This is a genomic window from Kurthia massiliensis, assembly GCF_000285555.1.
In the GTDB taxonomy this organism is placed as follows: Bacteria; Bacillota; Bacilli; order Bacillales_A; family Planococcaceae; genus Kurthia; species Kurthia massiliensis.
In genome coordinates this window covers 256,009-313,679 of sequence record NZ_HE610999.1, presented here as the reverse complement: position 1 = coordinate 313,679, position 57,671 = coordinate 256,009, and the positions used below count along the sequence as shown (strand labels likewise).

The window sequence follows — 57,671 nt, the reverse complement described above, 5'->3', positions numbered from 1 at the left end:
GCCACAACCACGTAAATTCACTAAATATACTTTGAAAAATGGGACGAACATGTTCGCAAAATGATTTCCATTTGCATTAAACGCACTGTACAGGTGCGTCACACAGAGTGGTTCCCCTTCTCCAGCCACAAATATTTCAAATACTCCACGCTTTGTTTGAACGAATTGTTGTTGCCACATCATAGCCACGTCCTTTTAAAAGTTTCAATATTCTAATAATTTTTATTATACGCTGAAAAAATGAATAGGAAATAACATATTGACATATTGGTAATTATCAATATAATAAACACTATAACATATTGAGATATTGCAATATGTAAATTTAGGAGGATATAAACGATGAGTAACACAAATCTTTTGCACCAACGTCGATCAATTCGTGACTTTACCGAGCAACCAATCGATCCATCTCTATTAAAACAAATTATTGCAGACGCACAGCGCGCGCCTTCTTATGAAAATAGTCAACCGTGGAAAGCCTATATCGCAACTGGTGATACGTTAAAAAGCATTCGCCGTATACATGCGGAAAAAGTTGCAGCACATACACGAAGCTATACAGAAATTGAGCCGCCCCGTGAATGGACAGCGTATCCGAAAAATAACGTTGCCAATTATATGAAAGAAACGGAAATGTTGATTGGCGATGCAGGTATTCAAGATTTAATCGCACAAAACGCGGTACTATTTAATGCACCAGCCATTATTTATATAACAGTACCAAAAAATGCGACGCTCTATTCAGCGTATGATGTTGGTGCATTCGGTTATGGTATTTTACTATCGGCTTGTCATTATGGGTTAGGAGCTGTACCGGCGTATGAAATTGTCCGCTATCCTGATGAAATTCGCGCACACTTTGACATCTCAGAAGATGAGTCTATTATGATGGGTATCGCAGTCGGTTATCCGACACCGAATAAACCGTTAAGCACACTTGTTATGTCTCGTACAGATTTAGACGATGTTTTACAATTAAAAGATTAAGTCAAAGCCTTTTTCAATATAAGAAAGAGGCTTTTTTTGTATACATTGAAATATTGCAATATGTAGTGGATAATAAAAGTACGTATATATTGTCATGTACGAAAGGAGCAAATTATGGAGTCAATCGATTTAGAAATGATCGACGTTTTTAAAGCATTAGCGAATGAAACGCGCGTCAAAATATTAAAACTGTTAAAAGAGCCGGAAGTACATTTTGGTTGTGAAAATACGAAATTTCCAGAAGCGAAGCCATCAGAAGTAGGTGTTTGCGTCGGGCAAATTACTGAAAAAATTGATATGAATCAATCGACGATGTCGCAATATTTAGCATTGATGGCAAAAGCTGGATTGTTGATTCCGACAAGACTCGGTAAGTGGACATATTACCGAAGAAATGAAGAAAAAATTCAACAAATTAGTCAATATATCTCGCAAGATATGTAGAAAAATAAATAAAAGGAAAAGCGAGGAACGTTATATGTTCCCCGCTTTTTTGCGTAGCTATTGATTGCGCGAACGCTTTGAAAGGCGAATAAAGTAAAAAATACCGCCCCAAATGATAAACATTCCGATAAAATTAGTGACGATTGTTTTCCAAGTCGTATCAAAAGTAAACGCTAATAAGAAGATGCCACAGATCATCAAAAAGCTAACGAAGATAAAATGGCCGAGTTTCATAAGTTCACTCCTTTACCGATAACTGTTGTGCTATTGCCTCGCCGATATGTAACAGTGGGTGTAATATGTTTGCGCAGTAAGCTGTTGCCGTATCCACCATTGGTAGTTGTGCAACGGAAACTGTCTCGGCTGCAAAATTCATCGTTTGTAAAAATTGTTTAATGGCTGCATCGTAAGCCATTTTGTCGTCGTTCATAATGAGGTCAAACGTATGCGGAATGATAAATGGCTTGATATGTATACGCTGTTGATGTTCCGCCGAATAGGCATGTAATCTAGCCATCATTCCATCTATCGTAGCGGGGTTTGTAAATAGTAATGTTTGAGGATGATTTTTCTGACAGATCGCTTCAAAAAACGGTTCGTCTACTTTAATGATTGGAATCGATAGTACAGAAGAATGAGGACAGCACGCAATCATATTTGTACAAGTCATCAATATTGCATCAACGCCACATTGTGCAATCCATCTTAACTGTGTTTGTACATGCTGCACGGCTTCTGTAGGTGTTAACGTATTAATTTGGTGTATAAACCCCGGATCGACGAAGTGCATATACTGTATGTCATCACGTAAAGTACGATCAATATAAGAAATATTTGCGTGATGTGCATGTAAACAGCCAATTATATAAGACAAATGATGACGTCATTTCTAGTTGAAATAGTGACTCATAATTTTTCGCATCGCACGAATCGTACTTACAAACAACCAAGATTGTTCAACTTTTTCATACAAATCCATCTTTTGTTGTGGCATATGTTATCCCTCCTTTTATTCATATACGGCGTTAAAGATCAAAAAGTTTCATAAATGTAATAAATTGAACTACCCCCACTTCAAGCACGTTCAAAAAACGGCTAAGTGGGGGTAGTTCAATCAATATAGATTTTCAGCTTTATATAGTTGACGATAATAAGCATCTGTTTTCATTAATTTCTTATGTGAACCGTATGTTCGAATGCGACCATTTTCTAAAAAATAAACTACATCAAGTTCTGGCATTAACGATAAATGATGAGTAATCCAAATGACAGTTTTATCTTGGAGTGCGTCTAATAACGTTTTAATTAAGGCGCGTTCTGTCAATGGATCTAATCCAACAGTTGGCTCATCTAATAAAACAATAGGTGTCTTTTGTAAAATAATTCGTGCAAGAGCAATTCGTTGACGTTCTCCTCCAGAAAACCGATCCCCAAGTTCCCCAACATTTGTTTCATACCCTGCTGGTAGAGACATAATAAAATCGTGTAATTGAGCTTGTTTAGCAGCTTCAATAACTTCTGCATCTGTAGCGTCTATATGACCAAGACGAATGTTGTTCAAAATGCTTGTATCAAACAAATATGGCTTTTGTTCTAACACACCTACGATTTTTGACAATTGGTTCGTAATAGAAGCTGTTTGTATACCGTTGATTGTTACTTCCCCATTTGTTGGAACGTAAGCACCTAATAGCAGCTTACCAATTGTACTTTTGCCGGCACCACTTTTTCCAATAAGCGCTACATGTTGTCCAGGAGACAAACATATGTTTACGTTTGATAGTACGTCTTTTTGATGATATTGAAAAGATACATCTTTTAGTTCAACCTTTAATGGCGCCATTGGTAATGTACTAACCGGCATATGTTGTTGTTCGACATCCACACGCTTCAATTGCTCAAGTGACGCTTCATAAGTTGGTAAATGGCTCATTGCATCATTTAATGGAAAAAAAGCTTCAATGATTGGTAATAGTACAAGTGTAAAGGCTGCAACCCATAAATGTGAGAATGTGCCTGACGACGTTGCCTGTGCTACAAAATATAACATTGTGATTATTGTCAAAGCAGCGACGAACTGAAAAATTAGTTGATGGCGGTGATTGCGTTTTTGTATTTGTTTTTCAAATGCGTCATATTGTTGTGATCGTTGTTCAATTTGTGTCATTTTTTCTTCTGTACGTCCGCTTAGTTGCCAGTCATATGCGCCCATAATGCTATCTGTAACATCTTCATATAAACATTGTTGCATCACTTTTTGTCTTCGCATAGATTGGCGATTCGCTCTTAGTGAAATGTATGGAAGTACAAAGATGAGTAAACCAAGTAAAATAGCGATAAGTACGGCATAGCCGATATGAAAGAACCCAAGTGTGATGACCGATATACTATATAAAACGATTGCGCTGACAACCGGAAAAATCGTCTTTAAATAATAATTTTGTAAATGTTCTATATCGTCAGCAAGTAGTCCTAACAAATCACCAATGCCATATCGTTCTTTTAATGTATAAGCTTGGCGTTCTAATGATTGGAATAATTGAACACGCATCGTGGAAAGCATTGTCAAAACAAATGAATGACTCGTTAACTGTTGCAAATATTGTAAAACAGGTCGAGAAATACCGAATGCGCGTACTAAAACAATTGGTACATAGACGAGTAATATGTTTTCAGGGCGAATAGAAGATTTAACAATTAAATAACCTGATGTAAATAGCAATGCTGCTGATGCTATCATTGCCCCTACACCGAATATAATGGATGCTACCATCATTTTTCGGTGTGGTTTAACATCATATTTTATCTGATTGTTCATTTCGGATTCCTCCCTGTGCGGCAACCATGCGGGCATAAGCACCTTTTTGTGCCATTAGTTGCTCGTGTGTTCCTTGTTCTACAATACGTCCGTTTTCAATAAATAGTAACCAGTCCATTTCTTTCATCCAATGTAGACGGTGTGTCGCAAAAAAAACGAGTCGTTGTTCGAATAACGGTAACATATGCATTTTTAAGTTTAATTCTGTTTCAATATCTAGATGTGCAGTTGGCTCGTCTAATAATAAAATAGATCTGGGCTTTAACAGTGTGCGGGCAAGGGCAATACGTTGTTCTTGTCCACCACTAAATAGTCTACCTTTTTCACCAATCATTTCATCTAAGCCATTTGGTAATTGTGTAATAAACTCATCCAAACCCGCTTTTTCACAAGCGATTCGTATTTGTTCATCGGTTGCATCAGGCGCATACAAAGCGATATTATGACGCAACGTATCATGAAATATATATGGATGTTGAGGCATGTAATACAATTGAGATTGCCAGTTTTTATTTGTTAAAACAACAGGATGGCCATCAACAAGTATCGTACCATCACTATTTAAAAATCCGCCAATGAGTGATAACAAAGTTGATTTTCCTGCACCAGATGTGCCAACGATGCCAATTTTCTGATTTCCTGTTACATGGAATGAAAATTGCGCGCTGTTTCTTCCTGCGACGCCAATATCATTACACGTTAATGTGCTTGTAGATGACCATTGTGGTATAAACTGATCGACAGGTGCTGCTATATCAAGCGTATCAATAAGTTGAAAAGCATTTTTACCATCTAATGTAGCATGATAATCCGTACCAAATTGACGAATCGGTTTAAAATAATCAGGTGCAAGAATTAACACGATAAGTGCTGGTAATAATGAAATTTCTCCGTTCAATAAGCTTAGACCGAGAAAAAGGGCGACAATAGCAATAGACAAACTCGTAAAAAATTCTAACGAGAATGTAGACAGAAAAGCTACACGCAATGTTTTCATTGTCGCTTGACGATAAGCTTCGCTCACACGACGAATATTTTTGTCATACGTCTGGCTTCTTCCAAGTACACGTAAGGTGACAATACCACGAAGTGAATCAACAAAATGATTAGAGAGTTGTTTATACGTATCATATTGCTTATCAGCCATCGTCTTAGCAGCAAGGCCCAATAATGCCAGGAAGAATATTAAAATAGGAATAACGATGACAAGTACAACGGCCGATCGTTTGTCTGTTGTCCATATATAGCTAACAATTATAATCGGTATAATCATCATGTGTAAAAACTTTGGTAAAAATAGTTGAATGTATGTTTCTACTTGTCGAACCCCTTCTAAAGCGAGCGTTACGAGTTGTCCAGTACGAGTTTGGCGGTCAATAGAAAAAGCGTGTTGTAGCACTTTTTTGCGCAAAGTAACGCGTATTTTCTTTGCATAATGCAACATATATGTTTCTTCTATCGTTACTAATACTTGTCTCATCATCCAACAAATAAAAAAGGCGGTGAGGAATGGCCATTGATCATTGATGGCATGATGTTGGAATATATGTGTAATGGCTGTTGCAAGAGCAATTGATTGACCAATTATTAGCCCTCCTTGCAACAAAGTAATAATGATTAACCATATTGATGTAGTTTTAATATTTGGCAATTTCCATAATGCACGTGCCATCATTTCCATTCCTCATTTCTTTTTTAATTCAGTGGACGAATGCGTTTTCTAAATACATAGTAGCTCCAAATTTGATAGCCTAATACGAACGGTAAAAGAGTTACTGCAACTTTCGTCATGACAGACAGTGTGTAGGCTCCAGATGCTGCATTTGTAATCGTTAAATTGTAAGCAGGATCGATAGAGCTAATCATAACACGCGGGAATAATCCAACGAATAACATCACAATAACGGATGTGAAGGCAATCCCTGTCATGATGAATGCGAGACGTTCGCGTTTTTTTGTAGACCATAGCCAAGCAAAAATCGTACATACAAATGTGATTGTTAATAGGATCGGTGTTGCTAAAGGACGAACTGTAAAGAAATCAGTTGACGTATACGTTAAAGCAGCGAAAATGATTTCACCAGCTAATAAAATAATGAATAGGTTACTTAAATATTTTTTAGCACGAATACGCACGTCTCCTTCTGTACGTATTCCAATAAATGTTAAACCATGGACGAGTGATAATAGCATGACAGATACGCCGCCTACGATAGAGTATAGGTTCACATAATCTGTGAACTGGCCGTATAAATGCATATCAGCGTCGATTGGCATACCTTGTACGAGACTTGTAAATAGCACCCCTAGTAAGAATGGTGCAAGTGCGCTGCTAATAAAAATAAGCCAATGCCAGTAGTTAACTGTTTTATCAGTTTGTGCATGATGACTGTATTCAATCGCTACTCCACGTGCAATAAGAACGAGTAAAAACACGACGAATAATGTATAGTATCCTGAAAACATTGTGGCATACCAGTTTGGAAATGCAGCGAATAATGCGCCGCCAGCTGTAATAAGCCAAACTTCATTTGCATCCCAAAATGGCCCAATTGTAGACATTAGTTGGTGTCTTTCGTGCTGATTTTTCGCAATGAGTCGTGTGGACATGCCCACACCGAAGTCAAACCCTTCTAAAAAGAAGAAACCTGTAAAAAGTATGGCGATTAATGTAAACCAAAGTACGGGTAAATCCATTATTTAAACGCCTCCTTATCCATTAAATCGATATGTTTTGCTGTAGGTGTATCAACGATGCTAGGTCCTTGTTTAGCTACACGTGCAACCATCATGATCATAATAATAGCCAAAATGATGTAAGCAACACTGAATGACACCGTTGAGAATAGTAGCTGCCCGAATGATACGTTCGGTGATACAGATTGAGCTGTCGTATAATAGCCGAATACAGTCCATGGTTGACGTCCAATTTCTGTCATAACCCAACCCGCTGTATTGGCGATGAATGGTGCAGCAATGGAGACAATCATCGTCTTTAAATACCATGTTTTAATAGTAATATCACGTCGATTAAACCATAACCCTAATGCAGATAACACTAGCATCAGGCCACCAATTCCAGCCATAATACGGAATCCCCAAAATACGGGCCATACAGGTGGTATGTAATTTACATCTTCACCGTATAACTTTTCGTATTTTGTTTGAAGTGTTTTCATACCTTCAACAGAACCGCTAAATTTACCATAAGCTAAATAACTCAGCGCATAAGGTACATCAATTTGCCATGTGTTTTCTTGTTTATCTTGGTCACCAATTGCTAAAATTGTCCAAGCTGCAGGGTCTTCAGAGTCTTCCCATAGCGCTTCAGAAGCACCCATTTTCATTGGTTGTGATTCCATCAAATGTTTTGCTTGTTCATGTCCTGAAAGCATAATTCCTACAGATGCAATCATTGCAATGATCATAGAAAGATTAAATGATACTCTGAAAAAAGGAATTTCTTTTTTCTTCATCAGATTGTAAGCACTAATACCGCCAACGACAAAAGCACCTGTTCCAAGTGCTCCGAAAATTGTATGTGGAAATTCAACGAGCAACTGGGGATTTGTTAAAAGTGCCATAAAATCTGTCAATACAGCTTTACCATCTTGAATTTCAAAACCGACGGGCTCTTGCATAAATGAATTGGCTGCTAAAATCCATAATGCGGATAATGTTGTACCAAGCGTTACGAGCCATGCTGACAATGTAATGACCCAATCTGGTAATTTGCCACGACCAAACATCCAAATACCAATAAAGGTAGATTCCATGAAGAATGCTAGTAGTGCTTCTACCGCAAGTGGTGCGCCGAATACATCGCCCATAAATCTCGCATATTCGGACCAGTTCATCCCAAATTGAAACTCTTGTAAAATACCTGTTACAACACCAATTGCGAACGATAATAAAAATACTTTGCCCCAAAATTTTGCCATGCGTAAGTATGCTGGATTTTTCTTAAATAAATACATCGTTTCAAAAATTGAGACAATGAAGATTGTACCAATTGATAATGGTACGAAGAAAAAGTGGAAAATAGTGGTGATAGCATATTGCGTACGCGCAAGTAATAACATGTCCATTTCATATCCTCCTCTAATATAATTATTTTTCACACCCACAGTATACGCCTGAAACATAGGAAAAAAAGACGTAGAAAACAAAAAAAATTCACAAAACAGCGTCTGATTTGTGAAATAAATTATCTGTTTGTTTTGAATGAAAATGGTTATAAAATAGTTCTTTAGTATTTTATGCTGAGTAAGTAAATGACTAAAAACACGAAAAAAGCTGTCATATTGTTAATGTGGTGTGACACGCTCACAAAGCTGTCGACTTTTAAACACACAGATTTCACTTTTCTGTTTCAAACCTGTCAAATATTTTCGAAATATACCACTTTTATTTTTTAGCATTGTTTATGTGTCGCTGAAAAATAAATAGCATTATTGCTTTTCAATACGTCTATCCATTAATCTATTTTTTAGATAGAAATATTCTTTTTCATGAAAAATCGCTATCATTCGCATTAAAAATTCTGATTTTTCGGATTTTTTTGATGAAATATGTTAGAAGTAAATGCTAATATATGTTAATTTATTCCCAAAGAACTGAGCGGGAGGGCACAAAATGAATATTCACCAACTCATTAATATTGAAGCATTAGCACCGATTGAACTCGTAGCGGGGACAGCGCACACGAAGGCAATTAAAACCGTTACGATGATGGATACGCCGAACATTATTCCATGTTTATTACCACAAGAGTTAATCATTACAACGGCTTATCATTTACAACATAATGACGATTTTTTCATCGATTTAATTGAAGCAATGGCACGAATTGGGGGCGCGGGTATTGGTATTAAACTAAATCGATTTTTAACAGAAATTCCACCTGCTGTCATTGCAGCTGCAAATGAATGGGACGTACCACTTCTCGTTTTTCCAGAGACACTTTCTCTCGGTGAGATGAACTACGTGATTACTGAACATATTTTAAAAAGTGAAACGATTTTATTGAATGAAGCAATGGAAGTACAACGTCGTTTAATGGATTTATTGATGAAGGGACATCAATTGCCACGTCTTGGGCGTGAGTTGGAGCGCGTCCTAGGGTTGCCGCTTCATTTATTTACACCGTATTTAAAACCATTTAATCCAGCGTATACGAACGAACCGTTAGCGACAGTGCTAATACCGCATATGCCAGAGACATCGTTCTCAGTCGTTGATACGAAAACACATTACACATCATTTCATATTCCGACGAAGCATGACGCACCGTATCGCCTCATTGTCGAGTCGTTACCTTTACCGATGTCAGCTTCGCATCAATTTATTATCCACCAAGCGCTTCAAGTGTTTGGCTTTGCGCTTTTACAACACGAATTACTTGAACAACAACGCTACACACTCCACAACAATGAATGGCAACATTTACCCCGCATTCAACGCGATCAACCACTACCTTCTCAAACAGCAACATGGCAAATGGAAAGTGGCTTTATTTGTATGTATGGCTACGCGCCATCATCATTCAACGTTCACGTAAAACCATATCAGTTGCAACAAATGCTGACGCGCTTCGTCGAAGATCAACGTTTACCGATGCAAGTATTTATGGAAGACCATCATATCTTCTTACTTTATGCCGTCAAAGAAGTAACTGTTGATACGACCGCATTTTTAAAAGAAATGTTACTAGCGATGAGTCAACAATTAAAGCGTTTCTTTGGTCTTGCTTATCAATTTGGCGTCAGCAACCCTGCGCCAACGATGTATGAAGTAAAACGTGCGTATGAGGAAGCGAAAACGACTGCTGTGGCAGGCGCACCACATACCGTTCGTTTCCATAAACGTAAAACGATTGTCGAACTTTTTGAAATGATTCCGAATAACGATTTAATCCGCTATGCACAAATGACATTCCAACCGTTCCAACATTTAAATAAAGAGGAACAAGAAATTTTACTAGATACATTGCATACGTATTTAGAAACACATTGCCAAATTTCTGATACGGCGAAACAACTGTACGTACACCGTAATACTGTTTTATATCGTTTAAATAAATGTAGTACGTTGTTACAAAAAGATTTAAAAGACCCAGAAGTGACGATGCAGTTGCGATTAGCGCTTCGCATTCGTAAAACGTTGCCGCAAACGACATAAAAAAAGACAGTGATGATCACTGTCCGTCGATGAATGATAAGTTTGATGTTATAACGCCTAGATGTTGAAGCGCATGCATAATACCGCCGTCGTGTGCAGGCACTGTCACATATTCGGCGTGTGCCTTCACAACGTCAGGTGCATTGCCCATTGCGACGCCAAAGCCTACGTACGCCAACATGTCTATATCATTGTAACCATCTCCAAAAGCCATCGCTTCTTCAGGTGTGCAATGATACGCCTTGAGCACTTCAGCAATCGCGCGTGATTTCGATACGGGCTCTGTCAGCACCGTAACGATTGTTTCGTGCCAACGTTGAAATGTCACATCTGGAAAGGCATCGATATACGGTGTCATTTGATCTTCTGTCGCAATTAAACACATTAAGTTTGTCGGATACATCGGCGAAGGAAGTTGCTTCGGTGTCGCATCTAACATGAAAGCATCGTGTAATGCATAGGCAAGTTGCGGTGTATCAAGACCGTTGTAAAAGAAATCCTCACAATAAAATGTCATCGCATGTCCATTTGTTTCAGCTAGTGTCATTACTTGTTGTTGGAATGCGGTGTCTACATTTGCGCTATAGAGTACGTTGTCATATTGACAAACGTATGCCCCATTTGCCGTAATAAATGTGTCAAAGCCAAGATCTTTCAGCGCGCCACACATAGAATAAGGACGCCCTGTTGCAGCGATGATATGAATACCTTGTGCTTTCAATTGTGCAATTGCATCAATCGCACTTTGTGGAATGTCGCCTGTGATGCTACTCGTTAACGTTCCATCTATGTCAAAAAAGATAATTTTCGGTTGTTTCATCAGATGTTCCTCTCGTCGTTGAAGTAAGTAATTGTCTTTTTCTATTGTAGCATCATCTACTGTAGATACGAGCAAAACGCGCTAAATAAGGAGAGGTATACAAATAAGTTTTGACTATAAACGTGAGGAGCGGTCGCTTAAGCGCATTTTTCTCAACTGTTCTTCTAATGGTCACACGCCATATTTTTCGATATCAAACCATTTATCGAACGTATTTTGGATATGTTTATGCACGTTTTCTCCTTATAATATTTACTTTTTAGTCGTTAATTTTTCAACTGCAAAAATCACAATAATTCCAACGAACATGTATAGGAACAGTTCTAAAAATCCTTTAAAACCATCTTTCCAAAATGCATAGGTTAATCCGATGATTACAATGATGATTACGTACATATAACTTTTTTTGAATCGAATCTTGTTCAACTTGTACACCGCTTTCTAAATATTTAAATGTCATCGCATCTCCAATTTTTTCTAACCGCTTCTAATTTTCGAATTTGTTGAACGTGCTCGTCAAAATTATCTTTGTCTAACCATTTTGTCATCGCTTGTTTATGCAATCATTCTTCTTGCAACATGGAAAACCAGCACGTATTTCTTAAACGATTTTTGTAAATGACTGCTTTTCTCAAAGTCCCTTCATATGTAAATCCTAAACGTTTTGCTGCTTTGATGGACGATGTGCATTAAGAGCATCACATTTCCACTCATAACGTCGATATTGCAATTCATCAAATACATAAGACGCTAATAATTGATGCGCCTCTGTTGACATACGCGTGCCCTGTAAGGCGGTAGAAAAAATGACATCATTATCTTGATCAATTCTCATCAACGAGAAAATGCCTATCGGTTCGTTCATTTGTTGGTTCAACACGACATAACATATGACGTGCTCGTTATTTTTTAATGAAGCATCTATGCCAGTGTTTCCTCATCTGTTGAATAGACTTCTGATAAATATGTCCAATGACGCGCTTCTGTTTGCGCAAATGCTTTACAAAGTGCTGGAATATGGTCAGCCGTTAGCTTTGTGATTGTTGTATATGTCCCACCAGCGTACATATCGCCTGGAAATTTTCGTTTTGTCCAATTGTTTACGGCTTCCCCAATTGGTTGATGATATTCATTCATACGTGACACGTAATAACTCTTTTCGCTATGAGCAGATTATAAAGGTTTCCAATTAGGATCTCTACGGTCGGTTTGAAGCGGTTTTCGTGTAAATGCTTTACAATATTCGTCACACGCCCCAAATTTTAAGAAATTTTGTTGCGCTTGCTTTAACGAAGGTGTATTTGCACCGCCGTCATATGTAGGGTCTTCGAATTGAATAAGATCGTCTTCCCAATAACAAATGCTACATATATCAAAGGTTCCAGGTGGTTCTTCGTCTAATGTTTGATAGCCACAACATGGGCAAGTATATTTCATTTGTGGAGGCTCCTTTTAAAAGTATTATTAGAAAATTTTAACATACTTTGAGCGTTTGTCTATATTGATACATTACAAAAACCGCTACTCCGTATTATTAGAGTAGCGGTTCTTTAAGTTTAATTTAGATTATCCTGCTGCACCTGGCCCTACAGGTAATAGGCAGTTATTAGATATATAAGCTTTTTTGCCTTTATAAGTTACTAACGAATAGTAGCGTTTTTCTTTTTTGTTATACACACTTTTTTTGGCCGTTAAAAATGTGCCATCTTTTAATCTACCTACTATACGATTCTTTTGACTAGGGCCACTTCTTACATTTACGTAACTATTTACATTATCAAGATACACCCTAACTGTAATCGCTTTTGCACTTGCTTCCATTTTTTGCTCGGGTAATGAAGCGAAAACTGTACTTCCACCAATGGCAATCGCTGCTGCTAATAATATTTTTTTCATATAAATCCCTCCCTCTTTCACATTAACAATTTTTGGAATAATAAGGAATAATAGATTTATATCATTCACGTTAATTATGTGTGATTCATATTTTTTTCAAGTTTTATATTCAAAAAATGATAACGAAACAACTCAAAAATCCGTTCCAAGTCATCACTCGGAACGGATTTCTTCGTTTAATCTGTTTCTTTCATGTCTTGCAACAATTGCTTCAACTCGTCTGGTGTTAAAACATTATGTGGGTCCCGGTGAATCATGCGATGATAATTCGCACATAACGGGACGAGGTCGGTTGCGGGATTAACGATAGTTTCTTTCTTTTGATGTAATGGCTTGATATGATGCACTTCAATATAGTTTGGACCACGTGCACCGTACACTTTTTCAAAATCAAATCCACAAACTGTACAAGTTGTTCCATGTATATCAATCGCACGTTGACGATTTACAGCATCACGCTCATAACGTTGACCATAATACGTTTGTAATTTTCCTTCTAAGCGACCTCCTTCGATTTCCATCGCTTGTAAATCATCTTCAGCAGAAGGCCCGTGCCATAATTTTTCAATGACTTCTGCATGCGCTGGCGCAATCAAATAGTTTGTATGTTGACTCATACGTAAAATAAGAAGTTGTTCTAATGATGCGACGCTACGAAGTTTTTCTCTTGTCAGGCGAGGTATTAAATCTACTTCGAGCACTTGAAGGTCAATAGATGGGTAATCTGCAATAGCCATATCTTCTTTCCAATGTTCCGCGTGATTTAATTGCGTTACTGCATTATAAGGCACTTTCGTCACTTTACTTTTAGCAATCATACCACCAGTGCCTTTTTTGCCACCATCTAAACGCCAAATAAAGACGGTATCACCAACTTGCATTTGATCTGCCAAATATTTTTGGCGTACAGACCACGTCATGTGTTCATTATAAACATTAAAAAAGACACCTAAAACGCTAGGTATCTTTCAAACACATATTAAAACGTTGATAAGCCTGTAAATTCTTGCACGCGGTACAGAACTGTTTTCCACATAGAATCATCGGCAAATTGGTCGTAATCGACAGTGTATGTGCCATCTTCGTTCGTCCATAAGCGATTAAAATAATTTTCCATCTGTGTAGAAATGGCCGCTGTGCGTGGTGCTTGTATATATACGTTTGTTTCTAAGTTATAATCTTCAATATTTCGTCGTGTGAAGTTCGCAGAGCCGCCAATGATCGTCGTTTGGTCGGATTGTTGAAGCATGAGGAACTTACTATGGAATTGTTCACCATGCGTGTCATACCAACGAATCGTTATATTTGGCTCCTTTGATAATTCATGCGCGACAGGTCGGTTTGGCACACCATTTTTCTTAATGCCAAATGCATCGCGGTTCGCATCGAGTATCATTTGAATGTCGACATCACGTGCTGCAGCATCTTTTAGCGCATGAATCAACTCGCGCTCCGCAATGTAAAATACGCCAATTTGTAGCGTATCCCCTTTTCGTGCTTGCTTAATCGTCTTTAACATCGCTTGTTGAATTTGGCCTTCGGTAATGACTTTCACACCAATCTCGCCTTTTGATGCGTCATCAAATAGATGTTTCGGCAACGATTTCCCACTCATTTGCATTACTGCATTTTCTGACGTATAAATATCTTGTAGCACGCCACCGCTGACAACAAAGCCGATGTTAGAATGAAGGCTACTACCATCGTGTGATACATTAGCTGACATAATGAGCGCTTCCTTTTCATTCAACACAATTTTGCGATGATTCGCTTTAAAGTTAATTAAGTTTAAATAAGCACCGACAGACATTTTGCCACCGTCTGGATTGAAGGCGTTCGGTAAAAAGCTATTTTGTGAAATTGGCCACCATTGTAAGTAAGAGCGCCATAAACTCGAATAAAATGGATTGGAATCACGAAGCGGTTTTAAGTTCGTAATGACAACGTCGATATCGGCTGCGGTCAATGCATCTAAAAAGCGTGAATCATTGGCGCCATACGTTGTATTGATCGGATCAGTAATCACATGGATCGGCATATTTGGTCGTTGTTTTTTCTTTTGAATGAGCGCATTTGTTAATTGTGCTGCGCGATCATCATAAGTTGCTTTTTGGTGATTATAGTCGTCATTATATAAAAATAAATCAACGACGAGCACTTCTTCTGCCTCTTTAATAAGTGTTAATGCTTGTTGGAATAACGCATGGTCGTGCTGTTGTTTGCCATTTTTTTCATACGTAATGTCAGAAACGAATGTGACGTCATCTGTTTGGTGCAATGGTCCAGCCATTGATAAATCTGTAGGCAAGCTTTTTTGTGTATGCCAATTCCACATGAATAATGGCAGCAAGATTAGTGCACATATAATTAATTTTATCCATTTTTTCAACCAAAATCCTCCTTAAACCTTTTTTTGAATATTATAACATTAAAAGTGCAAAAAAATGGTATCGCCTTTAAGACGACACCATTCGAAACATGTTGCTATGCGTTTTCTAATTTGAAATATTGAATGTCTGCTAATAGTTTTTCTGCACGTTTCGCTAAATCTTCAGAAGCACTATTAATTTCTTCCATCGTTGATAACTGTTTTTCAGATGTAACGGCCACATTTTCTGAGTAGTCAGAAGCATTTTTTGATAAGCGTGAAATTTTTTCCATCGCATCTACGATTTGGTTGGAAGAATGAGCCATTTCTTCTGCGAAATTTGTAATATCGGTAATTTCATTCGTAATATGTTGAATCGCTTCGTTAATACGTGTGAAACCATCACCGACAACAGATACTGCTTCAATACCGGCAGCGACATCTTTCGTTCCTTGATCCATAGACGTTACTGCGTGTTGTGTTTCTTGTTGGATTTCTTGAATCAATGCGGCGATGTCGTCAGCAGATTGTTTAGATTGCTCAGCAAGTTTGCGTACTTCATCAGCAACGACAGCGAAACCTTTCCCATGTTCACCAGCGCGTGCCGCTTCAATCGCAGCGTTTAACGCTAGTAAATTCGTTTGATCTGAAATTTCGGTAATGACGTTGACGATATTTGCAATTTCAGATGAGCGCTCATTTAACAAGCGAATGCGTGAAGCTGAATCAGTTGTTGAATGATTGATTTGTTGCATTTGTTCGACGACGTGATCGATGGAAATTTGACCGCGCTCTGTCATTTTTAACGCTTCATCAGATAATGATGATACTTCATTTGTAGCATGTGCAACACGTTCAACGCCTGTTGAAATTTCTTCCAGCGTTTGTTGATTGTTCGTAATATGTTCTTCTTGTAAGCGTGAGCCTGAAGCGACTTCTTGGATAGATGACGTAATATGTTGCGTCGCTTTTGAAGATTGTTCAGTACTTGCGAGTAATTGTTGCGCAGATGCCGCAACGAACGTACTGCTTTGTGATACATTCCCAACGAGTTTTTGTAGTTGGTGAATCATCGTGTTAAAGCTATGTGCAAGCTCTGCTAATTCATCTTTTGAATCAATGAATACTTCTTTTACGGCTAAGTTACCAGCAGCGACTTCTTTTGTCGCTTGTGATAATTTTTCGATAGGGCGTGTTAAGAATCGCGCGAAGAAGATGGCGATTGCGACGCTAATAATAATTGTGATGACCATTAAAATAACGAGTAATGTGAAAGAAGTTTGTGCTGCTTTCGCATTTTCATTACTTTTTTCTTTTAACGTATTGGCCGTACCATCGGCAAAGTCTTGCGTTTCTTTCAACATTTTTTCACCGACTGGGTGTAATTCATTTTTCCAAAACTGTTGCATTTCGGCATTCTTTGCGCCGTTTTGTTGCATTTTTACGAGCTGTTGGAATTTCTCATCAAATTGTGTATTTAAAGATAACAGTTCATCGACAATGGCGATATTTTTTTTAATCGTCATATTAGCACGTGCTTTCGTTAAAATATCATCAATTTCATCGTGCGCTGTGTTGAAACTATCAATATTTGCTTTGTCGTTAGACAGTAGTAAGCTTCGTGTAGCAAGTGATTCATTAGAAGCTTTCGTAGCTACGGTTTGGACGCTATCACGCAATGAAGCTTGGCGCGACATTAAATCAGTGTACGAGTTGGTTGTCGACTTTAATGAATAAAGTGAGTAACCAATAACAGCGATGAAAATAAGCGTCAAACTTAAAAACATCAGCAATGTTTTCATTTTTAAACTTTTCATGATGAAGATGCTCCTTTAATGATTATTACTAAAATTGTATATTTAATCGAGCATAAAAATCTTCAATGAATGCTTAAAAAAGTTAAAATTGTCCATATTAAAGAGATTATGTGCATAAAGACGTACATATCAAAAGAACCATTTATTATACATGTTATATAAGTAAATAGATTTATATTTGATATCATTTAATTATGTACAATGAAATAGACTATGCAGTTATTTTCCAATATTGCCTAGGCTATGATGTCTAATAATGTTAACGTAATTTTTGAAGGCGTTTATCGAAGCGTTCGTACCAATTTGCGGCTAGCGCATCTACATGTATAATTTTTTCCATCGCTGCGACATTTTTTGCATCATGAAAATACGTATTGTTGCCGAATAATACCGTCACATTGTCTTGATGTTTTTCAACAAGGGTAATCGGTGAATCACTACGAACGTTGCCCTCTTCTAATACGCGGCATAAGTAACCTGTAAATCCTGTTTCCACCATTCGCTTCATCATCGTCGAAATCCCAACGCGACGGTCAATCGTATTACATGGAATGCGTCCTTGTGTAATTTGAATGACAGCTTCACCTACGCGATAAATATCACCAATTGCGACTTCTTTTTCTAACATGCCACTCACGGTTAAATTTTCACCAAATGCAGCTGGTGGTAAAGTCTTGCCAAACTCTATTTCCCATTGCGCATAATGTTCAAATGGATAAATGCACACCGCACGATCAGGGCCGCCATGATGTTTCGTATCTGCAATGCCATCCCCTGTAAATCCATCCTTCGATAAAAAAGCTTCTGTAACGGCTTCTTTACAAATGCCCGTTTCCATCGACTTTCCTTCACCGTATGTCATTTGTTTCGGCTTTCCGACTGAAAAGTACTGAATTGTTGCCATGTTCCATACCCCCTATGTATTTGTAGATGATTGTAACATAAGAATTGAAAAAAGCAGCTACCTTTGTGATAACGGTAGCTGCTGATATTCGTTTATATTAATCTTCTGCGATGACTAATGCTGAGTAAAATACTTTACCAGAAAAGTCGTCAGGATTTACGACCGTTGAAAATTGAATCGTATATTCTCCCTCAAATGATTCTAGTGTGCTTTCTAATTGTCTTTCAAATTCCCCAATATTATTGCCTGAAATTACTTTTACTTTCTTCCCCACAAAATCACCTCCATATTTTCTATACCCCACTTTCATACGGACGTACGTTAGAATGGCATATGTTATACGAATGTGATATTTCTTACACTTTGTCATATAGATGTAAGATTAGTGAAATAACAATGCTTCTTCCTCAATGAGAGCGCCTCCCTGTCTCCTTTTATGTTAAAATAATGTTAACAACCGTATGACGTGTTAACCCGTACATAAATCCCCAGTTAACGAAGGAGTGTTGATCATGGCAGACAAAACGATGGGCTTTAAAATCACCGAAGAGATGCATGAGAAAACGAAGAAAATTATTGAGGAGAGTGGCTATTCTGCAAAGGAATGGTTAGAAAAAGCAGTTGCACTCTATCAAGTACAGCAAATGAAAGATCGTGCGACAGAATTTACGAGCGATTTAAATGAATTAGAACATCATACACAACGTATTTATACATTAGTAGCAAATATGATGGAGCGCGCAGGTTATTTACGTGCACAAGCAATTGAAGATTCAACTGAACTTGTGAAACAAAAAGACCGCACGATTGCGGATTTACAAAAGCAAGTACAAGAAAAAGAATCAGCCGTTGCCTCTATTAGTACACAATATGATGAATTGAATGCGACAATCGACGAGTTAGAAGCGAAAAATAAAGAACTTGCGGGAACGATGGGCGATAAACAAGCATTGATTCAAACGTATACAGAAAAAATTGCACAGCTGGAAGCAGAAGTTTCAAATTTAAAAGGATTGCGCAACGATATGGCGTTATTAAAGCAAGAGCATACGCATGATATCGCAGACTTTAAGAAAGAACAAAAAGCATTGCAACAAGAACTACAAAAAGTGTATCAAGCGAATCATGACCTTGAGCATCAGTTAGAAGCTATTGAAGCGACGCATGCGAAAGATATTGAACTAGTCCGTATGCAAGTAGCTGCAGAGAAAAATAACGAGCTTGTAGCGATGAGTCGCGAGCATCAGCAAGAAATCAATCGTTTACATACGACGTATAACGAACGTATCCAACAATTATTAGCGACAAAAAATGATGAGCATGAAAAAGATGAGGTTTAACCTTTTATAAAAGCGGTTATAGTAATACTGTACTTTTCATATTCTTCTCATTTGGCCGCTCGAGTTTACTCGGCGGCTCTTTTTTTATTTTATTTTAGAAGGTGATGAACATGGACGGATTTGCACATAAAAATTGGTGCGCGCTCATTCGACAAGGCACATATTTAGTATGTACGACGCCGAGCGCTGCACAATCTATTGACGAACAATGTTTGAAACAAAAAGCATTACGCGAAGCGGATCATGAGATGGCGGCTTTGCTGTATCAACACGACCATATTTCTTACGGTCAACCATATATTGCATTTCGAAAGCTCTATTCCCTACTCGCGACGATGCTTGAACGCCAGGAAGAAACAGCACTAAAAGATTTTGCGTTTATATTATTTACACTACTTCAACACTCTACATATAAGTCATTAATCAAATCCATTGAAAAGAAATCAAATCGTTTAGACGATGAAGAAGCATTTTTTCAATTTATCAATGAACCGTTAGACGATGAAACACGTGACACATATCGTCTCATTTTTAGCTTCACATACGGTATTACACAAATGCGTCGTTACGTATTAAAAAATGATTTGAAAGAACGAAAAGATTTAGCATTAGCAGTTGCACAACAAAATGAATGTGTAAAAGATGTGTTAGATGAACGGACGATGCCAATTGATCACACAACGTTTACAGAACCTGTACCAGCGGAGTTATTAACAGACGACGTCATTCGTGAATTGGCTGCACAAGGTATTTATGTGCGTGATGTGCCAGATATTTTACTTAGTGAGTCGCAATTAGAATGCGCAACGACAGACAATATTGCGCTGATGATCGCTGTTAATCAACTGAAACAATTTTCAGAGGCGTTATTAGCAGGGACACCGACTGAACAAGCCCCGACACAAAAGGTCATTACGAAAAAAATCGTAAAAAAACCCGCTTCTACAGCGAAACTAGAAAAAGAAATTGCCCAATTAAAAGAACAGTTAGATGTCGAGCGAAAACGTAACACTGCCATGGAGACGACGATTAAGTCCCTACAAGCGGAAAATGCGTCGTTACAGCAAGACATTTACAAACTAAAAGAAGAACAAGCTGAATTTGAAAGCTTATTAGACGCACCAGCGATTTCTGATACAGCAACCGCGCTCGTTGAACAGTTGCAGCATAACGTGGCGCGTCTCGTTTCAGAGCTTCAATTGAAACCAGTCGCACCGATTGTATCTGCTTTAGATGAAATGAAAGGACTAAAAGTAGCGGTCATCGGCGGGCACCCACAATACCATGCGCAGTTAAAACAAGATTGGCCAGGGCCGTTGTTGACGATTGGACCGAAAGAAATTAGTTTTGATCAAAAGAAATTGAAAAACTACGATGTCGTCGTATTTTCAAGTAGCCACTCAAGTCACAGCTTATATAATCGCGCATTTGATTATTTAAAAGCGCATCAATTGAAACATAAATGCTTGCAAATGGATACACAAAAAAATGCCAAAGCACTGGCAGAAGAAATTGTACAATTTTTAAAAAGATAGTTTTTAAAGGAAGTAGCCACGGCGCTGCTTCTTTTTATTTTGTCGATATATATTTTCTATATTTACTGAAAATTCATAATATAGTACAATTTAAGTAACAAGTAATGCATACGTTTGAGAAAAGAGGAAATAAGATGTACATAGAAAAACAAGTTTCAATCCGTCCAATTACCGAGGAAGACTTACCTCGTCTATGGGCGCTCATATATAAAGATGAAAATCCAGAGTGGAAAAAATGGGATGCACCGTATTTTCCACATCACCCGATTAGCTATGAACAATTTTTATTAAAAAAAGATCAATGGGTCAACGTAGAAGATCGTTATGCGATTATCGTTGATGGTGAGCTTGCGGGTACAGTGAGCTATTATTGGGAACATGAACCATCTAAATGGCTTGAAATGGGCATTTGCTTAAATGAAGCTCAAAATTGGGGTAAAGGAATTGGCACGATTGCGCTCAAATTATGGATTGACCATTTATTTGCGACGATGCCACTCGTACGCGCTGGCTATACGACATGGTCGGGCAATCAACGTATGATTCGTGTTGGACAAAAGCTCGGCATGACGATGGAAGCGCGTATTCGTAAAGTGCGTTATTACGAAGGAGTTTATTATGATTCTATTCGAATGGGGTTGCTACGTGAAGAATGGGAAGCGACAAAATAGCGTACACGTCCTTTCTAGCATATGGTAAAATGAAAAAGACTGGAGGGGTGACGCGTGCGGAAAATGACCACAAGAGCACTATTTTGGCTCTGGATTATCGTCGCTTATGTTTTCGTGTTTGCAGCGATTTATATATATCGTTTATCAGCAACAGACGGTAATCTACTTGTGACGATTGGTTTTGTCATCGTATTTTCAATCATTTTTTTACCGATTTACATAAAAAGCTGGCGTAATATTATAAAGCGTGAAGCACGTAATCAAGCAAAACAACATTTACGTTTTTAAACACGGGCGATGATGCTCGTGTTTTTTCGTATCACATCAAAAAAACTGAGGATACCCTCAGTTAAGAAAATGCGACAAATGCGGCCATTAATACGACGCCTGTTAAAATCGTGAGCGCATTCGTCGCATTGTGCTTAAATCGCCATTCTTCATACGCTAATACCGCACAAAGCGCAATCACTGTTGTAATTTGAAGCGGCATTAATTGATACGATTGATTGACGAGCATTAACGCGGAAAATATCAAGACAATTAATACAATAATTACTTTCGTTAAGCGTAATGTTTCCATCTTTCCAACCCCTTACCCCTTTTTGAAGCTCTTTTCCCGCTTTTTATATAGCACGAAACACCTTTTTGTATAAAAACATACTACATATGGCCATAGCACTTAACGCCATACTTGCAACAATTGGTTCATCTATCCATAAGACAAATGGTGCAATCATACGCCCAATTGTAAATTGAATATTCGAAGCGCCCATATATTTACCTCGCGCTTCTGGCGGTGCGTACCGGCTAATGAAGTGATTCATCACCGGCGCGCGTACGATTTCCCCAAGTGTAAAAATCATCGTTAATATGAAAAGCAATGCGATATGTGTTGTCACTCCAAACAATGCTAAGCTTAGCGCTAACAATATACAGGACAACTGAAATACGGAAATATCTGACCATTGCTTCAACCATTTCGTGACAGGTATGACGAGTGTGATGAACATTAAACCGTTTAGTCCGAGTAAAACACCGAATATTTGCGTACTTGTCATGCCCCATTGTGTGGGGACGTCATAAACGATATACCGTGCTAACCAAATGTCGAGTTGCATAATTGTAGCGAATGATAAAACACCTGCAATGATATAAAGCATAAATGGTCTATCCGTTACAATGAGACGGTAGCTACGCCATTCTTGCCACCATGATGAAGAAACTGATAACAACACGTCTATTCGACGAGCACCGCCAAAAGAACATATGTTCGCGGTAAGGTGTGAAAAAGAGCTTGGGCGCAAACCCAAGCTCTTTATAATTTCGCTAGCATATTTTTCACAGAGTCCCATTTATAAATGAAAAACTCTAATTCTTGCATGCCATATACAACTGTATCAATTTCTACAATGTTTGCGCCGTAATATTCATATAAATTACGTGCTGTATTTTCAGCGAGTACTTCTACAAATGCTTTCTCGCAACCTATTTCATCAAATATTTCAAATACAGCTCGTAATAAAAGACGACCATAGCCCCTTTTCTGTTCGTCTTTTACTATGTAAATGCTTGTTAAATCTCCAAATTGTGGATCGTTTTCGCGTGCATTACAAGCCGCAAAACCTTTAATATCATCGTCTTCATTGACGAGTACGAAAATATGTTGCTTCGGATCTTGAAGGTTTTTCTCCCAGAGCTCCGTACGTTTTTCATATGATAAGCTCGCTAAATATTGCCCCGACATAAAATCCCCGTATGTCGTACGCCATGTATCAACGTCGACCTTTGCAATATTAGGTGCATCTTGTAGTTGTGCTTTTCTTACTTGCATGTAAATCACCCCTTAACATTGTAGTACCTTTTACATAGCAATGCAAAACGTAAAGAAGCATCTATATTTAATTTTTTATCCCTTTTAATTATTTTAAAGTCACATTCCAAAAATAATTTGTTTTCGCAGCTTGTTGAATAGCTGATTTCTTCCCTATATATAGCGTGTAGTAAATGCGCTTTTCTTCTGCTGATTCCATCGCCCCGAGTAGCACGTAATAATTACCCGCGCGATAAATACGATTGTGAATATTGCCAACTGGACGCTTAAGTACTGTTCCTTTCACAACAGGTTGCCCTAATGCTTTTGTTAATTGTGCCGGTGTTATATTCGTATCAGGTTGTGCAATGATACGTATGCGATCCGTAGATTGAATAGATTGCTTTTTCCCACCAAATTCATAGAAATATTGTTGTTCATAATATCTACGTGCAACAATATATTTTTTCGCTGTTGGCTCTAAAGCTTCTAATTGTTTGAACGTCGCCCCAACTTTTAACGGTACATTCGGTAGTTTTCCTTGTTGAAAAGTTTGCGTGTTATCAGTAGTATGCGTCGTCGTTGCAGGTGCAGAAACAGCCTCAGCAGATATGCCCATTCCTAAAATTAATGTACTCGCTAATAATGCCATTTTAATGCTTTTCATTATCTTTTCCCCTTACTTCCTCAAAAAACATATTTTACCATTTATTTGAATGTAAGAAAACCCTGAGTTTTACTCAGGGTTTACATGTTTAATAAATACAGCCGGGGTACCACCGACAACGATATTGTCTGGAATGTCTTTCGTGACGACAGCACCTGCCGCTACGACAACATTGTTACCAATCGTAACGCCTGGATTAATAATCGCCCGCCCACCAATCCATACGTTATCACCGATTGTTACAGGCTTGCCGAACTTCACCCCTTGATTACGCATTGCTGGGTCAATAGGGTAGGTAGCGGTATAAATATGGACACCAGGTGCTAAAAAGCAATTGGCGCCAATGCGGATATCGCACGTATCGAGCATCACACATGAAAAGTTGGCGTAAAAGTTTTCGCCGACGTGAATGTTGTAACCGTAGTCACAGCGGAAATTTTGTTCGATATGAATGTTTTCTCCTGTCGAACCGAACAGCTCTTTTAATAAACCCTTTCGCTTATAGCCTTCTGTCTCGACCGTCGTGTTAAACAATCGACAAAGTCTCCTCGCGTTAACGCGCTCTCGTGTAAGGAGTGCATCTGATTCATCGTACAGTTCTCCGGCCAGCATTTTCTCTTTTTCCGTCATCAAATCACCTCAAGCTCATGATTCCCTTTTTTTGCGTTCATATTCTTCTGCTAAATCATCACGCACTGTACGACTCGTCGGTTTGACACCTGAAAAGTAAGCAGCGCGCGTTAACATATGCCCACCAATGGGACCTGTTAAGAAAATGAAAATAATACCGAGTAAAATACGCATATTCGGTTCACCATCAACGTGCCAAAAATGAATGAACACGCCGATTAAAATAAATAAAATACCGAGCGTGGCGCTTTTAGAAGAAGCGTGCGCACGCGTATAAGCATCTGGGAATCGTACGACACCAATCGCTGCCATAACGATGAAAAACGTGCCTAGAATGAATGCAATTGCGATTATACTATTCGTCACCACGGTCGATCACCTTCCCTTTCTCTAAAAACTTCGCGAAAGAAAGCGTACCGATAAATGACAAGATTGCTAGTAAGAGCACAATATCTACATAAAAGCTCGTATTAACAAATACCGATAACATACCGACAAGGGCGATAAGTGCAACCCCGATGGCATCTAAAGCGATGACACGGTCTGGTGTAGATGGTCCTTTAATTAAACGGTAAATAAAACCAAACATAGCGCCTGCGATGATGATCATACATACGATTAAAAGCATTTTCATGATCTTGTCACCTCCAAAATTGCGCGTTCAAATGATTGCTGGATACTTTCAATCGCTTCATCGACATCGGTAATGTCTAACGCATGGACGTATAACGTTTGGCTATCGTCCGCGACATGCACGACGACTGTACCAGGTGTTAACGTAATTAAGTTAGATAGCAATGTAATTTCCCAATCTGCTGTTAACGTCGTTGGATATGCAAAGAACGCTGGTTGCATATCAATTTTTGGCTTTAATGCATGTTTGACAACGTCAATATTTGCTTTCCATAATTCGCTTAAAAATAAGCCGAACAGTTTTATCACTGCCCAAATGCGCCATAAATAAAAGCGACTTTTAAACATATGACGCATCACATATAACATGACAAGGCCGAGTAAATAACCGATAACAAAGCCTTGTGCACTTAAGTTGTTAGATAAAAGCATCCAACTGACTGCGAGTACGACATTTAATAATATTTGTACGGCCATATTACCCCTCCTTCATGACAGCATCAATGTATAGTTGTGGTTGTAAAATGACGTCTTTTGCGAGCGTCATATAAGGTGTGAACCATTCTGCCCCAACACCGTATATCACTGTCAATAATACGAGTAATGCGGCTGGTAGCCATTGTTGCCAATACGTGCTACGTGAAATCGTTGGCAACGTTTTTGGTGTGCCCCAAAATGCATAAATGAAAATGCGAAGCACTGATAAGAAAACGAATAAACTTGATACTAAAATCCAAATGCTTGAAGCGGTATAATCGCCTTCTAAACCACCTTTAACGAGCAACATTTTACCGATGAAACCGCTAAACGGTGGAATACCTGCTAAACTTAGTGCTGCTACGAAATATAACCACGCTAGGCTCGGATATGTTTTCAATAAGCCACCCATGTTCTTTAAGTTCGTTTCACCTGTAACATAAATAATCATGCCGACAAGGAAGAACAAGGCCGCTTTGATCAACATATCGTGAATCACGTAAAACATCGCACCTGTCACAGCATCATCATTCATCACCGCGAAGCCATATAAAATGACGCCGACTGCAATAATGATGTTGTACAGCATAATACGTTTAACGTCCCACGTTGCAAGTGCGCCAATACAGCCGACAACAATCGTTGCTACGCTGACGTAAAGTAATAATTGGCCAGTAAATGCGACGTCGCCTGTGAATAACAACGTATATGTACGAATAATCGCATAAACGCCGACTTTCGTTAAAAGTGCTCCAAATAATGCTAGTACTGGAATTGGCGGTGCGCTATAAGCACTTGGTAACCAGAAGAACATCGGGAAAATCGCTGCTTTTAAACCGAATACGACTAAAAACATTACTGCGATGACCGTTAAAATGCCTGGTTGTTCGACTTCTTGTACTTTTTGCGCAATATCTGCCATGTTTAGCGAGCCGATCACTGCATACAGCATCGCAATCGTAATGACGAATAATGCAGAAGAGACGACGTTGACTAAAATGTATTTAATCGACTCTCGGAATTGAATTTTCGTACTGCCTAATACGCTTAATAAATATGAAGCCATTAACAACACTTCGAAAAATACGAATAAGTTGAAAATATCACCTGTCGTAAATGCGCCATTTACCCCGACAAGGAGTAATAACACACCTGGGTAATAGAAGTAGCGTTCGCGGTCTGTACCGATTGTCGATACGCTATATAGTAAAACAAATAGTGTCACAATAGATGCCGTTACGACGAATAGCGCAGATACCGTATCGGATACCATGGAAATGCCGTACGGTACAGGCCAACTACCGAATGTCACGACTTGAATGCCGTCTGTTTTCACGAGTTGTAAGAGCCATATGCTGACGCCCGTCGTTACGACGCCACCAATGATAGCGACGATCCGTTGGAAATAAATACTTCTCGGTGCGAACATGAGAATGATCGCAAATGCGAACGGGATAATAATTGGCAATAGTGGACTATTGATCATGTTCTTCACCTCTCATTTCATCAATATTATCGGTTTTAAGCGTTTGATACGCGCGGTATGCCAGTACTAAAAATAGTGCTGTTACACCGAAGCTAATGACGATGGCTGTTAAAATAAGCGCTTGTGGCAATGGATCTGCCATCATCGCATTGGTTACGCCGTCTTTCATTACTGGTGGCGCGTCGCTGCCGAGTCCACCCATCGTTAAAATGAGTAAATGCGCACCGTGACTAAGTAAACCTGTGCCGATAATAATGCGTAGTAAACTTTTCGATAAGATTAAATAGACTGCTGCGAAAAATAGGAATCCGATAACAATAATCATCAGTAATTCCATTAGCGCTCACCTCCGATCGATTGAATAATCGTCATCGTGACGCCAACAACGACGAAATAAACACCTGTATCAAATAACATCGCTGTGTGTAATTCCGTATCGCCAAGAAGCGGAATATGGTAATGATCAAAATAATGTGTGAAGAACGCTTCACCTGCAAACATTGAAATGCATGCTGTTAACAGCGCAAGTGCTAAGCCAATCGCTGTTAATACCATATAGTTAATCGGCAATAAATTTTGAACCGTTTTTAAATCGTATGTGACTAGTAACAATACGATAGCACAAGACATTAATAAACCGCCGACGAAACCGCCACCTGGTGCAAAATGTCCTGCTAGAAAGACGTGAATCGATAATAAGAAAATGAGGAAAAAGACAACTTGCGTCATCGATTTCATAATGACATCATTTAGTTTCATCGTTGTCTCCCCCTTTCTTGTTGCGTAAGTGAATCATGCCGAAAATCGCCATACCAGCAATCGCGAGTACTGTAATTTCAAACAATGTATCAAAGCCACGGTAGTCGACTAAAATAACATTGACGATATTACCGCCGCCCGCTTCTTTATACACGGTTTCTTTATAGTATTCACTAATAGAACCTTTCATTTTTTGTGCATAAGCCGCAAGTGCAATCAACATCACAGTTACGCCAACTGCTGCTGCGACGATGAAATTACCGAGTTTAAATGGCAAACGCGCTTCATGACGACTTAATTTTGGTAAGTGGTAAAATGCGAGTAAAAATAACGCGACAGATACCGTTTCAATCGCTAATTGTGTTAACGCTAAATCTGGTGCGTTAAATAATACGAATAATAGTGCGACACTATAGCCGACAGCGCCAAGTGCAATAATCGCTGTTAATCGTGTACGCGCGATTAACACCGTACATATACTAATGATAAGTACTGCTACGACAATCGCCGCAAATGGACGGATTTCAGATAGTGTCAAATCGCTAATGACGAATGCTTTTTTCATGTATAGACTAGCGAGTACTATTAATACCATCGAAATAAAGATGTAAATGAAATATTGGCGAATCGAGCCTTTCATATATATTTTCGAAGTTGCTGTCATACCGCCATCTAATAAACGAAGGATCGCCATGTAGAGACGATTAAGCGTCCATTTTTGTGGGAGTACGTCGTAAATCCGGCGCCACGTTGGAATAAAGCGCCATAGCAATATACCGAGTATGATGACTGCTAGCGTCATCCAAAGTTCAAGCGTAAATCCGTGCCATAATGAAATATGTTTATCAACCGCAGCTACGTTTTCAAAGTCGAGTGGTTGAATCGCTAAAACGGCTGGCTTAATGATGAGCCCGGCAATTTTATTTGGCATTACCGTTACGACTAACGCAATGACAATTAAAATCGCTGGTGCAATCAACATACCGATTGGCGCTTCATGTACTTTACGTTCGAACGTTGGCTTTTTACCGAAGAATACGCCACCGACAAAGTATAAACAGTATACGAACGTAAATACGCTCGCTAGCCATGCAATGATTGGAACGAGTAGCACTGCATCATTTGCTGAGAACGATTGTACATTTAGTACAGTTGTAAAAAATAGTTCTTTTGATAAGAACCCATTAAATGGAGGGAAGCCTGCCATTGATAACGTACCGATTAACGCAATCGTGAAACTCATCGGCATAATCGCCATAAGACCTCCGAGTTTTCGAATGTCACGCGTCCCTGTTTCATGCTCGATAATACCGGCAGTCATAAAGAGTGCCCCTTTAAACGTCGCATGATTGATTAAATGGAATAGTGCCGCAAAACTTGCGTATTTGACTAAGTCTGTATTGCCACTATGGTAACTGAACGCTGCCACGCCGAGCATCGACATGATCATACCGAGCTGACTGACCGTTGAAAAGGCTAATATCCCTTTTAAATCGGTTTGTTTCGTCGCAAAAAACGAACCCCATAAAAGCGTAATGACCCCGACGAACATAATCGCATACGCCCATACATCTGCATACGCAAAAATCGGTGTGAAACGGGCGACAATATAAATACCCGCTTTGACCATCGTTGCCGAGTGTAAGTATGCACTGACAGGTGTAGGTGCTGTCATCGCATCTGGCAACCAAATATAAAATGGGAACTGTGCAGATTTCGTAAATGCACCGAGTAGCACTAAAATAATCGCCAATGTCACGTAAGGACTTGCGTGTACGATTTGTGCTTCGGCAATCATTTGTTGAATAGACCATGTCCCCGTTATATTGACGAGTAATAGTAATCCACCTAACATCATTAATCCACCAAAGACGGTAATGAGTAATGATTTCAGCGCACCGAAACGTGCCTTATCATTCGTATACCAATATCCGATGAGTAAAAATGAAGAAATAGATGTAAACTCCCAAAATAAATAAAGGCTGATCACGTGATCTGACTGTACGACGCCGAGCATCGCGGTCATAAACATTAATAAATAAATGTAAAAATAATCGAGACGTTCTTTTTGTTTATCCAAATAGAAAATGGAATAAAAAATAACGAGTGTCCCAATCCCTGCAATTAACAGTGAGAATAAGAGCGATAAACCATCTAGTGATGAATCAATCGTTAATTGTAATTGCTTCACCCATGTCCACGATGCATAGCTCGTGTCTTCACCAATTTTCGTCACATAATATGCTGTGAGTACGAATGGTGCAATTAATACAAACCAACCTGTATGTATGGCGACTTTTTTATAGACGAACGGTATGAAAATCGCTAGCACCAATGGTAAAAAAATAATTGCCAATTGCATAAAACCCCTCCTTTTTGATGTTATTTCCCTAAAATGTAAAAAAATAAAAGGAACGCCAAAAAAAAGTCCGTCACAGAAGGGCATAATTTCCCTAATGTGACAGACTCCTCCATAACGTACCTTTTAATTATTTGTAGTATAACATGGCTATAAATGTAGATACAACTATTTACCTTTACCAAGTGCTTTCATAATGAAACCAACAATTAAGATTAAAATAATCGTACCTAATAATGTTGGGAAGATATAGAAGTCACTTACTTTCGGACCCCAGTGGCCTAATAATGAACCACCGATGAACGCACCAATAATACCGGCAATAATGTTACCGATGACACCACCTGGAATATCTTTCCCTAAAATAAGACCTCCGAGCCAACCTAAAATACCACCAATAATGATATACCAAATAAAGCTTAGCATTGTGCATTTCTCCTTTCTATAACATCATATTTTTATCGTCATGCCCTCATGAATGTATGACAATAACAAGTTCTAATTTTTATATTCCCTGTTGTTTTCATTTCTAACAGGTCTTTTGTACCCTTTTGTCACATTATTTTCATAATGTTCTTTTCTTAGTCCTATTCTATTTTTAGAAATATATAAAATATGCTCAAAAAACGAAGAAAATAATGCTTTACGCTTAAAATCTCCTACATATTGCTTATATTTTTTTACAAAAAAATACAGTATAGTAAATGTAACACTGTAACCTTGGAGGCGATTTTATGACGGCAATTGCAAATTTACGTTTACCTGTCATCGGTTCACCGATGTTTATTATTAGCACGCCAAAATTAGTTATCGAACAATGTAAAGCAGGGATTGTTGGGTCAATGCCAGCGCTAAATGCACGTCCGAAAGAATTGTTAGACGAATGGCTCGCGGAAATTACGGAAGAACTAGCAAGTTATAATGCGAAAAATCCCGATCGCCCCGCAGCACCGTTTGCGATTAATCAAATTGTTCACAATACGAACGACCGTTTAGAGCACGATATGGAACTGTGCGTTAAATATAAAGTGCCGATTATTATTTCATCACTCGGTGCGCGCCCAGAAATTTTTGATGCTGCCCATAGTTACGGTGGGCTATGTTTACACGATGTCATCAACAACCGCTTCGCCAAAAAAGCGATTGAAAAAGGAGCAGACGGCTTAATTGCCGTCGCTGCTGGAGCAGGTGGTCACGCAGGTGCATTAAGTCCGTTTGCACTCGTGCAAGAAATTCGTGAATGGTTTGATGGCCCGCTTGCGCTATCTGGCTCAATCGCAACCGGTCAGTCAATTTTAGCCGCACAGGCAATGGGTGCTGACTATGCGTATATCGGTTCACCATTTATTGCGACAGAAGAGGCAAATGCGGTAGAAGGCTATAAACAAATGATTGTCGATAGTAACGCTGATGACATCGTTTATAGCAATTTGTTTACAGGCGTTCATGGCAACTACTTAAAACCTTCTATTGAAAATGCAGGACTTGATCCGAACAACTTAGCAGAAAGCGACCCTTCAAAAATGAGCTTTGCGAACGCAAACGCAAAAGCTTGGAAAGATATTTGGGGCAGCGGTCAAGGCATCGGTGCGATTAAAGACGTACAACCCGTACGTGAATACGTCGACCAATTATTCCGCGAATACGAATCAGCACAACAACGTTTATCATCGAAAACATTTGAAGTCATTCATAAATAATCAGAAAAGAGACATCGTCGAACTGGAACTGACCCACAAAAGTGAGACAGTGAAAAAGACACTTCTTTTTAGCTGAATTTGACGGATGCTTTTCCCCTAGGAGTCGCCGTCAAATTTTTGTTGAACCATCTTTTTCCGGTACTGTACTGGAGAAAGGTGGTTTAACTTTGCCAAAATTCAAGTATTATGATAGTAGTTGATGTATGCTTGAAAGGTTTGAACGACAACCTCATTTGTTGTTCTCAAAAGTCCTTCAAAATAAAATGTTTTGCACTTTAAGCTGGCGTCTCACTGTAAAATCCCTGTTTAATACGTTTTCTGCCACAATTGCGGCAGTTACTGGTTTATGATGATACTTTTTCGGTTTTACAATACAGTTCCATCTCACTCATGCCTTCTTCATAAGGTCCTTTACTATAGCTATATTGCTTGCCAATTGGCTATTCTAATCGATGCAACTCCCCATCTTTAAAGCATTTCACCTACTGATAGATTTGGGTTTCATTTTTAATCCCACATACCTCCTTCATTTCTTTCATTGGCACTTGTGCTAATTTCATTTCAATCGCTTTTATTTTGTTTCATACGAATATACTTGTTTTTTGCCCATCAAAAAACACCTCCAAAGTTTTTGTACCTTGAAAGTGTCTTTCTCTTTTTATGTTGTCTCAATTCTTTAGGTCAGTTCCCTATCACATATATCTTTTTAGTTGTAAATACACATTTATATATACGAAACGTTCATTTTTTATATAATTTTCTTACTTTTTGTATAGACCAAAAATATGAATTTATTTAATTTAAGACAAAATGCATTTTTTACCAATTTTCAATCACCGACATCTTCATTTCGTGTACAATATGAATTATCTAACAAACAATTTGTCACAAATAGGCAATATTAATAGACATTTTGTTGAAAATACTTATATAAGCAATGCAAAGAGGAGGTTTTATATTATGAAAGAAAAAGTTTTACTAGACGATATCGACACCAAAATTGTTGCACTTCTCAATGAAGATGGGCGCATGTCTTACACAGATTTATCAAAAGCCGTTAATTTATCGCGTGTTGCTGTACAGGCACGTGTCCAACATTTAATGGAGCAAGGTGTGATTGAACGTTTCTCCGCAGTCATTAATCCCGAAAAAATGGGCTTACAAGTATCCGCATTTTTCAACGTAGAAGTGGCGCCAAAATATTTGCAACAAGTAGCAGATACGTTAGCGGAAGATCCGAACGTCTCAAGTCTTTACCATATGACCGGTCCGAGTAAATTGCATATGCATGGCTTGTTCAAAAACAATCAAGATATGGAATTATTTTTAGAACAACGCCTTTATCCGCTTCCGGGGATTATGAGCGTTGATAGTCAAATTTTAATTAAACGTTATAAAAGCCGTATCGGTATGAAGTTATAGGGGGAATTAGATGAAAACAGAGATGAAACAGCTTGCACTCGGCATGTTGCGCTCCGGTATTTTCGGTTTTGGCGGTGGGCCTTCGGTAATGCCGCTTTTTCGACATGAAGCAGTAAAAAATTATAAGTGGATGAGCGACGACGAATTTAGCGAAACACTTGCCATTGCAAATGCCTTACCTGGACCAATTGCGACGAAAATGGCTGGTTATATCGGCTATCGTTTAGGTGGTGTATTCGGCGCGATTTGGGGCGTGCTTTGTCATATTGTGCCAAGTGCGATTATGATGATTGCGTTATTGTCTCTCGTCGGCTGGCTTAGCGGTTCAAAAGTTGTGATGGGCATGATTGCGGCAGTTGTGCCAGTCGTTGTCGTCATGTTGCTAGAAATGGCACTCCAATTTACACAAAAATCGATTAAAGGGATCGGCATCGTCCTCAGTATTATTTTTATCGCGATTGCATTTGTCTTACTACAAGTGCTACACATTCATTCCGGTATCGCTGTATTACTATTTTTACTATACGGTAGCGTACACTTTAAAATTTTCCGTCGTCAAAAGGGGGCTGCAAAATGATCGTACTTTGGCAATTATTTCTCGGCTTTTTCATTGCAAATATTTTAGGTTACGGTGGCGGTCCTTCTTCGATTCCACTTATGTATGACCAAATCGTGAAACATTATAAATGGCTCGATAATGAAGCTTTTTCAAATATGCTGGCGCTCGGCAATGCACTACCTGGGCCGATAGCAACAAAGATTGCGGCGTTTGTCGGCTATGATACGTACGGTATGTTAGGCGTCGTTGTTGCTTTATTTGCGACGATTGCACCGACCGTTTTCCTCGTCATTATTTTAATGAAAGTACTCCAAAAACATCGTGATTCTCCAATTATTAAAGGCATGACGACATTGATTCAACCAATTTTAGCGGTCATGATGGCAGTCATTATGTGGCAATTATCATCTGAATCATTTGAAAAAATCGGCATCTTACAATTTTTATTAATCGGCGCGGCTGCATATTGGGCGCTCCAAGTGAAAAAATATCACCCTGCTTTCGTCATTATCGGCGCATTTTTATACGGTGGTATCGTGCTACCACGCTTTATGTAAACAAAAAACCGTACCACCTGACATAAGGTGATACGGTTTTTTTATTAAAATTCTTCATATTCACGTGGATCTTGGTTATCAATGCGACCATTATCTTGCGTCAATGCATTGATCAATGCCATTTCTTCGTCTGTTAATGAAAAATCAAAAATCGCTAAATTTTCAAGCTGATGTTTTTCGGACGCTGCTTTCGGAATCGCGACCGCACCAATTTGATAATGCCAACGTAAAATAATTTGACCAATCGTTTTATTTTTATGCGCCGCAATTTTTTGAAGCGTTTCATCATAAATAACGGTACGTCCGCGGCTTAATGGACTCCACGATTCGGTCACAATTTGTTTCGATTCGTTATAAGCACGCATCTCTTCTTGTGAAAAGTACGGGTGCAACTCAATTTGATTGACGACTGGTAGCACGCCCGTTTCTTCTTCTAAACGATTTAAATGTTCAGGCATAAAGTTACAAACACCGATGGAGCGCACAAGTCCTTCTTTTTGCGCCTCAATTAAAGTCTGCCATGCTTCTACATACTTGTCTTGCTTCGGATTTGGCCAATGTAGTAAATATAAGTCTAAATAATCGAGCCCCATACGGAACAACGATTCTTCAATCATTTCGTAACCGACTTTTCGGTCATAATATTGGGCACGTAATTTCGATGTGACGAAAAGTTCTTCGCGCGGCACATTTGACCGACGAATCCCCTCTCCGACTGCACCTTCATTGTCGTAACGAATAGCTGTATCAATCAATCGATAGCCATGCTGAATCGCTGAAGCAACACCTTCTGCGGCTGCTTCACCTTTCATAAAAACAGTCCCAAATCCAATGACTGGTATTTTGTGACCATCTGCTAACGTTTTCGTTTCTACTGACATGTCATCACTCCCTTTAATGTAATGTTTACCTCAAATAAGTGTGCGTAAACAACACTTTAAATTTTTGTGAATATTGAAACTTTTTATATTGTATTTCGTATATTACGTACGAACAAAAAGGGGGCATCAATATGTTTTGGATTGCTATTGTCGTGATCGTCGCTATTACAGCGGCAGCAAGCTTAGCGGAAAGAATGATTAAAAGTCGAGAGAAAACGAAAAAACTTGAAATTGAAATGATGCGTGAGCAAATCAAATTAGAACAATTGAAATATGACAACTACAAAATGGAAACAGAAAAAATGCGCTTAGAATTACAACGCGACATTCAACAAGCACCGACGAAAGAACAATTATTAAATGTCGATTTACAAAAAGATGCCTTTTCATCCCCTTCCAAAATGGGTAAAGAATAGTAATTGAACAAGGGGGGGCGTTTTCATGGATATTCGTATATTAACAAAAGATGATGCAAGTAATTACTTAGCGATTCGGCACCGCGCTGTAAAAGAGGAACCTGAATCATTTTTACCAACGTACGAAGAAGAACGCCAAAAAGATGTAGACACATACGAGGAAATGTTAGCGGACGCACTTTCAAAAACTTACGGTGTGTTCGACAATCATGAACTCGTCGGCGTTACAACAGTCGTACAAAATGGACATGAGAAAATGAAACATATTGCGCAAATCGTCGGTGTGTATTTAGCACCTGAGCACCGAGGAAAAGGTTATAGTAAAGCGATGTTTGAACGAATCGTCAACGACGCCCGACAAAACGATGAACTTGAACAACTTCGTCTATCAGTCGTTGATACGATGGTACCGGCTATTAAGTTGTATGAACGAATGGGCTTTGAGATTTTATGTCCAGACCCAAAAGTAATGAAAATGCCAGATGGCAAGTATTTAAATGAGCTTCAAATGATTTGTTTTTTAACTTCATAGAGGGCTAGGGCGCTGTCATAGCGCTCTTTTTGTGTAAATACGTTTATTTGTTTACATTTTTACATACTAAAAAAGGCGTATGCTTCATGCATACGCCTTGTCTTTATTTAGCGACGATTGTTTTTACAGCGCCATATGCACCAGCTTTCGCCTTACCATTGACTGTGACGTACGCGCGAACACGTACGTAATAACGTTTTTTCTTCGTTAGTTTTGTTAATGTTTTTGATGTTGCTGTTGTTTTCACCGTTTTCGCATTTTTCATGTTTTTGTTCGTTGCGTATTGAATATCGTAACGAACAGCACCTTTTACTGGCGCAATTGTCACTTTTACTTTTTTACCGCCTAGTGCCTTTAAAGCTTTCACTTTTGGTTTTGCAATGACAACTGCAGGCTTCACTGTCACGTGGATTGTTTCTATCGTCGTCTTCGCTGAGCTATCGCGGACCGTTACCGGTACGTCGTAAACACCGGGTGTTCCACTGTTAAAGTTAGCTGTTACATATTTTGATACGTCACCATCTTCGGCATCAATAGCACGTACATAAGATGTGACATTTTCACCTGCATACATTGTCACATTACGCGTTTCAATCATTGGATATGTATGCTGCATATAAGCTGAAGCGATGTAGCCTTTTTGACCTGATGACGTTTGGACAGGATACCAAACGAAGCGGTTATTTGGTTGTTGCGTATCAAAAACATAAGGCCCCGTAATTGTCACACGTTCATATTGTGCTAATTTTGTGACCTCTGCACTGTTAACCGTTGATGGCTTCGTACGTAGCTTAACACCTTTGGCAGTCATAAGCACACGATCTTTTACTTTTAAGGCGTAGTTTGAACGTGTCACACGACTCGTCGGTTCAAACGTTGATTTTTGAAATACCATTTTAGCTGGATTTTCGTAGTACGTAACATTAGTCGGACGAATATTTAAAATATCCATCAGTTGCACATCTTTATTTTCCGCTGTTACGCGATGTTGGCCAGTATTTGAAAAGTCTTGGCGATAAATTTTACCGTACACTTTTTGACCGTAGCTTTTTTCATTTAATGCCCCTGTTTGTTGAACGACTGGACTATTGCTAGGCACCATACCGTTATAAGCGATAACTGCAAAAAACCAATCTTCAATGTCTTGACGGTCTCCAGTTACTTTAGGCGTACTGCTACGGTTATACATCGTATTTAAAATGAGCGCGCCTTCTTCAATATTCGCAGCGATATCATTTTTCAACGAATCATCAGAAATATTGGATTGCTTCGTCGTTACTTGCATAATGCCGATACCGTTATCTTCAGCTACAAGTGGTGTACCTTTTTCATCAAATTGACGCCAGCCACTCTCCTGCATCGCCACACCTTTTAATACTTCTGGTGGTATATTATATTTTTTCGCAGTATCCGTTAACATTTTGTTAATCGTCGGCGAAGATGGATTTTGTGCCGCTTGTGCCATCGTTGGTATTGTAAGTGCAGCGATAAGTGTAAATGCCCCTAATGTTTTCTTCATTCCCCTGAAATCCTCCTAAAAAAAACAGCCCTCATTGCAAGGGCTGCTTCATTTGTTACTTTTATTATACTGGATTAACACCATGTTTTCGCTCTGTAAATGTTAATTTTTTCGTTTTATATACTTCTAAACGCTCAACAAGCGCCTGACGTAGCTCATTTGGTTCGATCACGTCATCGACAACAAGTTCAGAAGCTAAACGATATACGTCGATTTCTTCACGATATTCTTCTGTTTTTTGCGCGATAAAGGCTGGGCGTTCTGACTCTGGCAACGCCGCAATTTTATTCGCATATACAGCGTTGATAGCCGCTTCTGGTCCCATTACGGCAATTTGCGCTGTCGTTAACGCGATACATGCATCTGGCTCAAATGCTGGACCTGCCATCGCATATAGACCCGCGCCATATGCTTTACGTACGATAACCGATAATTTTGGCACCGTCGCCTCACTCATCGCAAAGATCATTTTCGCACCGTGGCGAATAATCCCTTGACGCTCCACTTGTGTACCGATCATAAAGCCAGGTACGTCAGATAAGAAAATAAGTGGAATGTGGAACGCATCACATAAGTTAATGAATTTTGCCGCCTTATCCGCTGAATCATGGAATAAGACGCCACCTTTTGCTTTCGGTTGGTTCGCGATAATACCGACCGCTTGCCCATTAATACGTGCAAGACCTGTAATTAGTTCTTTTGCGAACAATTTCTTAATTTCACAAAATGAGCCGTGGTCAATAACACGTTCAATTAAATGATGCATGTTAAACGCCGCATTTTGATTTTCAGGAATAATTTCCGCAAGCGTTTTTTCTGCTGGCGTCGGCTCTTCCGGTGCTTGTAATGCTGGCTTTTCACGGAAGTTTTGCGGGAAGTATGTTAAGTAGCGACGCGCGTAGTCAATCGCTTCTTCTTCTGTTTTCGCTAAAACATCACCACAGCCTGAAACGCTACAATGCATTTTTGCCCCGCCCATCGTTTCTAAATCTACGTGTTCACCGATTACTTTTTCAGCCATACGTGGCGAACCTAAGTACATCGACGCGTTTTTCTCAACCATGACGACAATATCGCAAAAGGCCGGAATGTACGCACCACCTGCTGCAGATGGACCGAATAGTAAACAAATTTGTGGAATGCGACCCGATAATTTTACTTGATTATAGAAAATGCGACCGGCACCACGACGGCCTGGGAACATCTCAATTTGATCGGTAATACGTGCGCCTGCTGAATCGACTAAATAAAGGAGTGGTACTTCCAGTTTTTCAGCCGTTTCTTGAATACGTAAAATTTTCTCAACTGTACGTTTCCCCCAAGAACCCGCTTTTACCGTCGAGTCATTTGCCATGACACAAACGGTACGACCATGAATTTTACCAATCCCTGTGACAACGCCATCTGCTGGTAAATCGCCTGCTAGTACATTCGCAAAAGCACCGTCTTCTACAAGAAACTCATCATCAAACAAACGCTTTAAACGATCGCGGACGAATAATTTACCTTGCGCACTATTTTTCTCGTGATATTTCGGTGCACCACCTGCAACGATATCTTCTTTATAATCTCGGTACGATTTTTCCGTATACGTATTTTCCGTCATGTTCGTTCCTCCCTACTTGCCTTCGTATTGTGGCGCACGTTTTTCTTTAAACGCTGCCAGTCCTTCTAGTCGATCTTCCGTCTGCAATAAACGTTCATATGCGAGACGCTCAATGTCGATACCTGTTTTTAAGTCCGTCTGCATGCCTTGTTGAATGGCACGTTTCGCCTGAATTAATGCCAGTGGCGCATTTTCTGCAATTTCAAGCGCCAACTTCTCCGTTTCTTCTCGAAGCAATTCTTGAATGTAAATGTGCTCGACAAGACCGAGTTGTACCGCTTCTTCCGCCGTAATACGACGCGCAGTATAAATGAGTTCTTTTGCACGACCTGTTCCGATGAGACGAGGTAGACGCTGCGTACCACCTGCTCCTGGAATAATGCCGAGCGATGTTTCTGTCAAACCGAGCTTCGCTGTCGTCGCCGCGACACGAATATCACAAGCGAGTGCTAGCTCTAGCCCACCACCAAGTGCCATACCGTTCATCATTGCAATAACCGGTTGTGGCAATTGCTCCGTTTTCGTGATGGCTTCACCAATTAATGCAATCGTCTTTTTCGTCATCACTTCGTCCATTTGCTGACGTTCTTTTAAGTCTGCACCGGCACAAAATACTTTTTCACCAGCACCTGTTAATAACACAACGCGAATCGAACGATCGTGAGCGACTTGCTCTAGCACTTCAATATATGCTTGTAACATCGCACGCGACATCGCATTCGCTGCCTCTGGACGGTTTAGCGTAATAATTGCTAACCGATCTTTGATTTCTAACTGTACGAGCGTCATGACTGTTCACCTCTGAAAATCGCCATTTGTTTCGATGTCAGTTGACGATTGATTTTTTGCTCCATAAATTGAGACGCTTTCATCATTTGATCGAGATTAACACCTGTTTCGATGCCCATTGAATGTAACAAATATAAAACGTCTTCTGTCGCCACATTCCCAGATGCACCTTTCGCATAAGGACAACCACCGAGACCACCAATCGCACTATCAAATGTCGTAATACCATACGGTAAACTCGCAACAATATTCGCTAGTGCCGTCCCATGTGTATCATGAAAATGCATCGCCAATTTTTCAGGCGCGTAATGTTTCATCAGTTCATCTAATAATGTTTCTACTTGGGGTGGCACTGCTACCCCAATCGTATCGCCAAGCGAAATTTCATCAACGCCCATTTCAAATAAATGATCTGCCACATATTTAACTTGCTCAGGCTTCGTATAGCCATCATATGGACAAGCAATCACTGTCGATACATATCCACGCACCGTTTTGCCAGCTGCTTTCGCTGCTTCGACAACTTCTCTTAATACCGGAAATGTTTCTGCAATCGATTTGTTAATGTTTTCGCGATTATGCCCTTCTGATGCAGACATAAAGACGCTTACTTCATCAACATTTGCTTCAAGGGCGCGCGCAAGTCCTTTCATATTCGGCACGAGCGCTGCATACGTTACCCCTGGTTTGCGGTCAATTTGCGTTAACACATCAACTGCATCTGCAAGTTGCGGAATCCATTTCGGATGAACGAAGCTTGTTACTTCAATATAATCGAGGCCTGTTTCACTTAATTGATTGACGAGTGCAACTTTATCCGCCGTATCAATCAATGCCTTTTCATTTTGTAACCCATCTCGCGGTCCAACTTCTTTCAAACGCACATTGTTTGGCAACATCGACGTCACCTACTCTACTTCAACTAAATCTGCATCCAACTCGATAAAGTCACCTTCACTTACGATGACGCGCTTCACAGTGCCTGACTCCTCTGCTTCTACAGGAATCTCCATCTTCATTGATTCTAAGATTACGACTTCTTGACCTTCTTCTACTGTGTCGCCTTCTTTTACTAACACTTTCCACACTGTACCTGCCATCTCTGATTTAATCATCATTTTAATTCCTCCTTATATTCATCAATAAATTTTGTCGTTGTGACACCACTTTTGAAAACGGGGTGTGCCATTATTTTTCGTAACAATGGAATATTCGTTTTAATACCTGTCACTTCGTATTGATCAAGCGCGTCAGTCATTCGTTCAATCGCTACGTCACGTGTATCACCGTGCGTAACAAGTTTTGCAATCATCGGGTCGTAAAACGGTGTGACGACACTGCCAGCTTCAACGCTTAGCTCATGGCGAATACCTTCACCTTCTGGAATCGAAAACGTTTGAATCGTTCCTGGTGATGGGAAAAACTTCACCGGGTCTTCTGCGTAAATACGCACTTCAATTGCATGACCATTAATTGTTAAATCTTCACGCTTCACAGTTAACGTTTCACCGCTTGCGACTTTCAATTGCCACTCGACGAGATCCAACCCTGAAATTTCTTCAGTAATCGGATGCTCTACTTGTAAGCGCGTATTCATTTCTAAAAAGTAAAAGTTTTGCGAAGCATCGACTAAAAACTCAATCGTCCCTGCATTCGTATAGTTAATGGCCTGTGCTGCGGCAACCGCTGCATCAAGCATTTGTTCACGTGTTTCTGGCGAAATAAATGGTGATGGTGCTTCTTCGACAACTTTTTGATTACGACGTTGCACCGAGCATTCACGTTCAAACACTGGAATAACATTGCCATGCGTATCTGCTAACACTTGCACTTCCACGTGATGTGGCGCTTCAATGAGTTGTTCGACAAACATCGTGCCATCTCCAAAAAAGTTTGCGGCGCGTTGTTGGTTGCCATCAAATGCTTTGCGAAGGGCTTCTTCGTCATGTACCGCTTGCATACCGATACCACCACCGCCTGCAGATGCTTTTAACATCACAGGATAACCGATGTCCCCAGCAATACGCGCTGCTTCATCTACATCTGCAACTGCATTATTCGTACCTTTAATAATCGGCACGCCCGCATCTTCCATTCGTTGTCTCGCCGCTAACTTGCTGCCCATTTCTTCAATGACTTCTGGTTTCGGACCGATCCACGTAAGACCAGCCGCTTCGACTGCACGTGCAAAATCCGCATTTTCAGAAAGCAAACCGTATCCTGGATGAATAGCTTCCGCGCCTGAACGTTTTGCAACATCAATAATTGCGTCAACGTTTAAATAACTTTGATTTACTTGTGCTTCACCGACTGCATACGATTCGCTTGCATCGCGTACATGTAAACTATCTGCATCGGCTGTTGAATAAATCGCAACCGTTTGAATGCCGAGTTTGTCACAAGTGCGAATGACGCGACGTGCGATTTCACCACGGTTTGCGATTAAAATCTTTTGAAACATGCTATCCCTCCTCTATAAACGCTTCACGCAATTTAAATTTTTGAATTTTACCAGAGGCTGTCATCGGATATTCTTCTACGAATAAAATATGTCGTGGAATTTTATGACGCGAAATTTTGCCTGTACAATATGCGCGAATGTCCGCTTCATCAAGCGATGAGTCTTTCGGAATAATCCATGCGGCCAATTCTTCCCCGTATTTCGGATCTGGCACACCGACGACTTGCACGTCTAAAATTTGTGGATGACTATATAAAAACTCTTCAATTTCACGTGGATAAATGTTTTCTCCGCCGCGAATGATCATATCTTTCAAACGACCTGTCACTTTTAAGTAACCATCTTCATCCATCGTGCCGAGGTCTCCTGTATGCAACCAGCCATCTTGATCAATCGCTTCAGCTGTTGCATCTTGATTTTTGTAATAGCCCTTCATCACACAATAGCCACGTGCGACGATTTCACCTTGCACACCACGTGGTAGCTCTTCATTCGTACCAGGTGCTACTACTTTTACTTCCGTATTTGGAAGCGCACGACCGACCGTTTCTACTTTGCGTGTAATGTTGTCTTCTGTACGCGTCTGTGTCAATACTGGTGATGACTCCGTTTGACCGTAGCAAATCGTAATATCTTTAATTCCTAAGACGTCAATGACATCTTTCATTACTTCGATTGGACACGTCGAACCTGCCATTACACCAGTACGCAACGACGATAAATCAAATTCTTGAATATTCGGTAAATTAAGTTCACTAATAAACATCGTCGGTACACCGTGAAGTGCCGTACATTTTTCTTTTTGTACCGTTTGGAGCACGACTTCAGGATTGTAATCTTGAATCGGCACCATCGTTCCACCCGCTGACACGATTGTGAGCGTACCGATAACGCAACCGAAACAGTGGAAAAATGGCACTGGAATACACAATCTGTCTTTATTTGTGAGCTTCATACATTCAGCGATATTCAACGCATTGTTCGTTAAATTCCGATGCGTTAACATGACGCCTTTTGGAAAGCCTGTCGTACCAGATGTGTATTGTAAATTGATAACATCATCTGGCGTTAAGCTACTATGACGTTCTGCTAATGCTTCATCACTTACATTTTCGGCTAATGCTAAAAATTGTTCGTAATTGTACGTACCAGGATAATCCTTTTCTCCGATGACAACGACCGTATGTAGCTGCGGTAATGTTTCACTCTTTAATTGTCCTGGTGTCGCATCTTTTAACTCTGGACACACTTCATATAACGTATCAATAAATGAATGGTCTTTTACTTGGTCGATTAAAATAATTGCACGTGCATCAGACTGCTGTAAAATATACTCCAGTTCCATCGCGCGATAATTCGTATTAATCGTGACGAGTGCCGAACCCATTTTGCCAGAGCCAAATTGTAGCCCAGGCCATTCAGGAACATTCGTCGTCCATACAGCGAAATGTTCGCCCTTTTCAAGTCCAATTGCCATTAACGCTTTCGCAACTTCATTCGCATGGTTGTTAAAATCTCGATAGCTCCATCTTAAATCTCGATCTGCATATACTAACGCTTCATTGTCCGGAAACTGTTGTACGCGCTCCTCTAAAAATTTACCAATAGTTTGTGCGATTAGTTGTGCCACACACATGCCTCCTTATTAAGTTGTTAACAGCCTAAGTTTCTTGAAATGACAACACGTTGAATTTCTGACGTACCTTCACCGATTTCCATTAATTTAATATCACGTAAATGACGCTCAACATCATATTCTTCCATGTAACCGTAACCACCGTGAATTTGAATCGCTTGGTTACATGTTCTAAAGCCCATTTCTGACGCAAATAATTTCGCATAAGCTGCTTCTAATTTAAATGGTTTGCCGTTATCTTTTAACCATGCTGCTTTATGCACCATATTACGCGCCAATTCAATTTCCATCGCCATGTCTGCTAATTTAAATTGAATCGCTTGTAGTTTTGAAATCGGCTTCCCGAATTGTTGACGCTCTTGTGCATATTTCAACGCTTTATCAAATGCCGACTGTGCAATACCGACTGATAATGCCGCAATCGAAATACGACCACCATCTAACGTATTTAAAAATTGGCCGAAACCTTTTTTCTCATCGCCAAGCACATTTTCTTTCGGTACACGTACGTTATCTAAAATAATTTCACACGTATTCGAAGCGCGAACACCCATCTTGTCATAGTCCGAACGGATTTTAACGCCTGGTGTGTCTGTCGGAACGATAATCGCTGTAATAATATTTTTACCGCGTTCATCTTTACCTGTTACCGCTGTAACAACGATTTGACGCGAGTACTCCGCATTCGTAATCCATTGCTTTTCGCCGTTAATAACCCATTCATCGCCCTCTAATACGGCTTTCGTCTGTGTACCACCGGCATCTGACCCGGCGTTTGGCTCAGTTAAACCGAATGCCCCAAGCGTTTTCCCTTGTGCAAGTGGCACGAGGTATTCTTGTTTTTGTTCTTCTGTACCGAAGTTGTAGAACGGTGTTGCGCCTAAGCTAACGGCTGCTGCGTACGATAAACCTGTCCCGCCGCACGCACGTCCAATTTCTTCTACTGCTAAAGCGTAAGAAATCGTGTCGCCACCTGCACCGCCGTACTCTTCTGGGAAGGGGATACCTAATAGTCCAAGCTCACCCATGCGTTCAAAGCTTTCTTTTCTAAATGAATGCGTTTTGTCTAGTTCTCTTGCGTGCGGTGCAATTTCCGCTTGTGCAAAGTCTCTCACCATGTTGCGGATCATTTGTTGCTCTTTCGTTAATTCAAAATTCATATTGCTACCTCCCTGTTTAGAACCGACTAGTCGGTCTGATTGCGCCAAAATGCTACAGTAAATATTGTTTTTGAATTGCCTCTTGATACCCAAATTCCGTCATGACACCACGTAGTAACACATCATTGAAATATTTCGTAATTTCTTTCATCGTAAGCTTACCATCTACTTTAAACCATCTGTACGTCCAGTTAATCGTGCCGCTAATCAACAACGCTGTCATTTTGACCGACAGCTCTTGTCGAAACACCCCTTGCGCCTGGCCCGACTTTAAAATATTTTCTAAATTTTGTTGGTACAAATTACGTTTAGACTCGATAACCGCTTCATGCTCCTGTGAAAGGTAAACGCTTTCTTCGTAAAATACAGTAATATGTCGCTGATAAATACTAAACGCGTGTAAACATGTGCTCAACATCGCATTCATTTGATCAAGCGAAGAGTCATATTTTGCAATTTCACGTGTCGTTTCCGTCAATATATACGAAATGAACACATCATGTATTTCATACAACAAGTCCCCTTTTGATTTAAAATGGTGATAAAACCCGCCTTTAGACGTTTCAGCGGCTGCGACGATTTGCTCGACGCTCACACCGTGGTAACCTTCTTGTTGAAATAAATCAAGTGCCGCTTCAACTATTCGCTCTTTAATCGAGCGTTTATTCATTTCGCCACCCCCTCCATCACCTGCCTCACGATATGGATTACCTATATTTAACAAAATATTTCTGCTTTATGCAAGTATTTTCTTCGAATTTGACTTTTTATTTTTCATCACGTATAGTAAACGTAACTTACAAAACGGAAGAAGGTGTTCACTATGACAAATGTATATGCGATTGTTTTTAGCCGTAAGCCGCTATGCGCGTTCATAGAGAAGCATCTTCACAGTGTCTACTAATGTAGTAGTGCGCTCTTTTTTGCGAACCTATGAACGAGCTGCGGCTCAGGCATAGGTTTTTTTGTACGCAAATATAAGGAGTGAACGACATTGACATTACAAACATTAGGATTTTCAACATTTTTTGAACAACAATTACAACAAACAACATGGCGACCAGCCCGTATTACCGAACAACATAAACATATGTACCGCGTATGTGGAGAAGATTTCGAATGGCTCGCAACGGTCAGCGGTAGCTATGCTTTTCATACACATCATGCGATCGACTATCCAGCAATTGGAGACTGGGTGCTTGTAGAACAAATGCCCGGCGAGGAAAAATGCGCCATTCATCAATTGCTGACGCGAAAATCTGTTTTTACACGTAAAGCAGCTGGTCGTGAAATAGAGCAACAAGTCGTTGCTGCAAATATTGATATCATTTTACTAGCGATGAGTTTAAATGAAGACTTTAACGTCCGTCGCTTAGAACGATACGTCGTTGCCGCTTGGGAATCGGGCGCTGTGCCAATGATCGTACTGACGAAAGCTGATATGTGCGACGATATCCCGTTTTATATGCAACAACTAACAGACGTTGCAATGGGCATTGATTGTATCGTCACAAGTGCTATCACTGGTGAAGGCATCGAAACATTGCGTCAGCACGTATCAACTGGTAAAACAGCAGCAATTATCGGATCATCAGGCGCCGGAAAATCATCTTTAACGAACGCATTACTCGGAGAAGAAACGATGAAAGTGGCGGACATTCGAGCCGATGACGCAAAAGGTCGCCATACGACGACACACCGCGCGTTGATTCAATTGCCAAATGGCGCATGCTTTATTGATACGCCAGGTATGCGCGAGTTACACATTTGGACGGAACAAGAAAGTTTAAATACAGGTTTTGACGATATTGAAACGTTCGCTGCATCGTGTCGTTTCCGCGATTGTACACATCATCAAGAACCAGGCTGTGCCGTACGCCAAGCGATAGAGAACGGGCAACTTGAAGCAGCACGACTTCGTAATTATGTTAAATTACAAAAAGAGGTCGCGTTTATCGAGCGTAAAACGAAAGCACAAGAACAATTGGCCGCAAAACGCCGTTTGAAAAAAATATCGAAGCAATTAAAAGCACATTACCGATAACAAAAAAAGCTTGCGAATGATCGCAAGCTTTTTATTATGCTCTTTTTCGTTCTTCATCGATAAATATTTCTTCTAACGTTTTTTCAGACATTTCAACGCGATAAACGTCGACATGATGCGCATGTAATATTTTTAGTATTTCAGCGTTTTGTTTTTCGTCGCGAATGTGTAACGTCGTAAATTGCTCCGTATGTTTCACAATTTCAGTGTATTTAGAAAGTTGAACGATGCAATCTTCTGGTACTTTACCATGTTTAATTTGCACGTATAAAGCATCTGTATCATTCGTTTTCAGCTCATCAATCGTACCTACTTTCGTAATGACACCATCTTTTAAAATAGCGATACGATCACATAATTTTTCAATTTCCGCTAAATTATGTGACGTTAAAAAAATCGTTTTTCCGCGATGTTGTAAGTCACGCATTAACGTTTGTAATACGATAGCTGATTCTGCATCAACACCTGATGTCGGCTCATCTAAGAAAATCAGTTGTGGATCGTGGATAATCGCCTGCGCAAATCCTAATTTCTTTTTCATCCCAAAAGAAAATTTGCTCACTTTCGTATGAACATCTTTTGCTAAACCAACGCGCGCCAACATATCTTTTGCATGTGCTTTAGACACTTTTTCACCACTTACTGCTGAGAAATAGCGTAAATGTTCGAGCGCTGTTAAATGCGGATAAAACATAGAGTAATCCGGCAGGACACCAATTTTCTTGTTCACATCATTCGTTAACGTTTGACCGTTAAAAAATGTGACCGTTCCAGACGTTTGCTTTGCTAACCCTGTCAAAATATTAATAAATGTTGATTTACCAGCGCCATTACGACCGAGAAAACCGAATATTTCTCCTTGTTGAACCGTTAAATCAATCGACTTCAACACGCGCTTTTTGCCATAGTTTTTTGTTAGTTGTTGCACTTGTAGCATTAGTATTCACCTCGTTTAAATAGTTGAACGGCTGCGAAAATAATGACGACTGAAACAAGTGGCAATGCAATCATTTCCCAGTTGTCATTTTGTATGTAATGCATCGGGCTTACGTAGCGTAATTTCCCCCACCATTTATCCGTTAACTCTACAGCATATGAAACAATTGGGAACGCAATACCGATGACAATGCCGATAAACATAGACATTCTTGGCTTCGTGATCACAATGGAAACGACAAAGGCAATCGTAATTTCACTGATTAATAAGCATAAAATAGTCGCAAAAATAAGTGGACTAAATGTGTGTGATGTAATGGCGATAACAGCAACCGCTAAGACGATACAAAATAGCCAAAATGCGCAGACGCCGATAAATTTCCCCCATACGATACGATCTGCAGACGTACGCGTTAATAAAAAACGAATCGTGCGAGAAGATATTTCACGATTAATAATGTCATGTGATAATGCCATGACGAACAACGGACCTGTAAATAAAACCATCATCATTAAACCAGTCGCATATAGCGCGTTATCATTTTCAGCGCCCATCCCAATAATTTCGGCAAATGTTTGGCCGTTTCGTGCGAAATAATAAGATGCTAATAATAAGAGTGCGATCATGACGATTGATTTAATATTTTTCGTCAGTTGCCAAAATTCTTGTTTTGCAATTGCTAACATACGATTCTCTCCTTCAATAGTTGATAATCTTAGTATAACGAATGAATCTTATGTGAAATGAAACATTACCTTAACATTTCCTTAATTTTCCGAATGACTAAAAAGAACCGTGCTACAATATGGAAGAGGTGACTACTATGACACAACAAAAATTACTGCTCGTCGACGATGAAATGGCTATTTTAACGATGCTTGAGACGATTTTACATAAAGAAGGCTTTACACATATTGATACAGCGACCTCTGCTGAAATGGCATTAACGCAATGCCAAAACCAAACGTATGACTTAATTTTATTAGATGTCATGCTACCCGGTCAGAGCGGGTTTGATATTTGTCCGCAATTGCGACAACTGACAGATGCGCCTATTTTCTTCGTCACAGCGCGCTCTTCTGACTTAGACAAATTGTCGGGCTTTGCGCTCGGTGGCGATGACTACATTACAAAACCGTTCAATCCTTTAGAAGTCGTAGCGCGTATTAAAGCACAGCTTCGTCGTATTCAAAAAGTGACGCCAATCCAAACGACGCTGACATTTCCATCATTAACAATTCAAATGACTTCTGGTGAGGTTTACTTTAAAAACAAACGTATTGAATTGCCCGCGCAAGTGTATCAATTGCTGCTCTTTTTCTGTCAACACCCAAATCAACTGTTCACGAAAGCGCAACTATATGAACAAGTATGGCAAGAAGCTTATTTAGGCGAAGACAATACCGTCATGGTACACATTCGCAAATTACGTCAAAAAATTGAAGACGACCCGAGTCATCCTACGCGTATCATTACAGTTCGTGGGCTTGGCTATAAATTCGTCCCTGGCGTAAGCGAATGAAAGTACAACGCCGATTCGCCTTTCAATTTTTAACTCAATTTATTACGCTCTGTATTTTGCTTGGTATTTTACTATTCGCCCTCGTCTTAATTTTTGGCAAAATTGTCTCGGACGAAGATTTATCAAGTGATTTACTCACAATTGACGATTTTTCTTACGACTATCATATTAATGCCCACTACGAAATTGATGATGCATTAAAAAAAGCCGTGCGCACACAAAACGTTTGGCTACTCGTGTATGACAAAAATTATCACTTAAAAACAGCTTATAACGTACCCAAAGATGCTCCGAAAGCATACGATACGCTATTGAAGGACGATACTATTTTTTACAATATGGAATCTGTTACACTTGGCGACAGTATTCAATCTTATGTAATTGTTGGAAAAAAGAATGAAAGCGCCATTACACTCGATGAAATGATTCAACACATCAATTGGCAATCTGCAACGCTGCCACAAATTGATAGTAAACAGCGGATTTATTACGTAGATAAAAACGGGCACGTGCTCGACACACGAAACGTTGCAAAAAAAGATGCGACCGTTGAAGCACTTTACTACCGTCATCAATATACAGTAGCTCGTTATACAGATGAAGCAACGGGTAAGCAACTAATCGTAGCGACAAAAAACATCGATGATGACATTTTAAAAGTATTGAAGCGGATGTTGTCGCCTATTATCATTTTAGGGCTGATTTCTCTTTGTTGTTTTATCGTTTTCATTTATTTTTACACACGAAAATTTGCCAACCCACTGATGTTACTCATGGAATGGATTCGACAAATCGGTCAGAAAAACTATGACCTCCCGCTTAATAAAAAACAGCAACCATTGTTCCGTACGAAAAAAGGGCGTGTGCGTCAACGTTTTAAATTGTATAAAGATATGATTGTGACGATGGAGCATATGATCGATGAATTGAAAAAGCACGATGCCGAACGTCACCAAATGGATAAAATGCGCGAGGAGTGGATTAGCGGCTTATCCCACGATTTAAAGACTCCCCTTTCTACAATTATCGGCTATACGAAAATGATGCGTTCAACACATGAATGGACGCCGAAAGAGCAGCAGCAATTTTTAGAAGTGATGGACGATAAAGCAACTTATATGAAAGAGCTAATCGATGATTTAACATTAACTTACCGCTTAAAAAATGCGCGCGTTCCTTTACAAAGAGAGCAAGTCGAAATAAACGAGTGGTTGCGTCGCAAACTGATTCATTGGATGGGCACGGCAGAAGCTGAACAGTATACGTTTGATTTTCATACATCACACCCAACACTTTACGTGCAAATCGATCCTGTACTTTTTCAACGCGTAATTGACAATTTATTAATTAACGCGATGAAACATAATCCACCTGGGACAATCATTGCGATTGAAACAACAGTTGTCGCACAGCAACTGCAAATCATTTTTAAAGATAACGGCATCGGTATGGATGAACAAACCGTCGCTCAATTGTTTAACCGCTATTATCGTGGAACGACAACGACTGAGCAAAGTGAAGGTACCGGTCTCGGCATGGCCATTACCGAACAGCTCGTAAAATTGCATGGGGGATATATCGTTGCGCAAAGTGATATTAACATTGGGACGACCATTATCATTACACTAGCGATGGAAAGTACTTTTTCATAAGCACTCCAACAACAAATTTGAACACGTTTTTGCTACAATAAAGTCATCTTATTGAAAGCTAGGTGACACAAGTGCGTTTATGGCATACAGACATCATTCCATTTTTACCGAAAGGCCAGCTATTATCACAATGGCGTGAGCTAAACAGCATTTTTGCGAAAGAGGATAAACACGTACTCATTAACTATATTTATGACTATCCGAAAGCTGATTTACGTGCTTATACAGACTTGATTATTCAAGAAATGAAAGCACGTGGATACAATATTCGCTCATATGAAAAAATGGAACGTTATTTTGCAGATGTCGAACCGACTGTCGTGGCACATCCGTTTGCACGCGACCACGACGATACGTATTTAGAAATTTGTTATTTTAATTTAAAAGAAAAATTTATTCGTGGTCAAAAAGATTACGAAGCGGCGCAATTTGAAGCGCTCGATCAATATGTTAAACAACAATTAAACCGTTAAAAAAAGAGGCTGGGACAAAACATTTCATTTTCCTTTTTTAGTGTTCGCAACAAACAACCGGAACCGCGCCACAGCGCGATTCCGGTTGTTTTTATGCTCATTTGAGATGGTGTTTTTACACTTATGTCCCAGCCTCTTTTTTCATAACTTATGCTTCGATTAAGGCTGCCGCTTGTTCCAATGTTACCATTTCAGTAGCCATTGCTAACGCCGCATCTACGATTGGAAATGCTAATACCGCACCTGACCCTTCGCCTAAACGCATATTCATATGCAACATTGGTTCTACACCTAAACGTGCCGCTGCAATACGCGCGCCAGGTTCTTCTGAAGCATGTGATGGAATAATATAATCTCTCACTGCGGGGTTTAATGCCGCAGCGATACATGCTGAAACTGTTGAAATATAACCGTCAATGACAATTGGTACACGATTGGCCGCCGCTGCTAACGTTACGCCCGCCATCGCGCCGATTTCAAGGCCACCCACTTTAGCAAGTACGTCAATCGCATCATCTGGATTTGGCTGATTTAACGCGATTGCCTCACGAATAACTTGCGCTTTATACGCAATACCACCTTCACCAACGCCCGCACCAAAACCTGTCACTTCGTCTGGATCTACGCCTTCTAACACAGCTAAAATCGCCGCGCTTGGCGTCGTGTTGCCGATGCCCATTTCCCCTGTTGCTAGTAGGTTCACACCGTTTTTCACTTGTTCATTCGCTACTTCAATGCCAACTTCAATTGCACGAATTGCTTCGTCGCGTGTCATCGCTGGCCCTTTACGCATATTGTCCGTACCATACTTCACTTTTTTCAAAATAACGCCCGCATCTGCTGGTAAATCTTCCATGACACCGACATCGACTGGCACAACTGTTGCACCGACTGATTTCGCGATAGCACATACACCTGTCGTTCCTTTCGGAAAGCCAAGCGTTTGGAATACCGTCACTGATTGTGGGTTCGTTGTAACACCTTCATCACAAACACCGTGGTCGCCTGCACAAACGATTACGGCCTTTTTCAACGTTTCTGGGAATTTACCTTCGTTAATCGCTGCGAGTTGTGCTGCGATTTTTTCTAGCTTCCCTAAACTTTTCGGTGGTTTTGCTAGCGAATCGATATAGTTCACCGCTTCATCGTGATCCGCTTTCGTTGTTGATTGGATTTGCTCGATTGTTTGTTGTAATAATGACATATCATATCCTCCTTTGAATCTACACAAAACAAAAAGCCTGTAGTTTATTCGGCATCGCGAAATAAACTACAGACTTTTCCATCATCTATACGTACGTGTACAGCGTTAGGCAGGTCTCCTGGCTTCAGGTCAACATAAGATGAAGCCTTCCCGATCAATCAGTGGCATCTTTCCATCTTATTCGCTGTTACAGTGGCGGGACCGCTAAAGTTTTGCACTTTATTCCCTATTCTCTCTATTGCTAGAGCACCTAATGCTTTATGTAGTTACGTACACTTTACCGTATTAAGAAAAATCAGTCAATATCGTTTTTTACATCTTTCCACATACGGCTGACAATTTTTTCAGTCGGACGATTGCGCCCACTAAATGGCCCTGCCTTCGTTACGGATGCGTCTAGGTCAACGAGAAATACGACGACGACGCTCGGTTCTTCTACCGTTAATGACACGATGTCCGCCCCTATGGCACCATCTCGTTTTTCTAAACGCGCTCCATTAATTGTAATCGCACCGTCAAAAACGTATACACATGGTACGAGTCCTTCTTCAGCTGTTGGCAAATTGTATGTGCCTGATGCAGCGTGTAAATCATACATCCATACACGTTGGCGAACGATCAATGGTGCATGTGCTGGCCCTGCAATGTATCGAAAATCATCAGATGATTCATACGAGGCAAATTGCACATTTGGCGCTAAATCTGCTTCACGAGGTCGAATAAAAATTTGCAACATCTCCGCATCCATGTCTGGTGTACTTTCTTGGTGGAAAAGACTATCCCCCGCACTCATAAGCATGTAACGATTATGTGCTAACGTTTCGTACGAACCAGCTGAATCTTCGTGTACAAATTGCCCATCTACTAAATAACTAATAATTTCATCGTTTTTATGTTCATGCATTTTGATAACTGTTCCCTTGCGAATAGTTGCATGGTCAAACGATTGGAGTGGTCCGAATGCATAATCTTCCTTATCTACATTTCCATCTGCGACGCCAGGCCACTGTGAACGAAATTCAATACGACTCCCTACTTTATCAAATGAATCGCTATGACGAAAAATGTCCATATTTCAACACCCTTTCTAAAAAACATCCATCCATCTATACCCGCATTCCACAAAAAAAGACGAACCGTCACCGATTCGCCTTTTTCATCTTACTATTTTGTCGCTTCTTTTAAGTAGCTTAAGTTCACAAGACCTGTAATATCGTCTTTCGTTGTGTAACCTGCTTCTTTAGAGATTGTTGCCATTTCTTGTAGCACTTTTTCGTTTACATCTGTTGTTGGTGTTAAACGTTTGAATGCTTCTTTCACTTCATCTTCTGATAATGCTTTACCTGTAATGTCTTTTACATGTTTTAAAAATAAATCAACAGCTTCATCTGGGTTATCGTTAATGAACGCAACCGCTTCTGCATGTGCTTTTAATACTTTTTTCGTTAATTCCGGATTTTCTTTTGTGAAATCTGTTTGTGCAACGACTACTGTATTTGTTGATTCATTGCCCCATGCAAATTCATCAGGACCTAATAATAATTTTGCATCTGCATTTTTCTCGATGTTAACGCCCCAAGGTTCTTGTGTTGCTGCTGCGTCTACTTGTTTTTGAACGAATAATGCAGCTGTATCTGCTGGCGCTTGTTTCACTGTATTTACATCGCCACCGCTTGCTTTTACTTTTAAGCCTGCATCTTTTAATGCTTTCATTAACGCGATATCTTGTGTACTACCGAATGTTGGGATTGCCACTGTTTTACCTGCTAAATCCTCAACAGAATCAATGCCTGAATCTTTACGAACGACAAGTACTGCACCGCCGTTTACTGCACCTGAAACAATTTCGTGTTTTGGTGATTTTAAATAGTTTGTTAATGCTGGTGTTGGACCAACTGTACCTAAGTCGATTGCATCTGTATTCATTGCTTCCATAAATGCTGAACCATCGTTAAATGTATTCGTCGTAATTTTTACATCATCGCCAAGTTGCTCTTTGTAGAAACCTTTTTCAAGTGCAACGATTGTTGCGATATGCGTCATATTTGGGAAATACCCAATACGTACTTCTTTTGCTGCGTCTTTTTTACCTTCGTCTGCTGAATCGTTGTCGTCTTTGCCACCGCATGCAGCAAGCACCAATGTTACGACTGCTACGACTGCGAACAACCAAAATTTGTTGAACTTTTTCATACTTTCTCCCCCTATTTCACTACTTGAATACCGCGCTTACGTAATACAGCGCGTTCTAATTTTACAAACACAAAGTTATCAATTAACGTGCCAATGACACCGATAATGATCATAATCGCAAATACTAAATCCATTGATTGCAATGAACGTCCCATATCGAGTAGTGTCCCTAAACCACCGCTACCCCCTAGTAACTCACCGGCAAGAACGGCCCGCCATGCAAGCGCCCAAGCAACACGTAAACCTGAAATAAATTGTGGTACGGTCGCTGGGAAAATGACAGTGCGGAATAAATGGAAGCCTTTTGAGCCCATCGTACGTGCCACGCGAATGTTTAATGGTGGTACGCTTTTAAATGCGGTACTTAGCGTAATCGACAGCGATAATGTCGCACCGAGTACGATAATGAATAGTACCGATTCAACCCCTAAGCCGAACCATAAAATCGCTAAGGGGAACCAAACGATATTTGGTACCGATTGTAACGTTGAAACGAAAAATCCTAACGTATCATCGACGAGTTTTGATTTATAAATCAAAAACCCAATTAATGTACCGAGCACGACGGCGATTAAGAAACCGACGACGAGTCGTCCGAGCGATTGCTCTGTCGCTTCTAACAACTGACCGTCTGTTAAACCACTAATGAGTGTCTTCATAACCGTCACGCCACCAGGTTCATTTGGAATAATGAATGGCGGCCACATAAATGCTGGGAATACTTCAAATTTAGATATCGCTTCCCATATGGCTATCAGTATTACCACGAAGCTGATCCTTCTTAAAGTCGTAATCATCACCGAATTCCTCCTTCAACACTTTCTCCATCTCTAGTTGTAACTCGGATAAAATACGACTTTCTAAATCAACGAGAACACTATCTGTACCTTGACGTGGGCGTCCAGCTTGCACATTGTATGCACGCTTCACACCACCAGGACGGGTTTTCATTAATAAAATACGATCGGATAATACGACCGCTTCTCGAATGTTATGTGTAACGAAAATAATGGTCTTCTTCGTTTCACGCCATAACTGCTCAAGCTCTTTATGGAGCACCATACGCGTCTGTTCATCTAACGCAGCAAATGGTTCATCCATCAGTAAAATTTCTGGATCCATTACGAGCGCACGTGCAATTGCCACACGTTGTTTCATTCCGCCTGACAATTCATGCGGTTGTGCATGCGCAAATTTCGCTAAGTGAACTTTTTGTAGCCACTTCATGGCGCGCGCTTCTGCTTCTTCTTTCGGTACTTTTTTAATCAGTAAGCCGTACATGACATTGTCGAGTACGCTTAACCAAGGAAATAAACCTGATTCTTGGAAAACAACGATACGGTCATTGCCCGGACCTTTAATCGTTTTTCCATTTACCGTAATCTCTCCTGATGTTTGTTTGTCGAGACCGGCAATAATATTTAATAAGGTAGATTTCCCACAGCCTGATGGCCCCAATAGTGATAAAAATTCGCCTTTTTGAATCGTTAAATTTACTTGATCTAGCGCGATGACTGGATCTTGCCCCTTATGTTCGAACGATTTATGTAAATCTTTTAACACAATATGTGATTCAGACATATTGCCACCTCCCCGAATAAAACATATAATACCTATTAAGTTAGTATGTTTTATATGATATATTGAAATTCTAAAGGAAATAGTTCAACAATTCTGTCACTTAGGTGACATATCATGAAAAATAAAGGTAAAATTAGTAACGGGGTGTATTTTTTGAAAGCGATAGAATTATTTATCAAGCAACATGGGCAATTTGTGAAAATACCGAAAGGGCAACGGATTT

65 protein-coding genes and 1 riboswitch (2 of these 66 only partly in view) are annotated in these 57,671 nt (G+C 39.8%); of the genes, 18 read left to right on the top strand and 47 right to left on the bottom strand.

Annotated elements, in window-relative coordinates:
• Positions 1 to 180, bottom strand: the 5' portion of a protein-coding gene (locus KMHG_RS11225) for an alpha/beta fold hydrolase (RefSeq protein ID WP_010289579.1). Its footprint begins 669 nt before the window's first position; the window shows 180 of its 849 coding nt (coding positions 1-180); the start codon lies at positions 178 to 180; its stop codon lies beyond the left edge, outside the window.
• A gap of 162 nt (positions 181 to 342) precedes the next feature.
• On the opposite strand from KMHG_RS11225, the gene KMHG_RS11220 reads away from it, so the two are divergent.
• Positions 343 to 990, top strand: coding sequence for a nitroreductase (locus KMHG_RS11220; protein WP_010289578.1), 648 nt, complete (start codon positions 343 to 345; stop codon positions 988 to 990).
• 114 nt (positions 991 to 1,104) lie between these two features.
• Positions 1,105 to 1,434 (top strand): ArsR/SmtB family transcription factor, encoded by a 330-nt coding sequence (locus KMHG_RS11215; protein ID WP_010289577.1) that lies wholly within the window; start codon positions 1,105 to 1,107, stop codon positions 1,432 to 1,434.
• Between the two features lie 57 nt (positions 1,435 to 1,491).
• On the opposite strand, the gene KMHG_RS19115 is transcribed toward KMHG_RS11215, so the two are convergent.
• The 6 genes from KMHG_RS19115 to KMHG_RS17825 all read right to left on the bottom strand — a co-directional run bounded on the left by KMHG_RS19115 (position 1,492) and on the right by KMHG_RS17825 (position 8,340).
• Positions 1,492 to 1,668 (bottom strand): hypothetical protein, encoded by a 177-nt coding sequence (locus tag KMHG_RS19115; RefSeq protein ID WP_154647374.1) that lies wholly within the window; start codon positions 1,666 to 1,668, stop codon positions 1,492 to 1,494.
• A gap of 4 nt (positions 1,669 to 1,672) precedes the next feature.
• Entirely contained in the window at positions 1,673 to 2,308 is a 636-nt protein-coding gene (locus KMHG_RS11205) for a hypothetical protein (RefSeq protein WP_026022083.1), read from the bottom strand.
• Positions 2,309 to 2,548: 240 nt separating this feature from the next.
• Positions 2,549 to 4,252 carry a thiol reductant ABC exporter subunit CydC gene (gene cydC / locus KMHG_RS11195; RefSeq protein WP_010289575.1) on the bottom strand — a complete coding sequence of 568 codons (1,704 nt, stop codon included), beginning with the start codon at positions 4,250 to 4,252 and terminating at the stop codon, positions 2,549 to 2,551.
• Positions 4,230 to 5,927 (bottom strand): thiol reductant ABC exporter subunit CydD, encoded by a 1,698-nt coding sequence (cydD, locus tag KMHG_RS11190; RefSeq protein ID WP_044504682.1) that lies wholly within the window; start codon positions 5,925 to 5,927, stop codon positions 4,230 to 4,232. The genes cydC and cydD overlap by 23 nt, the downstream gene beginning before the upstream one ends.
• Before the next feature lie 20 nt (positions 5,928 to 5,947).
• Complete coding sequence (gene cydB / locus KMHG_RS11185; RefSeq protein ID WP_010289573.1) at positions 5,948 to 6,949, bottom strand: cytochrome d ubiquinol oxidase subunit II; 1,002 nt, start codon at positions 6,947 to 6,949, stop codon at positions 5,948 to 5,950.
• The gene (locus KMHG_RS17825; protein WP_010289569.1) at positions 6,949 to 8,340 is read right to left on the bottom strand and encodes a cytochrome ubiquinol oxidase subunit I; all 1,392 of its coding nucleotides are present in this window, start codon (positions 8,338 to 8,340) and stop codon (positions 6,949 to 6,951) included. The genes cydB and KMHG_RS17825 overlap by 1 nt, the downstream gene beginning before the upstream one ends.
• Positions 8,341 to 8,887: 547 nt before the next feature.
• Between KMHG_RS17825 and KMHG_RS11175 the strand changes: the two genes are divergently transcribed.
• The gene (locus tag KMHG_RS11175) at positions 8,888 to 10,432 is read left to right on the top strand and encodes a PucR family transcriptional regulator (RefSeq protein WP_010289568.1); all 1,545 of its coding nucleotides are present in this window, start codon (positions 8,888 to 8,890) and stop codon (positions 10,430 to 10,432) included.
• A 16-nt stretch (positions 10,433 to 10,448) separates the two neighbouring features.
• Here KMHG_RS11175 and KMHG_RS11170 read toward each other — a convergent pair whose 3' ends face one another.
• The 10 genes from KMHG_RS11170 to KMHG_RS19105 form a co-directional block, all read right to left on the bottom strand.
• Positions 10,449 to 11,252 carry a Cof-type HAD-IIB family hydrolase gene (locus KMHG_RS11170; protein WP_010289563.1) on the bottom strand — a complete coding sequence of 268 codons (804 nt, stop codon included), beginning with the start codon at positions 11,250 to 11,252 and terminating at the stop codon, positions 10,449 to 10,451.
• A 655-nt stretch (positions 11,253 to 11,907) separates the two neighbouring features.
• Positions 11,908 to 12,117 (bottom strand): GNAT family N-acetyltransferase, encoded by a 210-nt coding sequence (locus KMHG_RS19450; RefSeq protein WP_338035169.1) that lies wholly within the window; start codon positions 12,115 to 12,117, stop codon positions 11,908 to 11,910.
• A gap of 56 nt (positions 12,118 to 12,173) precedes the next feature.
• A complete protein-coding gene (locus KMHG_RS18445; RefSeq protein WP_010289561.1) occupies positions 12,174 to 12,398 on the bottom strand; it encodes a hypothetical protein in 225 nt (74 codons plus the stop codon).
• A 27-nt stretch (positions 12,399 to 12,425) separates the two neighbouring features.
• Positions 12,426 to 12,689: a CPCC family cysteine-rich protein gene (locus KMHG_RS11155; RefSeq protein ID WP_010289560.1), complete on the bottom strand. Its 264-nt coding sequence runs from the start codon at positions 12,687 to 12,689 to the stop codon at positions 12,426 to 12,428.
• 129 nt (positions 12,690 to 12,818) lie between these two features.
• Entirely contained in the window at positions 12,819 to 13,148 is a 330-nt protein-coding gene (locus KMHG_RS11150) for an SH3 domain-containing protein (protein ID WP_010289559.1), read from the bottom strand.
• Between the two features lie 176 nt (positions 13,149 to 13,324).
• Positions 13,325 to 14,068, bottom strand: coding sequence for an EVE domain-containing protein (locus KMHG_RS11145; protein WP_010289557.1), 744 nt, complete (start codon positions 14,066 to 14,068; stop codon positions 13,325 to 13,327).
• A 59-nt stretch (positions 14,069 to 14,127) separates the two neighbouring features.
• A complete protein-coding gene (locus KMHG_RS11140) occupies positions 14,128 to 15,537 on the bottom strand; it encodes a phospholipase D-like domain-containing protein (protein WP_010289554.1) in 1,410 nt (469 codons plus the stop codon).
• 95 nt (positions 15,538 to 15,632) lie between these two features.
• On the bottom strand, positions 15,633 to 17,333 hold the full coding sequence (locus KMHG_RS17815) for a methyl-accepting chemotaxis protein (RefSeq protein WP_010289550.1): 1,701 nt from the start codon (positions 17,331 to 17,333) through the stop codon (positions 15,633 to 15,635).
• Between the two features lie 259 nt (positions 17,334 to 17,592).
• The gene (locus KMHG_RS11130; protein ID WP_010289549.1) at positions 17,593 to 18,237 is read right to left on the bottom strand and encodes an MOSC domain-containing protein; all 645 of its coding nucleotides are present in this window, start codon (positions 18,235 to 18,237) and stop codon (positions 17,593 to 17,595) included.
• A gap of 97 nt (positions 18,238 to 18,334) precedes the next feature.
• Positions 18,335 to 18,511, bottom strand: a complete 177-nt coding sequence (locus tag KMHG_RS19105; protein WP_154647372.1) for a hypothetical protein — start codon at positions 18,509 to 18,511, stop codon at positions 18,335 to 18,337.
• 238 nt (positions 18,512 to 18,749) lie between these two features.
• Here KMHG_RS19105 and KMHG_RS11120 point away from each other — a divergent pair, with 238 nt between their 5' ends.
• The 4 genes from KMHG_RS11120 to KMHG_RS11105 all read left to right on the top strand — a co-directional run bounded on the left by KMHG_RS11120 (position 18,750) and on the right by KMHG_RS11105 (position 22,071).
• Entirely contained in the window at positions 18,750 to 19,577 is an 828-nt protein-coding gene (locus KMHG_RS11120; protein WP_010289547.1) for a hypothetical protein, read from the top strand.
• Between the two features lie 110 nt (positions 19,578 to 19,687).
• The gene (locus tag KMHG_RS11115; RefSeq protein ID WP_010289544.1) at positions 19,688 to 21,112 is read left to right on the top strand and encodes a hypothetical protein; all 1,425 of its coding nucleotides are present in this window, start codon (positions 19,688 to 19,690) and stop codon (positions 21,110 to 21,112) included.
• 134 nt (positions 21,113 to 21,246) lie between these two features.
• Positions 21,247 to 21,783, top strand: coding sequence for a GNAT family N-acetyltransferase (locus KMHG_RS11110; RefSeq protein ID WP_010289542.1), 537 nt, complete (start codon positions 21,247 to 21,249; stop codon positions 21,781 to 21,783).
• A 54-nt stretch (positions 21,784 to 21,837) separates the two neighbouring features.
• Positions 21,838 to 22,071, top strand: coding sequence for a hypothetical protein (locus tag KMHG_RS11105; protein ID WP_010289541.1), 234 nt, complete (start codon positions 21,838 to 21,840; stop codon positions 22,069 to 22,071).
• Between the two features lie 61 nt (positions 22,072 to 22,132).
• Here the strand turns inward: KMHG_RS11105 and KMHG_RS11100 are convergent, their stop codons facing one another.
• From KMHG_RS11100 to KMHG_RS11040, 13 genes are all read right to left on the bottom strand, one after another.
• Entirely contained in the window at positions 22,133 to 22,363 is a 231-nt protein-coding gene (locus tag KMHG_RS11100) for a hypothetical protein (RefSeq protein ID WP_010289540.1), read from the bottom strand.
• A gap of 43 nt (positions 22,364 to 22,406) precedes the next feature.
• Positions 22,407 to 23,018, bottom strand: coding sequence for an MFS transporter (locus tag KMHG_RS17810; protein WP_161601010.1), 612 nt, complete (start codon positions 23,016 to 23,018; stop codon positions 22,407 to 22,409).
• An 80-nt stretch (positions 23,019 to 23,098) separates the two neighbouring features.
• Positions 23,099 to 23,614 carry a GNAT family N-acetyltransferase gene (locus KMHG_RS11090; RefSeq protein WP_010289538.1) on the bottom strand — a complete coding sequence of 172 codons (516 nt, stop codon included), beginning with the start codon at positions 23,612 to 23,614 and terminating at the stop codon, positions 23,099 to 23,101.
• An 88-nt stretch (positions 23,615 to 23,702) separates the two neighbouring features.
• Positions 23,703 to 24,260, bottom strand: coding sequence for a hypothetical protein (locus tag KMHG_RS11085; RefSeq protein ID WP_010289537.1), 558 nt, complete (start codon positions 24,258 to 24,260; stop codon positions 23,703 to 23,705).
• Between the two features lie 69 nt (positions 24,261 to 24,329).
• Entirely contained in the window at positions 24,330 to 24,893 is a 564-nt protein-coding gene (locus KMHG_RS11080) for a maltose acetyltransferase domain-containing protein (protein ID WP_010289536.1), read from the bottom strand.
• Between the two features lie 12 nt (positions 24,894 to 24,905).
• Positions 24,906 to 25,256, bottom strand: coding sequence for a monovalent cation/H(+) antiporter subunit G (gene mnhG / locus KMHG_RS11075; protein WP_010289535.1), 351 nt, complete (start codon positions 25,254 to 25,256; stop codon positions 24,906 to 24,908).
• Entirely contained in the window at positions 25,246 to 25,524 is a 279-nt protein-coding gene (locus KMHG_RS11070) for a Na(+)/H(+) antiporter subunit F1 (protein WP_010289534.1), read from the bottom strand. Before KMHG_RS11070 ends, mnhG begins: the two co-directional genes overlap by 11 nt.
• Positions 25,521 to 26,000 (bottom strand): Na+/H+ antiporter subunit E, encoded by a 480-nt coding sequence (locus KMHG_RS11065; RefSeq protein ID WP_010289533.1) that lies wholly within the window; start codon positions 25,998 to 26,000, stop codon positions 25,521 to 25,523. Before KMHG_RS11065 ends, KMHG_RS11070 begins: the two co-directional genes overlap by 4 nt.
• A gap of 1 nt (position 26,001) precedes the next feature.
• Positions 26,002 to 27,486, bottom strand: coding sequence for a Na+/H+ antiporter subunit D (locus tag KMHG_RS11060; protein WP_010289532.1), 1,485 nt, complete (start codon positions 27,484 to 27,486; stop codon positions 26,002 to 26,004).
• Positions 27,476 to 27,823 carry a Na(+)/H(+) antiporter subunit C gene (locus KMHG_RS11055; RefSeq protein ID WP_010289530.1) on the bottom strand — a complete coding sequence of 116 codons (348 nt, stop codon included), beginning with the start codon at positions 27,821 to 27,823 and terminating at the stop codon, positions 27,476 to 27,478. Before KMHG_RS11055 ends, KMHG_RS11060 begins: the two co-directional genes overlap by 11 nt.
• Positions 27,823 to 28,245: a Na(+)/H(+) antiporter subunit B gene (locus KMHG_RS11050; protein WP_010289529.1), complete on the bottom strand. Its 423-nt coding sequence runs from the start codon at positions 28,243 to 28,245 to the stop codon at positions 27,823 to 27,825. The genes KMHG_RS11055 and KMHG_RS11050 overlap by 1 nt, the downstream gene beginning before the upstream one ends.
• Complete coding sequence (locus KMHG_RS11045; protein WP_010289528.1) at positions 28,232 to 30,607, bottom strand: Na+/H+ antiporter subunit A; 2,376 nt, start codon at positions 30,605 to 30,607, stop codon at positions 28,232 to 28,234. The genes KMHG_RS11050 and KMHG_RS11045 overlap by 14 nt, the downstream gene beginning before the upstream one ends.
• A 165-nt stretch (positions 30,608 to 30,772) precedes the next feature.
• Positions 30,773 to 31,030: a GlsB/YeaQ/YmgE family stress response membrane protein gene (locus KMHG_RS11040; protein ID WP_010289526.1), complete on the bottom strand. Its 258-nt coding sequence runs from the start codon at positions 31,028 to 31,030 to the stop codon at positions 30,773 to 30,775.
• A gap of 308 nt (positions 31,031 to 31,338) precedes the next feature.
• On the opposite strand from KMHG_RS11040, the gene KMHG_RS11035 reads away from it, so the two are divergent.
• The 4 genes from KMHG_RS11035 (at position 31,339) to chrA (ending at position 34,842) form a co-directional block, all read left to right on the top strand.
• The gene (locus KMHG_RS11035) at positions 31,339 to 32,304 is read left to right on the top strand and encodes an NAD(P)H-dependent flavin oxidoreductase (RefSeq protein WP_010289525.1); all 966 of its coding nucleotides are present in this window, start codon (positions 31,339 to 31,341) and stop codon (positions 32,302 to 32,304) included.
• A 960-nt stretch (positions 32,305 to 33,264) separates the two neighbouring features.
• Positions 33,265 to 33,726, top strand: coding sequence for a chromate efflux transcriptional regulator ChrS (gene chrS / locus KMHG_RS11030; RefSeq protein WP_010289524.1), 462 nt, complete (start codon positions 33,265 to 33,267; stop codon positions 33,724 to 33,726).
• A 10-nt stretch (positions 33,727 to 33,736) separates the two neighbouring features.
• Positions 33,737 to 34,303, top strand: a complete 567-nt coding sequence (chrB, locus tag KMHG_RS11025) for a chromate efflux transporter ChrB (RefSeq protein ID WP_010289523.1) — start codon at positions 33,737 to 33,739, stop codon at positions 34,301 to 34,303.
• Positions 34,300 to 34,842 (top strand): chromate efflux transporter ChrA, encoded by a 543-nt coding sequence (gene chrA, locus KMHG_RS11020; protein WP_010289520.1) that lies wholly within the window; start codon positions 34,300 to 34,302, stop codon positions 34,840 to 34,842. The genes chrB and chrA overlap by 4 nt, the downstream gene beginning before the upstream one ends.
• A gap of 44 nt (positions 34,843 to 34,886) precedes the next feature.
• Here the strand turns inward: chrA and KMHG_RS11015 are convergent, their stop codons facing one another.
• A complete protein-coding gene (locus tag KMHG_RS11015; protein ID WP_010289517.1) occupies positions 34,887 to 35,723 on the bottom strand; it encodes an aldo/keto reductase in 837 nt (278 codons plus the stop codon).
• Positions 35,724 to 35,854: 131 nt separating this feature from the next.
• Between KMHG_RS11015 and KMHG_RS11010 the strand changes: the two genes are divergently transcribed.
• Positions 35,855 to 36,139, top strand: a complete 285-nt coding sequence (locus tag KMHG_RS11010) for a hypothetical protein (protein ID WP_010289516.1) — start codon at positions 35,855 to 35,857, stop codon at positions 36,137 to 36,139.
• 25 nt (positions 36,140 to 36,164) lie between these two features.
• Positions 36,165 to 36,671 carry a GNAT family N-acetyltransferase gene (locus KMHG_RS11005; RefSeq protein ID WP_010289515.1) on the top strand — a complete coding sequence of 169 codons (507 nt, stop codon included), beginning with the start codon at positions 36,165 to 36,167 and terminating at the stop codon, positions 36,669 to 36,671.
• 103 nt (positions 36,672 to 36,774) lie between these two features.
• Here the strand turns inward: KMHG_RS11005 and KMHG_RS18440 are convergent, their stop codons facing one another.
• From KMHG_RS18440 to KMHG_RS10960, 9 genes are all read right to left on the bottom strand, one after another.
• Complete coding sequence (locus KMHG_RS18440; protein ID WP_010289514.1) at positions 36,775 to 38,190, bottom strand: transglycosylase SLT domain-containing protein; 1,416 nt, start codon at positions 38,188 to 38,190, stop codon at positions 36,775 to 36,777.
• A 64-nt stretch (positions 38,191 to 38,254) separates the two neighbouring features.
• Positions 38,255 to 39,796 (bottom strand): acyl-CoA carboxylase subunit beta, encoded by a 1,542-nt coding sequence (locus tag KMHG_RS10995; RefSeq protein WP_010289513.1) that lies wholly within the window; start codon positions 39,794 to 39,796, stop codon positions 38,255 to 38,257.
• A 12-nt stretch (positions 39,797 to 39,808) separates the two neighbouring features.
• On the bottom strand, positions 39,809 to 40,585 hold the full coding sequence (locus KMHG_RS10990; RefSeq protein ID WP_010289512.1) for an enoyl-CoA hydratase: 777 nt from the start codon (positions 40,583 to 40,585) through the stop codon (positions 39,809 to 39,811).
• Positions 40,582 to 41,484, bottom strand: a complete 903-nt coding sequence (locus KMHG_RS10985; protein ID WP_010289510.1) for a hydroxymethylglutaryl-CoA lyase — start codon at positions 41,482 to 41,484, stop codon at positions 40,582 to 40,584. The genes KMHG_RS10990 and KMHG_RS10985 overlap by 4 nt, the downstream gene beginning before the upstream one ends.
• A 9-nt stretch (positions 41,485 to 41,493) precedes the next feature.
• Entirely contained in the window at positions 41,494 to 41,703 is a 210-nt protein-coding gene (locus KMHG_RS10980; protein WP_010289508.1) for an acetyl-CoA carboxylase biotin carboxyl carrier protein subunit, read from the bottom strand.
• Entirely contained in the window at positions 41,700 to 43,046 is a 1,347-nt protein-coding gene (locus KMHG_RS10975; RefSeq protein ID WP_010289506.1) for an acetyl-CoA carboxylase biotin carboxylase subunit, read from the bottom strand. The genes KMHG_RS10980 and KMHG_RS10975 overlap by 4 nt, the downstream gene beginning before the upstream one ends.
• 1 nt (position 43,047) lies before the next feature.
• Positions 43,048 to 44,682 (bottom strand): AMP-binding protein, encoded by a 1,635-nt coding sequence (locus KMHG_RS10970; protein ID WP_187116281.1) that lies wholly within the window; start codon positions 44,680 to 44,682, stop codon positions 43,048 to 43,050.
• Positions 44,683 to 44,699: 17 nt separating this feature from the next.
• Positions 44,700 to 45,842 carry an acyl-CoA dehydrogenase family protein gene (locus tag KMHG_RS10965; protein WP_010289503.1) on the bottom strand — a complete coding sequence of 381 codons (1,143 nt, stop codon included), beginning with the start codon at positions 45,840 to 45,842 and terminating at the stop codon, positions 44,700 to 44,702.
• A gap of 52 nt (positions 45,843 to 45,894) precedes the next feature.
• Positions 45,895 to 46,512 carry a TetR/AcrR family transcriptional regulator gene (locus tag KMHG_RS10960; protein WP_010289502.1) on the bottom strand — a complete coding sequence of 206 codons (618 nt, stop codon included), beginning with the start codon at positions 46,510 to 46,512 and terminating at the stop codon, positions 45,895 to 45,897.
• 324 nt (positions 46,513 to 46,836) lie between these two features.
• On the opposite strand from KMHG_RS10960, the gene rsgA reads away from it, so the two are divergent.
• On the top strand, positions 46,837 to 47,886 hold the full coding sequence (rsgA, locus tag KMHG_RS10955) for a ribosome small subunit-dependent GTPase A (RefSeq protein WP_010289501.1): 1,050 nt from the start codon (positions 46,837 to 46,839) through the stop codon (positions 47,884 to 47,886).
• 34 nt (positions 47,887 to 47,920) lie between these two features.
• Here the strand turns inward: rsgA and KMHG_RS10950 are convergent, their stop codons facing one another.
• Positions 47,921 to 48,823, bottom strand: a complete 903-nt coding sequence (locus KMHG_RS10950; RefSeq protein WP_010289500.1) for an ABC transporter ATP-binding protein — start codon at positions 48,821 to 48,823, stop codon at positions 47,921 to 47,923.
• Positions 48,823 to 49,509, bottom strand: a complete 687-nt coding sequence (locus tag KMHG_RS10945) for an ABC transporter permease (protein ID WP_010289499.1) — start codon at positions 49,507 to 49,509, stop codon at positions 48,823 to 48,825. Before KMHG_RS10945 ends, KMHG_RS10950 begins: the two co-directional genes overlap by 1 nt.
• Before the next feature lie 137 nt (positions 49,510 to 49,646).
• Between KMHG_RS10945 and KMHG_RS10940 the strand changes: the two genes are divergently transcribed.
• The 3 genes from KMHG_RS10940 to KMHG_RS10930 all read left to right on the top strand — a co-directional run bounded on the left by KMHG_RS10940 (position 49,647) and on the right by KMHG_RS10930 (position 52,470).
• On the top strand, positions 49,647 to 50,345 hold the full coding sequence (locus KMHG_RS10940) for a response regulator transcription factor (protein ID WP_010289498.1): 699 nt from the start codon (positions 49,647 to 49,649) through the stop codon (positions 50,343 to 50,345).
• A complete protein-coding gene (locus KMHG_RS18435; protein WP_010289497.1) occupies positions 50,342 to 51,997 on the top strand; it encodes a HAMP domain-containing sensor histidine kinase in 1,656 nt (551 codons plus the stop codon). Before KMHG_RS10940 ends, KMHG_RS18435 begins: the two co-directional genes overlap by 4 nt.
• 71 nt (positions 51,998 to 52,068) lie before the next feature.
• Entirely contained in the window at positions 52,069 to 52,470 is a 402-nt protein-coding gene (locus KMHG_RS10930) for a pyrimidine dimer DNA glycosylase/endonuclease V (protein WP_010289496.1), read from the top strand.
• Positions 52,471 to 52,618: 148 nt separating this feature from the next.
• Here KMHG_RS10930 and cobT read toward each other — a convergent pair whose 3' ends face one another.
• From cobT to KMHG_RS10905, 5 genes are all read right to left on the bottom strand, one after another.
• A complete protein-coding gene (cobT, locus tag KMHG_RS10925; protein ID WP_010289494.1) occupies positions 52,619 to 53,674 on the bottom strand; it encodes a nicotinate-nucleotide--dimethylbenzimidazole phosphoribosyltransferase in 1,056 nt (351 codons plus the stop codon).
• A gap of 91 nt (positions 53,675 to 53,765) precedes the next feature.
• Positions 53,766 to 53,943: riboswitch (cobalamin riboswitch) on the bottom strand.
• A 26-nt stretch (positions 53,944 to 53,969) separates the two neighbouring features.
• Positions 53,970 to 54,746 (bottom strand): pirin family protein, encoded by a 777-nt coding sequence (locus KMHG_RS17795; protein WP_010289493.1) that lies wholly within the window; start codon positions 54,744 to 54,746, stop codon positions 53,970 to 53,972.
• A gap of 92 nt (positions 54,747 to 54,838) precedes the next feature.
• The gene (locus tag KMHG_RS10915; protein ID WP_010289492.1) at positions 54,839 to 55,867 is read right to left on the bottom strand and encodes an aliphatic sulfonate ABC transporter substrate-binding protein; all 1,029 of its coding nucleotides are present in this window, start codon (positions 55,865 to 55,867) and stop codon (positions 54,839 to 54,841) included.
• An 11-nt stretch (positions 55,868 to 55,878) separates the two neighbouring features.
• Positions 55,879 to 56,664 (bottom strand): ABC transporter permease, encoded by a 786-nt coding sequence (locus KMHG_RS10910; RefSeq protein WP_026022081.1) that lies wholly within the window; start codon positions 56,662 to 56,664, stop codon positions 55,879 to 55,881.
• Complete coding sequence (locus KMHG_RS10905) at positions 56,597 to 57,448, bottom strand: ABC transporter ATP-binding protein (RefSeq protein ID WP_010289490.1); 852 nt, start codon at positions 57,446 to 57,448, stop codon at positions 56,597 to 56,599. Before KMHG_RS10905 ends, KMHG_RS10910 begins: the two co-directional genes overlap by 68 nt.
• Before the next feature lie 153 nt (positions 57,449 to 57,601).
• On the opposite strand from KMHG_RS10905, the gene KMHG_RS10900 reads away from it, so the two are divergent.
• Positions 57,602 to 57,671, top strand: partial view of a Crp/Fnr family transcriptional regulator gene (locus tag KMHG_RS10900; protein ID WP_161601009.1) — the 5' end (the start) only. Its footprint extends 542 nt past the window's final position; the window shows 70 of its 612 coding nt (coding positions 1-70); the start codon lies at positions 57,602 to 57,604; the stop codon falls past the right edge of the window.

Bases quoted from the DNA above. Each gene is read 5' to 3' on its own strand.
- chrS (WP_010289524.1), top strand. From the start codon at position 33,265: ATGAAAGAAAAAGTTTTACTAGACGATATCGACACCAAAATTGTTGCA.
- KMHG_RS10915 (WP_010289492.1), bottom strand. From the start codon at position 55,867: ATGAAAAAGTTCAACAAATTTTGGTTGTTCGCAGTCGTAGCAGTCGTA.
- KMHG_RS18435 (WP_010289497.1), top strand. From the start codon at position 50,342: ATGAAAGTACAACGCCGATTCGCCTTTCAATTTTTAACTCAATTTATT.
- KMHG_RS10985 (WP_010289510.1), bottom strand. From the start codon at position 41,484: ATGTTGCCAAACAATGTGCGTTTGAAAGAAGTTGGACCGCGAGATGGG.
- KMHG_RS10905 (WP_010289490.1), bottom strand. From the start codon at position 57,448: ATGTCTGAATCACATATTGTGTTAAAAGATTTACATAAATCGTTCGAA.
- cydD (WP_044504682.1), bottom strand. From the start codon at position 5,927: ATGATGGCACGTGCATTATGGAAATTGCCAAATATTAAAACTACATCA.
- KMHG_RS10965 (WP_010289503.1), bottom strand. From the start codon at position 45,842: ATGAATTTTGAATTAACGAAAGAGCAACAAATGATCCGCAACATGGTG.
- KMHG_RS10980 (WP_010289508.1), bottom strand. From the start codon at position 41,703: ATGATGATTAAATCAGAGATGGCAGGTACAGTGTGGAAAGTGTTAGTA.
- KMHG_RS11220 (WP_010289578.1), top strand. From the start codon at position 343: ATGAGTAACACAAATCTTTTGCACCAACGTCGATCAATTCGTGACTTT.
- KMHG_RS11150 (WP_010289559.1), bottom strand. From the start codon at position 13,148: ATGAAAAAAATATTATTAGCAGCAGCGATTGCCATTGGTGGAAGTACA.
- KMHG_RS10940 (WP_010289498.1), top strand. From the start codon at position 49,647: ATGACACAACAAAAATTACTGCTCGTCGACGATGAAATGGCTATTTTA.
- KMHG_RS19450 (WP_338035169.1), bottom strand. From the start codon at position 12,117: ATGAACGAACCGATAGGCATTTTCTCGTTGATGAGAATTGATCAAGAT.
- KMHG_RS11045 (WP_010289528.1), bottom strand. From the start codon at position 30,607: ATGCAATTGGCAATTATTTTTTTACCATTGGTGCTAGCGATTTTCATA.
- KMHG_RS11155 (WP_010289560.1), bottom strand. From the start codon at position 12,689: ATGAAATATACTTGCCCATGTTGTGGCTATCAAACATTAGACGAAGAA.
- KMHG_RS19115 (WP_154647374.1), bottom strand. From the start codon at position 1,668: ATGAAACTCGGCCATTTTATCTTCGTTAGCTTTTTGATGATCTGTGGC.
- KMHG_RS11010 (WP_010289516.1), top strand. From the start codon at position 35,855: ATGTTTTGGATTGCTATTGTCGTGATCGTCGCTATTACAGCGGCAGCA.
- KMHG_RS17795 (WP_010289493.1), bottom strand. From the start codon at position 54,746: ATGGACATTTTTCGTCATAGCGATTCATTTGATAAAGTAGGGAGTCGT.
- KMHG_RS17815 (WP_010289550.1), bottom strand. From the start codon at position 17,333: ATGAAAAGTTTAAAAATGAAAACATTGCTGATGTTTTTAAGTTTGACG.
- KMHG_RS11145 (WP_010289557.1), bottom strand. From the start codon at position 14,068: ATGACGTGGTCTGTACGCCAAAAATATTTGGCAGATCAAATGCAAGTT.
- KMHG_RS18440 (WP_010289514.1), bottom strand. From the start codon at position 38,190: ATGAAGAAAACATTAGGGGCATTTACACTTATCGCTGCACTTACAATA.
- cobT (WP_010289494.1), bottom strand. From the start codon at position 53,674: ATGTCATTATTACAACAAACAATCGAGCAAATCCAATCAACAACGAAA.
- KMHG_RS10970 (WP_187116281.1), bottom strand. From the start codon at position 44,682: ATGTGTGTGGCACAACTAATCGCACAAACTATTGGTAAATTTTTAGAG.
- KMHG_RS11115 (WP_010289544.1), top strand. From the start codon at position 19,688: ATGGACGGATTTGCACATAAAAATTGGTGCGCGCTCATTCGACAAGGC.
- KMHG_RS11065 (WP_010289533.1), bottom strand. From the start codon at position 26,000: ATGGCCGTACAAATATTATTAAATGTCGTACTCGCAGTCAGTTGGATG.
- KMHG_RS11005 (WP_010289515.1), top strand. From the start codon at position 36,165: ATGGATATTCGTATATTAACAAAAGATGATGCAAGTAATTACTTAGCG.
- KMHG_RS11120 (WP_010289547.1), top strand. From the start codon at position 18,750: ATGGCAGACAAAACGATGGGCTTTAAAATCACCGAAGAGATGCATGAG.
- chrA (WP_010289520.1), top strand. From the start codon at position 34,300: ATGATCGTACTTTGGCAATTATTTCTCGGCTTTTTCATTGCAAATATT.
- KMHG_RS11055 (WP_010289530.1), bottom strand. From the start codon at position 27,823: ATGGAATTACTGATGATTATTGTTATCGGATTCCTATTTTTCGCAGCA.
- KMHG_RS11110 (WP_010289542.1), top strand. From the start codon at position 21,247: ATGTACATAGAAAAACAAGTTTCAATCCGTCCAATTACCGAGGAAGAC.
- KMHG_RS10950 (WP_010289500.1), bottom strand. From the start codon at position 48,823: ATGCTACAAGTGCAACAACTAACAAAAAACTATGGCAAAAAGCGCGTG.
- KMHG_RS10960 (WP_010289502.1), bottom strand. From the start codon at position 46,512: ATGAATAAACGCTCGATTAAAGAGCGAATAGTTGAAGCGGCACTTGAT.
- KMHG_RS11215 (WP_010289577.1), top strand. From the start codon at position 1,105: ATGGAGTCAATCGATTTAGAAATGATCGACGTTTTTAAAGCATTAGCG.
- KMHG_RS11130 (WP_010289549.1), bottom strand. From the start codon at position 18,237: ATGGCAACAATTCAGTACTTTTCAGTCGGAAAGCCGAAACAAATGACA.
- KMHG_RS10945 (WP_010289499.1), bottom strand. From the start codon at position 49,509: ATGTTAGCAATTGCAAAACAAGAATTTTGGCAACTGACGAAAAATATT.
- KMHG_RS11170 (WP_010289563.1), bottom strand. From the start codon at position 11,252: ATGAAACAACCGAAAATTATCTTTTTTGACATAGATGGAACGTTAACG.
- KMHG_RS11050 (WP_010289529.1), bottom strand. From the start codon at position 28,245: ATGAAACTAAATGATGTCATTATGAAATCGATGACGCAAGTTGTCTTT.
- cydB (WP_010289573.1), bottom strand. From the start codon at position 6,949: ATGGATTTACCCGTACTTTGGTTTACATTAATCGCCATACTTTTTACA.
- KMHG_RS11040 (WP_010289526.1), bottom strand. From the start codon at position 31,030: ATGCTAAGCTTTATTTGGTATATCATTATTGGTGGTATTTTAGGTTGG.
- KMHG_RS11060 (WP_010289532.1), bottom strand. From the start codon at position 27,486: ATGATCAATAGTCCACTATTGCCAATTATTATCCCGTTCGCATTTGCG.
- chrB (WP_010289523.1), top strand. From the start codon at position 33,737: ATGAAAACAGAGATGAAACAGCTTGCACTCGGCATGTTGCGCTCCGGT.
- KMHG_RS11085 (WP_010289537.1), bottom strand. From the start codon at position 24,260: ATGAAAAGCATTAAAATGGCATTATTAGCGAGTACATTAATTTTAGGA.
- KMHG_RS11015 (WP_010289517.1), bottom strand. From the start codon at position 35,723: ATGTCAGTAGAAACGAAAACGTTAGCAGATGGTCACAAAATACCAGTC.
- KMHG_RS17825 (WP_010289569.1), bottom strand. From the start codon at position 8,340: ATGGACATGTTATTACTTGCGCGTACGCAATATGCTATCACCACTATT.
- KMHG_RS10910 (WP_026022081.1), bottom strand. From the start codon at position 56,664: ATGATTACGACTTTAAGAAGGATCAGCTTCGTGGTAATACTGATAGCC.
- KMHG_RS11175 (WP_010289568.1), top strand. From the start codon at position 8,888: ATGAATATTCACCAACTCATTAATATTGAAGCATTAGCACCGATTGAA.
- cydC (WP_010289575.1), bottom strand. From the start codon at position 4,252: ATGAACAATCAGATAAAATATGATGTTAAACCACACCGAAAAATGATG.
- KMHG_RS10995 (WP_010289513.1), bottom strand. From the start codon at position 39,796: ATGACGGAAAATACGTATACGGAAAAATCGTACCGAGATTATAAAGAA.
- KMHG_RS11035 (WP_010289525.1), top strand. From the start codon at position 31,339: ATGACGGCAATTGCAAATTTACGTTTACCTGTCATCGGTTCACCGATG.
- KMHG_RS11090 (WP_010289538.1), bottom strand. From the start codon at position 23,614: ATGCAAGTAAGAAAAGCACAACTACAAGATGCACCTAATATTGCAAAG.
- KMHG_RS10975 (WP_010289506.1), bottom strand. From the start codon at position 43,046: ATGTTTCAAAAGATTTTAATCGCAAACCGTGGTGAAATCGCACGTCGC.
- KMHG_RS10990 (WP_010289512.1), bottom strand. From the start codon at position 40,585: ATGACGCTCGTACAGTTAGAAATCAAAGATCGGTTAGCAATTATTACG.
- KMHG_RS11100 (WP_010289540.1), bottom strand. From the start codon at position 22,363: ATGGAAACATTACGCTTAACGAAAGTAATTATTGTATTAATTGTCTTG.
- KMHG_RS11070 (WP_010289534.1), bottom strand. From the start codon at position 25,524: ATGAAAATGCTTTTAATCGTATGTATGATCATCATCGCAGGCGCTATG.